The 53,655-nt window shown below is 44.5% G+C and carries 63 protein-coding genes and 1 pseudogene; 18 read left to right on the top strand and 46 right to left on the bottom strand.

Annotated features, from left to right (window positions below; translation table 11 throughout):
• The first annotated feature begins 58 nt into the window (after positions 1–58).
• The 3 genes from CHL74_RS07285 (at position 59) to CHL74_RS07275 (ending at position 1,005) form a co-directional block, all read left to right on the top strand.
• A complete protein-coding gene (locus CHL74_RS07285) occupies positions 59–265 on the top strand; it encodes a hypothetical protein (RefSeq protein ID WP_094880503.1) in 207 nt (68 codons plus the stop codon).
• Between the two features lie 110 nt (positions 266–375).
• Positions 376–603 carry a hypothetical protein gene (locus CHL74_RS07280; protein ID WP_141241265.1) on the top strand — a complete coding sequence of 76 codons (228 nt, stop codon included), beginning with the start codon at positions 376–378 and terminating at the stop codon, positions 601–603.
• 54 nt (positions 604–657) lie between these two features.
• Entirely contained in the window at positions 658–1,005 is a 348-nt protein-coding gene (locus CHL74_RS07275) for a hypothetical protein (RefSeq protein WP_094880501.1), read from the top strand.
• Positions 1,006–1,257: 252 nt separating this feature from the next.
• Here the strand turns inward: CHL74_RS07275 and CHL74_RS07270 are convergent, their stop codons facing one another.
• The 12 genes from CHL74_RS07270 to CHL74_RS15765 all read right to left on the bottom strand — a co-directional run bounded on the left by CHL74_RS07270 (position 1,258) and on the right by CHL74_RS15765 (position 13,020).
• Positions 1,258–2,388: a phage major capsid family protein gene (locus CHL74_RS07270; RefSeq protein ID WP_094880500.1), complete on the bottom strand. Its 1,131-nt coding sequence runs from the start codon at positions 2,386–2,388 to the stop codon at positions 1,258–1,260.
• 89 nt (positions 2,389–2,477) lie between these two features.
• Positions 2,478–3,734 (bottom strand): phage portal protein, encoded by a 1,257-nt coding sequence (locus tag CHL74_RS07265; RefSeq protein ID WP_094880499.1) that lies wholly within the window; start codon positions 3,732–3,734, stop codon positions 2,478–2,480.
• Between the two features lie 640 nt (positions 3,735–4,374).
• The gene (locus tag CHL74_RS07260) at positions 4,375–4,764 is read right to left on the bottom strand and encodes a hypothetical protein (RefSeq protein ID WP_141241264.1); all 390 of its coding nucleotides are present in this window, start codon (positions 4,762–4,764) and stop codon (positions 4,375–4,377) included.
• A gap of 332 nt (positions 4,765–5,096) precedes the next feature.
• Positions 5,097–7,574, bottom strand: coding sequence for a virulence-associated E family protein (locus tag CHL74_RS07255; RefSeq protein WP_094880497.1), 2,478 nt, complete (start codon positions 7,572–7,574; stop codon positions 5,097–5,099).
• Positions 7,575–7,621: 47 nt separating this feature from the next.
• Positions 7,622–8,254, bottom strand: coding sequence for a hypothetical protein (locus CHL74_RS07250; RefSeq protein ID WP_094880496.1), 633 nt, complete (start codon positions 8,252–8,254; stop codon positions 7,622–7,624).
• A gap of 20 nt (positions 8,255–8,274) precedes the next feature.
• A complete protein-coding gene (locus CHL74_RS07245) occupies positions 8,275–8,946 on the bottom strand; it encodes an HK97 family phage prohead protease (protein WP_094880495.1) in 672 nt (223 codons plus the stop codon).
• A 24-nt stretch (positions 8,947–8,970) separates the two neighbouring features.
• On the bottom strand, positions 8,971–9,444 hold the full coding sequence (locus CHL74_RS07240) for a hypothetical protein (RefSeq protein WP_094880494.1): 474 nt from the start codon (positions 9,442–9,444) through the stop codon (positions 8,971–8,973).
• A gap of 29 nt (positions 9,445–9,473) precedes the next feature.
• Positions 9,474–9,788 carry a helix-turn-helix domain-containing protein gene (locus CHL74_RS07235; protein WP_094880493.1) on the bottom strand — a complete coding sequence of 105 codons (315 nt, stop codon included), beginning with the start codon at positions 9,786–9,788 and terminating at the stop codon, positions 9,474–9,476.
• Between the two features lie 126 nt (positions 9,789–9,914).
• The gene (locus tag CHL74_RS07230) at positions 9,915–10,904 is read right to left on the bottom strand and encodes a hypothetical protein (RefSeq protein ID WP_094880492.1); all 990 of its coding nucleotides are present in this window, start codon (positions 10,902–10,904) and stop codon (positions 9,915–9,917) included.
• A gap of 214 nt (positions 10,905–11,118) precedes the next feature.
• On the bottom strand, positions 11,119–12,369 hold the full coding sequence (locus CHL74_RS07220; protein WP_094880490.1) for a tyrosine-type recombinase/integrase: 1,251 nt from the start codon (positions 12,367–12,369) through the stop codon (positions 11,119–11,121).
• Positions 12,370–12,468: 99 nt separating this feature from the next.
• The gene (locus tag CHL74_RS07215; protein WP_094880489.1) at positions 12,469–12,804 is read right to left on the bottom strand and encodes a hypothetical protein; all 336 of its coding nucleotides are present in this window, start codon (positions 12,802–12,804) and stop codon (positions 12,469–12,471) included.
• Positions 12,805–12,873: 69 nt separating this feature from the next.
• Entirely contained in the window at positions 12,874–13,020 is a 147-nt protein-coding gene (locus CHL74_RS15765; RefSeq protein ID WP_176452193.1) for a hypothetical protein, read from the bottom strand.
• A gap of 521 nt (positions 13,021–13,541) precedes the next feature.
• Here CHL74_RS15765 and CHL74_RS07205 point away from each other — a divergent pair.
• From CHL74_RS07205 to CHL74_RS07195, 3 genes are all read left to right on the top strand, one after another.
• Positions 13,542–13,919: a DUF2958 domain-containing protein gene (locus CHL74_RS07205; protein ID WP_040552543.1), complete on the top strand. Its 378-nt coding sequence runs from the start codon at positions 13,542–13,544 to the stop codon at positions 13,917–13,919.
• Between the two features lie 63 nt (positions 13,920–13,982).
• Positions 13,983–14,564 carry a ribonucleotide-diphosphate reductase subunit alpha gene (locus CHL74_RS07200; protein ID WP_094880506.1) on the top strand — a complete coding sequence of 194 codons (582 nt, stop codon included), beginning with the start codon at positions 13,983–13,985 and terminating at the stop codon, positions 14,562–14,564.
• On the top strand, positions 14,561–15,058 hold the full coding sequence (locus tag CHL74_RS07195; RefSeq protein ID WP_094880487.1) for an SLOG family protein: 498 nt from the start codon (positions 14,561–14,563) through the stop codon (positions 15,056–15,058). Before CHL74_RS07200 ends, CHL74_RS07195 begins: the two co-directional genes overlap by 4 nt.
• Positions 15,059–15,247: 189 nt before the next feature.
• Here CHL74_RS07195 and CHL74_RS07190 read toward each other — a convergent pair whose 3' ends face one another.
• The 12 genes and pseudogenes from CHL74_RS07190 to CHL74_RS07135 all read right to left on the bottom strand — a co-directional run bounded on the left by CHL74_RS07190 (position 15,248) and on the right by CHL74_RS07135 (position 22,103).
• Entirely contained in the window at positions 15,248–15,955 is a 708-nt protein-coding gene (locus CHL74_RS07190; protein WP_176452192.1) for an SDR family oxidoreductase, read from the bottom strand.
• Positions 15,956–15,960: 5 nt separating this feature from the next.
• Positions 15,961–16,401: a ribonuclease H gene (locus CHL74_RS07185; protein ID WP_094880485.1), complete on the bottom strand. Its 441-nt coding sequence runs from the start codon at positions 16,399–16,401 to the stop codon at positions 15,961–15,963.
• Positions 16,402–16,414: 13 nt separating this feature from the next.
• Positions 16,415–16,978: a type IV toxin-antitoxin system AbiEi family antitoxin domain-containing protein gene (locus CHL74_RS07180; RefSeq protein WP_094880484.1), complete on the bottom strand. Its 564-nt coding sequence runs from the start codon at positions 16,976–16,978 to the stop codon at positions 16,415–16,417.
• Positions 16,979–17,214: 236 nt separating this feature from the next.
• Positions 17,215–17,730 (bottom strand): GNAT family N-acetyltransferase, encoded by a 516-nt coding sequence (locus CHL74_RS07175; RefSeq protein ID WP_094880483.1) that lies wholly within the window; start codon positions 17,728–17,730, stop codon positions 17,215–17,217.
• 29 nt (positions 17,731–17,759) lie between these two features.
• A complete protein-coding gene (locus CHL74_RS07170) occupies positions 17,760–17,993 on the bottom strand; it encodes a hypothetical protein (RefSeq protein WP_094880482.1) in 234 nt (77 codons plus the stop codon).
• Positions 17,994–19,034 (bottom strand): winged helix DNA-binding domain-containing protein, encoded by a 1,041-nt coding sequence (locus CHL74_RS07165; protein WP_094880481.1) that lies wholly within the window; start codon positions 19,032–19,034, stop codon positions 17,994–17,996.
• A 28-nt stretch (positions 19,035–19,062) separates the two neighbouring features.
• Positions 19,063–19,626: a flavin reductase family protein gene (locus CHL74_RS07160; protein WP_094880480.1), complete on the bottom strand. Its 564-nt coding sequence runs from the start codon at positions 19,624–19,626 to the stop codon at positions 19,063–19,065.
• A gap of 21 nt (positions 19,627–19,647) precedes the next feature.
• On the bottom strand, positions 19,648–19,923 hold the full coding sequence (locus CHL74_RS07155) for a DUF1294 domain-containing protein (RefSeq protein ID WP_022121767.1): 276 nt from the start codon (positions 19,921–19,923) through the stop codon (positions 19,648–19,650).
• A gap of 24 nt (positions 19,924–19,947) precedes the next feature.
• On the bottom strand, positions 19,948–20,325 hold the full coding sequence (locus CHL74_RS07150; protein WP_094880479.1) for a YccF domain-containing protein: 378 nt from the start codon (positions 20,323–20,325) through the stop codon (positions 19,948–19,950).
• A 24-nt stretch (positions 20,326–20,349) separates the two neighbouring features.
• Complete coding sequence (gene trxA / locus CHL74_RS07145) at positions 20,350–20,649, bottom strand: thioredoxin (protein ID WP_094880478.1); 300 nt, start codon at positions 20,647–20,649, stop codon at positions 20,350–20,352.
• 2 nt (positions 20,650–20,651) lie between these two features.
• The gene (locus CHL74_RS07140) at positions 20,652–21,452 is read right to left on the bottom strand and encodes a YqiA/YcfP family alpha/beta fold hydrolase (RefSeq protein WP_094880477.1); all 801 of its coding nucleotides are present in this window, start codon (positions 21,450–21,452) and stop codon (positions 20,652–20,654) included.
• Positions 21,453–21,474: 22 nt separating this feature from the next.
• Positions 21,475–22,103, bottom strand: a pseudogene (locus tag CHL74_RS07135) (recombinase family protein).
• A gap of 547 nt (positions 22,104–22,650) precedes the next feature.
• On the opposite strand from CHL74_RS07135, the gene CHL74_RS07130 reads away from it, so the two are divergent.
• The 11 genes from CHL74_RS07130 to CHL74_RS07080 all read left to right on the top strand — a co-directional run bounded on the left by CHL74_RS07130 (position 22,651) and on the right by CHL74_RS07080 (position 32,119).
• Positions 22,651–23,529, top strand: a complete 879-nt coding sequence (locus tag CHL74_RS07130; protein ID WP_254923241.1) for a hypothetical protein — start codon at positions 22,651–22,653, stop codon at positions 23,527–23,529.
• Between the two features lie 12 nt (positions 23,530–23,541).
• Entirely contained in the window at positions 23,542–23,997 is a 456-nt protein-coding gene (locus CHL74_RS07125; protein WP_094880475.1) for a hypothetical protein, read from the top strand.
• Complete coding sequence (locus CHL74_RS07120) at positions 23,998–24,360, top strand: hypothetical protein (RefSeq protein ID WP_094880474.1); 363 nt, start codon at positions 23,998–24,000, stop codon at positions 24,358–24,360. It begins immediately after the preceding gene.
• Complete coding sequence (locus CHL74_RS07115; RefSeq protein ID WP_094880473.1) at positions 24,350–24,760, top strand: hypothetical protein; 411 nt, start codon at positions 24,350–24,352, stop codon at positions 24,758–24,760. The genes CHL74_RS07120 and CHL74_RS07115 overlap by 11 nt, the downstream gene beginning before the upstream one ends.
• 13 nt (positions 24,761–24,773) lie before the next feature.
• Positions 24,774–25,271 (top strand): hypothetical protein, encoded by a 498-nt coding sequence (locus tag CHL74_RS07110; RefSeq protein WP_094880472.1) that lies wholly within the window; start codon positions 24,774–24,776, stop codon positions 25,269–25,271.
• Positions 25,272–25,329: 58 nt separating this feature from the next.
• Positions 25,330–26,244 carry a hypothetical protein gene (locus CHL74_RS07105; RefSeq protein ID WP_141241263.1) on the top strand — a complete coding sequence of 305 codons (915 nt, stop codon included), beginning with the start codon at positions 25,330–25,332 and terminating at the stop codon, positions 26,242–26,244.
• Positions 26,245–26,511: 267 nt separating this feature from the next.
• A complete protein-coding gene (gene mobV / locus CHL74_RS07100; RefSeq protein ID WP_094880470.1) occupies positions 26,512–27,969 on the top strand; it encodes a MobV family relaxase in 1,458 nt (485 codons plus the stop codon).
• Between the two features lie 49 nt (positions 27,970–28,018).
• The gene (locus CHL74_RS07095) at positions 28,019–29,359 is read left to right on the top strand and encodes an OmpA family protein (RefSeq protein WP_094880469.1); all 1,341 of its coding nucleotides are present in this window, start codon (positions 28,019–28,021) and stop codon (positions 29,357–29,359) included.
• Positions 29,360–29,484: 125 nt separating this feature from the next.
• Complete coding sequence (locus tag CHL74_RS07090) at positions 29,485–30,564, top strand: hypothetical protein (protein WP_094880468.1); 1,080 nt, start codon at positions 29,485–29,487, stop codon at positions 30,562–30,564.
• On the top strand, positions 30,558–31,334 hold the full coding sequence (locus CHL74_RS07085; RefSeq protein WP_094880467.1) for a hypothetical protein: 777 nt from the start codon (positions 30,558–30,560) through the stop codon (positions 31,332–31,334). Before CHL74_RS07090 ends, CHL74_RS07085 begins: the two co-directional genes overlap by 7 nt.
• Positions 31,335–31,336: 2 nt before the next feature.
• On the top strand, positions 31,337–32,119 hold the full coding sequence (locus tag CHL74_RS07080; RefSeq protein WP_094880466.1) for a metallophosphoesterase: 783 nt from the start codon (positions 31,337–31,339) through the stop codon (positions 32,117–32,119).
• Between the two features lie 117 nt (positions 32,120–32,236).
• Here the strand turns inward: CHL74_RS07080 and CHL74_RS07075 are convergent, their stop codons facing one another.
• From CHL74_RS07075 to CHL74_RS07000, 16 genes are all read right to left on the bottom strand, one after another.
• Entirely contained in the window at positions 32,237–33,745 is a 1,509-nt protein-coding gene (locus tag CHL74_RS07075; protein ID WP_094880465.1) for a zincin-like metallopeptidase domain-containing protein, read from the bottom strand.
• 9 nt (positions 33,746–33,754) lie between these two features.
• Positions 33,755–34,369: a hypothetical protein gene (locus tag CHL74_RS07070; protein ID WP_094880464.1), complete on the bottom strand. Its 615-nt coding sequence runs from the start codon at positions 34,367–34,369 to the stop codon at positions 33,755–33,757.
• Positions 34,370–34,399: 30 nt separating this feature from the next.
• Positions 34,400–35,992, bottom strand: a complete 1,593-nt coding sequence (locus CHL74_RS07065; RefSeq protein WP_094880463.1) for a glucosaminidase domain-containing protein — start codon at positions 35,990–35,992, stop codon at positions 34,400–34,402.
• A 12-nt stretch (positions 35,993–36,004) separates the two neighbouring features.
• Positions 36,005–38,452, bottom strand: coding sequence for a zincin-like metallopeptidase domain-containing protein (locus CHL74_RS07060; RefSeq protein ID WP_094880462.1), 2,448 nt, complete (start codon positions 38,450–38,452; stop codon positions 36,005–36,007).
• A 19-nt stretch (positions 38,453–38,471) separates the two neighbouring features.
• Positions 38,472–38,912, bottom strand: a complete 441-nt coding sequence (locus CHL74_RS07055) for a DUF4494 domain-containing protein (RefSeq protein ID WP_094880461.1) — start codon at positions 38,910–38,912, stop codon at positions 38,472–38,474.
• Positions 38,913–38,924: 12 nt separating this feature from the next.
• The gene (locus CHL74_RS07050) at positions 38,925–40,316 is read right to left on the bottom strand and encodes a hypothetical protein (protein ID WP_094880460.1); all 1,392 of its coding nucleotides are present in this window, start codon (positions 40,314–40,316) and stop codon (positions 38,925–38,927) included.
• A gap of 10 nt (positions 40,317–40,326) precedes the next feature.
• Complete coding sequence (locus CHL74_RS16190) at positions 40,327–40,608, bottom strand: hypothetical protein (protein ID WP_094880505.1); 282 nt, start codon at positions 40,606–40,608, stop codon at positions 40,327–40,329.
• Positions 40,609–40,631: 23 nt separating this feature from the next.
• A complete protein-coding gene (locus CHL74_RS07040) occupies positions 40,632–41,462 on the bottom strand; it encodes a M23 family metallopeptidase (RefSeq protein WP_094880459.1) in 831 nt (276 codons plus the stop codon).
• Positions 41,463–41,488: 26 nt separating this feature from the next.
• The gene (locus tag CHL74_RS07035; RefSeq protein ID WP_094880458.1) at positions 41,489–42,166 is read right to left on the bottom strand and encodes a hypothetical protein; all 678 of its coding nucleotides are present in this window, start codon (positions 42,164–42,166) and stop codon (positions 41,489–41,491) included.
• 63 nt (positions 42,167–42,229) lie between these two features.
• Positions 42,230–42,928 (bottom strand): hypothetical protein, encoded by a 699-nt coding sequence (locus CHL74_RS07030; protein WP_094880457.1) that lies wholly within the window; start codon positions 42,926–42,928, stop codon positions 42,230–42,232.
• A 25-nt stretch (positions 42,929–42,953) separates the two neighbouring features.
• Positions 42,954–43,607: a hypothetical protein gene (locus CHL74_RS07025; RefSeq protein ID WP_373690180.1), complete on the bottom strand. Its 654-nt coding sequence runs from the start codon at positions 43,605–43,607 to the stop codon at positions 42,954–42,956.
• A 40-nt stretch (positions 43,608–43,647) separates the two neighbouring features.
• Complete coding sequence (locus tag CHL74_RS07020) at positions 43,648–44,139, bottom strand: PH domain-containing protein (RefSeq protein ID WP_094880504.1); 492 nt, start codon at positions 44,137–44,139, stop codon at positions 43,648–43,650.
• Between the two features lie 5 nt (positions 44,140–44,144).
• Complete coding sequence (locus CHL74_RS07015) at positions 44,145–45,617, bottom strand: toprim domain-containing protein (RefSeq protein ID WP_094880455.1); 1,473 nt, start codon at positions 45,615–45,617, stop codon at positions 44,145–44,147.
• Between the two features lie 21 nt (positions 45,618–45,638).
• Positions 45,639–47,276, bottom strand: coding sequence for a hypothetical protein (locus CHL74_RS07010; protein ID WP_094880454.1), 1,638 nt, complete (start codon positions 47,274–47,276; stop codon positions 45,639–45,641).
• Positions 47,277–47,311: 35 nt separating this feature from the next.
• A complete protein-coding gene (locus CHL74_RS07005; protein WP_094880453.1) occupies positions 47,312–47,521 on the bottom strand; it encodes a hypothetical protein in 210 nt (69 codons plus the stop codon).
• Positions 47,522–47,552: 31 nt separating this feature from the next.
• Positions 47,553–48,305: a DUF4099 domain-containing protein gene (locus tag CHL74_RS07000; RefSeq protein WP_094880452.1), complete on the bottom strand. Its 753-nt coding sequence runs from the start codon at positions 48,303–48,305 to the stop codon at positions 47,553–47,555.
• Between the two features lie 546 nt (positions 48,306–48,851).
• On the opposite strand from CHL74_RS07000, the gene CHL74_RS16185 reads away from it, so the two are divergent.
• Positions 48,852–49,145, top strand: coding sequence for a M23 family metallopeptidase (locus CHL74_RS16185; RefSeq protein WP_254923239.1), 294 nt, complete (start codon positions 48,852–48,854; stop codon positions 49,143–49,145).
• Between the two features lie 53 nt (positions 49,146–49,198).
• Here the strand turns inward: CHL74_RS16185 and CHL74_RS06990 are convergent, their stop codons facing one another.
• From CHL74_RS06990 to CHL74_RS06965, 6 genes are all read right to left on the bottom strand, one after another.
• The gene (locus CHL74_RS06990) at positions 49,199–50,353 is read right to left on the bottom strand and encodes a hypothetical protein (RefSeq protein WP_094880451.1); all 1,155 of its coding nucleotides are present in this window, start codon (positions 50,351–50,353) and stop codon (positions 49,199–49,201) included.
• 19 nt (positions 50,354–50,372) lie between these two features.
• Positions 50,373–51,209, bottom strand: coding sequence for a hypothetical protein (locus CHL74_RS06985; RefSeq protein WP_141241262.1), 837 nt, complete (start codon positions 51,207–51,209; stop codon positions 50,373–50,375).
• Positions 51,210–51,218: 9 nt separating this feature from the next.
• On the bottom strand, positions 51,219–51,572 hold the full coding sequence (locus CHL74_RS06980) for a DUF4177 domain-containing protein (protein WP_094880449.1): 354 nt from the start codon (positions 51,570–51,572) through the stop codon (positions 51,219–51,221).
• A 166-nt stretch (positions 51,573–51,738) separates the two neighbouring features.
• A complete protein-coding gene (locus tag CHL74_RS06975) occupies positions 51,739–52,200 on the bottom strand; it encodes an AAA family ATPase (protein ID WP_094880448.1) in 462 nt (153 codons plus the stop codon).
• Between the two features lie 36 nt (positions 52,201–52,236).
• A complete protein-coding gene (locus CHL74_RS06970) occupies positions 52,237–52,821 on the bottom strand; it encodes a vWA domain-containing protein (protein ID WP_094880447.1) in 585 nt (194 codons plus the stop codon).
• 1 nt (position 52,822) lies between these two features.
• The gene (locus CHL74_RS06965; RefSeq protein ID WP_094880446.1) at positions 52,823–53,299 is read right to left on the bottom strand and encodes a hypothetical protein; all 477 of its coding nucleotides are present in this window, start codon (positions 53,297–53,299) and stop codon (positions 52,823–52,825) included.
• Positions 53,300–53,655: the final 356 nt, after the last annotated feature.

Below are 53,655 nucleotides of genomic sequence, written 5' to 3'. Positions count from 1 at the left end.
TATAATAAGAAGATTTTTCGTACCTTTGTAGGTATATAAATATCAAAATAGCAATATAATGAAAATAGAACGCCCGGACATTATCCCAGATAGGTTTTATACACCTTTGGAAGCTGCTCTCCTTTTGGAAGTCAATGAGCAAACCTTGTTGAAATGGTCTCGTACCCCTTCATCAGGAATTGCCCGATACCGCACAAAGAAAAAGCATTTACTACGCTTCAAGGGCTGTGATTTATTGAGCCTGTGGGAAGGTGAGGAACAATAATTCCTTCTTTCTGCGTTAAACTTTATTTCTTTTGCCATAATTTCAACGTATAAGTAACTAACTATCGAAATATTTTTGTATATTTGCAGTATAAAACAATGGTTATGAGCATGAAACAGAATAAAAACATATCAGCAAAGCGAAAAGCCAAAGAACGGAAACTTTGGCGCAATATTTTTATTGTCTCGCTCATCGCTGTTATTGTGTCTTTGCTGTTCCTTGGCTGCATAGCCTTTTTTGTAAGCATCGTGTTCGCCCTCATAGCGTATGGGCAATATGATTCACTCAAACCAAATAAGGAATACGGCTATACTCCTTGGTGGTATTTCGGGCTTTAGAAAAATGCTCTAAGCATTCTTTTTGGATCTTTAGATTATAAAAAATAAAACTATATGAAACAAGACTATCAAAACAAAGATAACATTATTGAAGCTATCAACGACAATACAACAAACAAGCCGGATCATGTAATTAAGGCTGAAATCAGTATTGAGGTAATAGGTGAAGATGAACCAACGAAATACGACAAACGCCGTGAACGTTGGGCGGTCGTTGCTTGCTGGGCTTTATTGGCTCACATCGTTTCTGCACTGTTCTTCATATTCGTAGATATGAATGTGTATTCCTTTTTTGCGCTTATAATAAGCACTGCGATATGTGTTTTTGCATTTGTCAAAGCATCAGACATTGACCCAAAAGAACCAACAGGGCCCACACCTTGGTGGTATGGTGCTGTTTAGTTTTTGCTTCGATCACTTCCACGAAATACTTTTATAGTGGACTTACACACGAAACTACATAAACAAAAAAGGGCTCGCCAACTCGTGGCGTGCCCCGTGTCCAATATTGTTCAATTTTTAATCTTTCAGTGAAAAGGAAAAGTTCAATTTTCGTGCCACAAATGAGACTTAACAACGCTTGGGGCTACGATAGTATTTCTTTTTATGCAACAACTAGTTTTTAAAGATTTAATTTATTATTACTTAACTCTATTACTTTTGAGGAAAACTTCCCAAAACAAAGGCTTCCTTTCTAAGTGTTGACATCGACCAATCAGCGTTGACGGTCAATTTTGTAACGTCTGCCCCGGCTTTGCTGTATGGGTCAACAATAAAGCGAATATCGCCAAATTGTCCCAAAGGCTCCAGGCCCCAAACTCCAAAACCAATACCGTCAATGTGGCTTGTCTGGAATACCGGGAAACCGCCGATTTTGCCGTCCTCGATAATCATCAAGCCGCTTCCGGTGTCTCTTGGTGTGGCTTCAAGGATTGCGGCGGTTTCGGCGTTCATAATATATGCGCCTGTTCCGTCATTCTCCACGCCTTCGGCGAAAACCTTTCCACGCATTTGCAAAAGTTCCTTGTAAGTTGGAATATCAGCCGCAAATGTTATCTTGTTTTTGCAATCTACAAATGGGCCGTGGAACTTCTTGTTGTAGCCTTTCGCCGTGGTGCTTGTGATAAACATACAACGGTTAATTAGGCGTGCAACTGCCAACGGCATTTGCTGTTGTACGATTTGAAGTACAATTCCGGTTGTTTGGTTAATTGTCTGGTTGGTTACATCAATTGAAATACCAAGTCTTACCGGGGTTGGCTTCAAGGCTTCAATATCAATCTTTGAATCTGCGAGTTCTACCGCTTCATCTGCGATCGATGCTTCCACCGTGCCAACAACTGGCCAACAATATTCACCTTGCAAACCTGTAAGAAGTGGGATTCCGACTTTGTCATAAATGAGCCCGGCTTCAAGTGGCTTCACGATGTCGCCAATCGTGAGCGGTACGGCTGCGGCTGAATTTGCCACGGTCTGCCCGACAAAATCACGTTTCAAGACTTGCGAGTTAACCGCCTGTGTGCCGTTCTGTGTGGCTGAACGAAGGAAGGAATCAAACGCCGCTGCTTGGTCTGTCACGTCCACAAAACCGCCGTTAACATTTGCGGCTTGGATTCGGGCGTTAATGATTCCACTTTCACGGCGCAACGTCTCAAACTCTGTGTTTTCGGCGTCATTTCGTGCTCGGTTCTCCTTCTCGCAAAGGTCGGTAATCTCATTCATGCGAACTTGGATTTGCTCCAAGCGTTCCGCAAATTGTCGAATTTCGATTCTTTTCTTTTTCATTTTTGAAAAACCTTAATTGTTAAACTTATGTTCATTAACTCTAATATCTTTTTGTTATAACTGCGCCTTCTGGCGTATTTTATACTGTACTATTCTTTTGGTGGCTGCGGCTCTTGCTTGGCTGTGCCTTCACCTTGGATTTTTGCTGAATTTATAGGGGCCACGTTGCAAGAAATGAAGGTTACATCTCCGCCTTCTATCGGCTTCAAGTCTTTGCGCCGTCTCCACTCGTTAATTGTCATTACTCCGGTGTTAATGGTCTTTTCCATATAAGCGGCTTCCGTGGTTAGGTCTGTCGTAAACAATGGGGACAAATCAAACTTGAATGTGAAATCGTCTGCCACTGCCCCAGGAATCAACTTTGCTTTAAACTCTGCTTCAAACTTACGCAATATAGGGCTTAACGTATCCGTGATAAATGTTACTTGCGCCATATCACTCGCCTTGTAATTGTTGCTTTGTTGGGCGAAAACCTTATCAGGGTGAACGCCAAAAAAACGACAAATCTCTTGAACGCCAAATTTTTTGTGTTCCAAAAGCTGCATATCAACGGAAGTCATAGAAATCGGTGTAAATTGAACTTGCCCCGGCAAAGAAACAATATCTTGCCCTTGCTTAAACTTACCGTCCACCGATTCCGCCGTTTTGTCTAACTCCTTATCTTGATACTCACCAAAACCTGTTGTTGTGTGGTCGTTACTTACGATTCCCTTAATACGTCCACCTTTAGCAAATAATTGCTTCGTTTGGTTGTCCGCCGTTGCTTGGATTCCAAGAGCTGCGGCGGCATACTGAACGGTTGAAATACCCGTTCGCCCACCGTCTAAGGACATATTGCGCAAATGAATAATTTCTTCTGGGCAAAAGACTTCTCCATAAATTCCGTTATATGGATCGTTGACCGTGTAAATATCAATGTTCGGTGTGTGGCTTACCGTGTGTGGGCTGCAAAGAATCAACTCTTGCAACGTTCCATTATCTCCATATCGGGGGATAATATAGGCATTCCCCAAAAGGCACATTTGAACAACTGCGTTCTTTATCAGTTCATAGGCTGTTGTATGCTCATTCGGTTTAACGCCAATAATGTAATTTGTTCGGTCTGTCTTGCCGTCCACATCTACGAAATAACCTTCCGCGCGATTGCGGCGTTTCTTTCTGAATGGAAGTCCGGCTACACCTGACGAAAGTATTTCAACGCAACGATATACTGCGGCGATTTTGGTTGCTTGGTATTCGTTCCCCACCTCGACAACATTCAAGCCGCCGGGGTAAGAAGGTGCAACGGCTGAAACCAATGAGCCCGAAACACTGCGCTTTTTAAATATCTTATCAAATAACTTCATCGCTCAAATTTTAAAATGAAGGGCGAAACACTTGGAATCGCCCTTCGGCACTTTTCAAAAACCTAACAACTTGCTGAAACAGAAACAAGCCTTTCACTATTCGGGCGTATTTGTGTAAAGGTATTCCTTTTGCAGTATTGCGCCACAATAATTTGCTGGATTCCTTGGGCGAAACTACGTTTATTTATTGCCCTGTATGCTTATATCTTATGCGCTTTAAGCAACTGTCGGGCTTTCGCTTTCCATATATGCACATGATATAATAATAACCTGTACGCTATGCGTTTTAAGGTTGTGCCGTTGTACCGTTGTGCGTGCGGTGGCTGTTTCTATGAATGGGGGCTTGCGTTTTCATTACTTCCCCCCACGGCTCAAAAATACCTTACGTGTGGAAATTGGGGTTGGTGAGGTTTAATCGGGCTTGCCCTCAAAAATAAAAACATACCCCCCCTATTTTCGGGGTGATGTATTTTGAAAAATTCCGTTCTCGTGTCGATCGTCTTTTGCTGTTTGCATTCATACAAATTTATTTGCTGTTGTTGTGGCTCTGCTGTGCCTTCGTTTCTTTTCCCAATTGTCGGGGATTGATTGCAGCTTTGCAAAATTTGTTATTACCTTGAATCGTTGCTTGTTGCTTACTTCAAATGTAAAGAGTTGCTTTTCTCGGCTTGTGTGCCGTTGGTCTGGCTTCTTGCCACGGTGTCGGCTCGGTGTTAGCTAATAGTGAAAACATATCGGCGATTTCATCTGCTATCGGTTGGGCTATATCTTTCGCCTTCTGTTCTTTTGTCTGCTGCGCTCTGTCTGTGTGTCGAATAAAGGCAACAACTAAAAGTTGCATTATCTCGTAAACCGATTTAAAGCCCTGTTCGTTCTTTATTTGGTTTAGACGGTCGTACACTTCGCCCGGCACCTTGACGGAAACCGTCTTTGTCTTTGTGTCTGCTCGGTGTGTGTTGTGTCTTGAATCACTTACCTTTGTTTTGCCGTTATCGGCTTGTGTCCTGTCGTATAATTTAAACTTCTTCATGTTCTTGTTTCTTTCATCATTAATCAGGTGCAACGCTTCCGCCTTACTACCTTTGTACACTTGGTACAAAAATTTTTCTAAATAATATATTTTTCCTTATTAGGCTGCATTCTTATGTATAATGCTCCCTAATTACTTAATTTCTCTTAAATAGATATATTTTTGTACCATTTGTACCATATTATTATAAGTGCCTAACTACTAAACTTTTAACCTTGGCACAAAGTGAAAAACGGCAAATATTCTGTACCATTGTTTTGTACCAATTGTACCAAGGGCAAAAGGGTGGTACATTTTGTACCAAACAATTTTGTACCAACCTTTTTGAGCGTTCAAATGTTGTCCTCTTCTTCGTCTGGGATTCTAACAAATAGCTTTCTCGCTCTTGCATAACATTGCCCCGGTTTGGTTCGTTGGCTCGTCAACTTCCAACCTTTGCAACGTTCCAAAAGGGCGTTGATTCTCTGCGCCGGATACTTCCTAACCATTTCATCGGGTAATTCATTACGGATAACTTCAGCGGTCACAAACTTACGTTTAACCGTGCCTATTGCTTCGAGTGGGTCTCTGTAACGAAAGAAACTGCGCCTTTCCTCTTTGTTCTTGGTTTCCCAATCTGTCGGCAAAAGTTCATCGAGAAAAGATTCCATTATCGGCAAAAGGTCATCGCCCCCTACTTGGTTGCATTCGTCCTGAATCTTTTCGGCTTCCTTATCCAAGGATTCAGGCAAACACAATTCTTCGCCGTCCGTGTAATATTTGTATGCTTCCGCCCACAATTGCCCAACGTTGGCTTTTAAGTCGCCTAACCATGAGGAAACACGCCCTTTTCCCTCTGCCTTGACTATCCACCAACGGCGGTTGCCGTGGTCGCCTGTAAGGAAGTATTCCTCGTTTGTTGTGGCGGCAAAAACGCAATGCCTTGGATAATCTTCTACCGTTCGCCCATACGCTGCCCTGTACGTATCTTTTTGCTTGCTTATAAACTGCTTGGCGGCTTCTGCTTCTGTTCTCTTTAGTCCGTTCAACTCACTAATTTCAAGTATCCACGCCGAATTTACGGCTTCAAACTTGGCGTTATCTTTAGCCGCAAATGAGAATGAATCAGAAAACCAACTCCCGGCAATTGTATTAAAGAAGGTACTTTTGCCTATACCTTGCGGGCCTGGAATGGTTAGAACGTAATCAAATTTTATTCCCGGCTCAAATGCTCTTGCAACTGCTCCGACAAACCATTTTTTTGTTATGGCCCGATTTAACTCTGTGTCTGCGGCTCCCAAATAGTCTATTAAAGCGGTTTCTATTCGCTTTTTGCCGTCCCATTCTTCACGCCTTATAAAGTCTTGAACTGGGTTGAAACTTCGTTCTGTAGCTGTTGTTTGCAGATAGTCAAATATACTACTTTGGCGTACCTTGATATTCCATTCCGTGAAAAAGTACAAACTTATCTTTCCGGTCGATTCTTCATTTATGATTGCGCCCTTTGTGTTTTTGAATCGCTCGGAAAAGGAAAAATCTCTATTTCGGAAGGTGTCAAACTTGATTTGCTTTAACTCTGGATCATTCAGGAACAACAATACAAGATTTGTCGGCGTGTTCTCGACTTCCATTCTCTTGTTGAATGTTAGTTTGTCTTTCCATGTCTCGCCGTCCTCTTGTGCCTGTTCACGTTCTCCATGCTGCGCCGTTTCCTCAAAGTCCACGCCTTCAAAATCATCTTTTACAGATTTCGTTCTTTGCTTTAGAATGTATCTTTTTACTTTGGTGTCCTTGGTTGCCAATTCTTCCATTTTCAAGAAAGAAGGTCGGCGATTAATTGGCGTATCATCTTTAACGCCTGTGTCCTCTGCCCCAAACTTATGGATTCTAACCAAGTCAAAGGCGTTGCAACCGTGTTGACCGTTCAGTCTTGCCGGGTCTGTGGCGTGATTGCTGAATGCGTACCCGTCCTTATATACAACTAAACCGCCGTATGTGCTTCCGTTCTTATACGTATATCTGTCCCTCTGCGCTGTGGGGACGTAAACATCTGGAAGAAACTTTTCGATTGCTTCTTCTATAGTGTAAGCATTACAGAATGCCCCGACAATTCCACCTTTGCTTGTTGGGTCTGGTGCCTTGCGTTTGTTGTTTAGAATCGCTTCGGGGGTCTCGCTCTTGTGCATTGGCCATGAGGAAACGTCCTTCCAATCTTTGTACTTTTGGAGTATCTCTTCCGGATTCAAGATTTCACCGTCTTGCCAATCAAAGAAAAAGTCAACGTCTTTTGGAGTGCTTGGCCAAAACATGAGCCTTGAAGCCTGAAACGTTGTCGGATCGAAATACTCCATACCTATTTTGCCGGCGATATATCGGGCCACGGCTTCGTATTGTTCCACGTTGGTACTATCTGCCAACGGAATAATAATTCTTAATCTCGGGGCTTCCTCCGTGTGCTTATGTGTGGAATATATACAAGCGGCAAAACTGAAAATTTCCTTGAATCCTTCCCAGATATTAGAATCTTTCTTCACGTTATCAGCATCAAGCGTAACAACGGTACGCCCGATTAAGCCTTCCTTTTTTCTTCGCCCATTGGCTGCAAAATAACCGCCAACAAAACCGCCAACATCTTTAATTTTGCTTTGTTTAGCCTTATCCATTTGTAGATACTGCACCAAAGTTTCTTTTGTTTTGGTGGTATCGGCGCAACGATTTAACAAGCTGCTCCAAGTGGTCTCTTTGTTTTCCCAATTGGTCGCTTTACTGTTGTCTCCAACAAAAATTGTAAGGTTGGTATCATATGAAGGGTTGAATTTTCTTGTTTCCATTCTCACAATAAATTAAAAGGGGCGTTTCATAATTGCGCCCCCTCTTGTTATACGTTCAATTTCTTCTTTGCCACGTCTCTGTAATAGTCGGCTTCGGAAAAAGTCATTTTTCCGTTTGCCAATCGGCGGAAACCGGGTCTTGGCGTTGTTGTATATACCTGTACTCGGTTCATGTAGGTTTTGATATTCTCAATACCTGAAAATGTAGAGTTGCTTCCCTCTGCACTTTTTTTCTTTTCCGCTATTGCTTCCGGGCTTAATTCTTCAACTTCCAACGTGTACAAACGTGGGTAATATTTCTTTATCAACTCCGGGGATATAATTGGCGGTTTTATTGTGCCGTGTTCGAATATTATAACGTCTGTAGGGAATTTAACCTTTCCCAATTCTTTAGTTATAGTATCGCCAAACTCTTGCACATCTTGTGGGCAAACATACGCATAAATTCCAAGGTTCGGATTTTCGTCAATTTCTTTTTGGGAAACGTGAGTTTCTGCGTATTTCATCATCAACGCCTCCTTAAAAGTCATTGCCCCAGATAGAACCATATACCAACTTAGGCGGTTAATACTTGTTTCCATAAACTCGTACATGCCCTTGTGGGCTTTCGCCAACGTCTTGTTTATAGAATCAACCTTTGCAAGGTCGTCTTTTTCCTTCTGCTTGTAATAAATAAACATATAATGTCCTTCCCTTCTTTTTAGTTTAACACTCCCTTGAATACTTCTGCGGCGGCCTTGCGGCTCTCCTGTATATACTGCGCTTGCGTCTTTGTTCGCTTTGCAGATACTGCGCCCTGGGGTGCTGCCATAGGTTTGTAACCTCTCTTTTCAAGGTCTTGACAACTAACTTCTGTTTGCATGTATGCCGGGCGGCTTACAAGTGAAACGTCTTCCATGTAGCGGATATTCATCACGTGTCGGGTCGGTGTGCCGTCTGGTTTCTTATCCCAAACAACTGAATCCTCATCGGCTAAATATGCAAATGAGCTGCCGAAAATGTCCCCACGCTTTACGAGTTCTAGGGCTGTATCTCCGTCCGTGGTGTTCGGTGCTTCAAATCTGTATTTCAGTCCGTGACTATCAATTGATAATTCGAGCGTTCCTTCACCATTGCGCCAACGTGCAAGTAAACGTTCCGGGTTATGCTCCAGAAGGCAACGAATATCAAAAGACTTTAGCTTCACTTCATCAAGAGCCGCTCTGTCTATTGTCTCAATAAAATAACCGTAACCGTCACAAAGAATTTGTGATTCTGCCCCAAAAACAATTGCATAGCCTTCAATAACTCGGCTTTCTTTGCCCTGTGCATCTCTTACGAGAATTGGGCGTGACTGCTGCCCCTGGGTGGTTCTCAATTCAATTTTTTCCATATCATCAATTAAATTTTAATGTTATTATTTGGAAATTTTCCCTATTAACTTTATTGTTCTTATTGTGTCCCTTGCTAGCTTGTTGAGATTCCCCCCAATATCTATAAGTTCGGGATAATGAGCGTTTGCCAAACCTTGCATTTTGCAGATAGCTTGATTGTAGGCTGTAACATCGCATTTTATCCACTCTTTAACGTTCATGTCGTATGCACAATAAAGTTTGTAGCCGCTTTGCTCTGCATACTTTTTCAAGAATATCAAGAATATATTAAACATCGGCAATTTGTCCGGCTCCAATTGTTTGCCTTCCGTGTTGATCGTCTTTTCGTCTGGGCTTAGTCCGCAAATCATTGCTTTGAAAAGAATCTCACCGTTTTTTTGTGGGACAAACATTTCAAGACTACAAGCCTTGTTATAAAGGCCTGCAAACATTTTCAAGTGATTTCCACTTTTCTGTTTTGCATTCTTGATCATGCTTTTTCTGATTTCCTGTTCCATTGTCTTGTTTCTTTGAAGTTGTGCAACGATTAACGGAATAATACTTGATTGGCCGCTTTCTGAATCATTGCAACTGTCGTTGGTTGTACTTCTGACTTGTTGGAAAGTAACCACTCGTCAAGGGCCAACCGGTCAAAATATATGTACCTAGACGGCTTACCTTTGACTTCTGGGCGGCTGAATGGTATTGCGCCCTTGCTTGTCATTTGGTAAAGGGTGTATTTGCTTATCCCTATATACTGCGCCGCTTCATCGGTGTTCAAAACTCGCTTCTGCTGAATCAGAATCTTTGCTTCCAACTCTCGAAACTTAGTTTCTAAATATTGCTTTATTTCTTCATTCATATTGCTTTGTTTGTTGGTTTGTGCTGCAAAGATACGGCAATAAAAAAAGGTCTGAACCGAAATTCAGACCTTTATTGTAATGTGTAAACAAGGGAATTAACAATATTGTTAACAACTGCGCTTTGTTTACACATTCTTATATATGATATTCAATAATTGGGTAACTAAATCATCAATACTTCTATCGTTTGAAACGAGTTGTGCTTTTGCCTTGCTGCAAATTGTCCTTAGCGAATTTTTGCCGAACTTTTTTGTTTTCCCCCCTTTTCTATAGACAAACCATTTTCGGGTTATACTCCAAAGATTGTTTTTTCTCATATCTGCTTTTACCTTAGACTGCAACTTATCTATAAGCAAAACAAATTTCTTAGTGTCTCCAACTAGCAAATAATCCTTACTGCCAAACTCGCTAATATCTTCTTTGTTGGTGGCTCCCATTAGAAAAGACTTAAATCCCGCTTGCAGCTTTCTAACCGAATCTTTTTCCCCTTGGCACAATATACCATTTTGGGTAAGTTGTGTTATATAGTCTTTGAAATCTATAAATCGAATATCGGTTCTAACTTCGGTTTGTCTGAAAAGAGAGTCTCTTTTTTCCTCTTGTGGTGGCAAATCGAAACAAACAATTTCGGGTTTTCGGTGCTCCTCGTTCATTTCTGCGCTTTCTACCGCCTGTAAGGGTTCAACGCCTGCGACTTCGCCTTGATCGATTGGAAAAGCTGCAAACCTTGATACTTGTTGCAGCTTCTCCAGATATTCGATTATTCCTTCAACGGCATTCAGGCAACGGCGTATATAACAACGCCCGGGGGCTCTTGTGCCCTCGGTTGCTGTTAGATACTCTTCGGCTTGCTCCTTAATGCTTTGTGCGTCCTGAAGGTTACTGAAAAGAATCTTCTTTCCGTCTTTGCCTGTTCGCTCGGCGGCTTTCAAGTCCTCAAAGAAGGGGAGTTCACCCACTGTTTCGCCTGTCTCTGCTGAATAATCGGGAACGCCGTAAATATCAAACCATTCTTCCCCCTTCTGTGCGAGTCTCTTTTCTCGCTTTGTGTCGCCCCTGCTTTGGGCTTCTGCGATTTGTCGCACATATTGCCCAAACTTCAATATATCTTTCATTGTACTTGTTCCTTATAAATACATTGTTTTCCAACATTTTATTATCTCCGATCCAGTTACTAGTTTCTGCTTAGAAACCTTTCGAACACGGAATTTAATATCACCATTCGCCGCATATCGTGCGAGTGTGTGGCGGTCTATCTCTAACGCCTTTGCCGCCTGGCTCATGTTATAAAGCCCTGTTGGCGTAACTTGTGGCTCTGTTATTATCATATTAATCAAACTTAAATGCTTTGTCTTGAAGGCCAATCGCCTTCTTTTTACTCTCGTTAATCACTTCGGCGTAAATCTGGGTTGTGGTAATATTAGAGTGTCCCAACAACTTTGAAACGGTCTCTATCGGTACGCCCAAAGATAGGTTGATCGTTGCCGCCGTATGTCTGGAAACATGAAATCTAACCTTCTTATGTATCCCGGCATCGTCTGCCCATTTCTGCAACTTTTCACCCATTCTTGATTTATAAAAATCAGGAAAGATTAACTCATTGTCTGACGCTCCGTTTCGTTCTGACATTACGTGGAGTGCCAAAGAAGGCAAAGGCAAAGTTTCTTCCTGTTGGGTCTTTTGTACTTTCAATTTCACCACCTTGCCGAAATACTCATCATCAAATATTTGCCCCCATGTAAGGGCAGAAATGTCGCTTGCCCTCAATCCCGTGGAACAACCAAAAAGGAAGGCTCTCTTCAACATATCAAAATAACAAGGTGTCTTTATAAGCTGCTGCACCTCTTCCACGGTCAAATAATTGACATTTGCTTTGTGCTTTCGGGGTCTCTCGTTTTTGGCAATCAAATAGCACGGATTTACGTCTATGATTCCCGCCTGTACCGCTTTATTCAAAATACCACTTAGGGCACTATAAATATTATGCTGTGTTCCAATACCAATATTTTGGGGCTTTAAACTTTTAACGCTCTTTTTGTAGGCTGAAGTCTTCAGGAAATCAATAAAACGCAAAATAGTATCTCTATCCAATTGTGCGAATGTTATCTTTGTCCCTGCCACAAAATCTTTGAAATGGTTGTACAATCCCGGAATGTCGGTTAAATGCACATGTCGTTCTTTGCTTTCTTTTATTGCTTCGTCCTTGTAGTGCTCTATATACGCCAAAACTTCCATTTTTCGGCGTTCCACCGATTGGTTAAAACCTAATTCACCGTTTTGCTTGTCTATGATTCTTTGAGCCTTGACGGCTTTTGCTTGTTCCCACGTCTTGTTGTTTCGGGTCTTGTTAATGGTGTCGTTACGTCCATTTTCAGGCACTAAATACAAGGGTTGGTTATCTATATTAACGGTTTCACATTTGTGTTTACCTTCCCCAATATACATATCAAGATATATCACGAAATTCCCGTTTGCACGTTCTCGGGTTCTTAACTTAATTGCGCCTTTTTCTTTGTCTACAAATCGGCGTTCAAAGTCTTGTATCTTACCCTTTGAAGGGTCGCTCTTTCTTGCTCCCATGATTGAAAAATATATAATTCTCTGTAGGTCGTTCCACCTTTCGCCGTCTTGATTGCCGGGCGTTGGGTGGAACGAAAATTCTAAATCTCTAAAACTTTATCAATTATCGCCTTGCTCCTTGTCTGTGCTTGGCTGTTGTGCAACCTCTGCAATATCAGGTATCAATTTGCCGCCCTGGGTCTTGCAGCTTGAAACTATCTCCAGAAGGGCGTTAATCTGTTTGTCCTTCTCTTGAATTTGTGAAAAATAGAAATCACTTAGCTTTTTGGTATCTTCAAGCTCACGATGTAAAGCGTTGTTGGCACTTGCCAAAGATGATATAATATGCTCTTTGGCTTTGTTGGCTCGCTTGTAAGCGGCTTTTTTCTTGCCGTTGGCGAATTGCTCACGATGGCTTTGTCCGTGTCTCTTAGTCGAAATAAATTTGTTATTCATGTTCCAATAAATTAAAAGTTTGCGAAATGCTTGTTTGTAATGCTTGGTTTTACTTACTTTTGAAATAAGTTATGGCTTCGCCTTTGTCGGCTTTTTCAGCCACGGAAAAGGCTCGCCACGGCGGCGATTATAAGTGAAGGTCTCGCCGTCCTCATCCTCAATTGTGATAACTCCGCCGAAAATCGTTGAATACGATTTTCCAATAATACGTACCATTTTCCACTCTGTGTTTAATGGTCTCAGGGCTAAAACCTTTTGCCCGATTCTTACTTCGCTGTATTTCATATCTTGCAAATTAAGTTGTTAATATTTAGTCAACCTTAGTTGACCTTTCCTTGTTTGTGACATTGCAAAGATACAAAAAAATATTGGAATGTGCAACAAAATAGCAACAAATAATGCACAAATAAAGAATAATTAACACATAAACAAAACACGATAATAAGCGATAAAATAGATACTAAAAAGCTGTTTTACAGCGGTTTAATATTGTTTTGGTTGTGTTTTATTTGTGCGTACTTTGGTGTCGTATAACTTGTTTCTGCAAAGTTATCGCGTATTTGGCAAATAGCAAGTCGTGATTCGGTAACAATCTTCCTTTTCCATGTAACATGCAAAAGAGTATTCTTCCCATCAGACTTGCCTTATTGCCTTGTACGCACTTTGAAAAGCAGAAAAAGCTTCCCGATCCCAAGTCCGAAAGGACTTAACGAAAGGGAGAAAAAAATTTAGAGACTATGGCAAAAGATTTCAACAACCGCCTGATTACTCCAGAATTGGAGAAGGCAATGCAGGACTATCCGCTCTATTCCCAGGATAGCAAGAAGAAGGATGCAGTTTGCATCGCAGTGTTTTTCATCGGCAACGCTCGCTGGTACATTCTTGAAGGACAGCGAGAGAATGATGATTTTGTGCTCTTTGGCATCGTTGTAGGTTTGGCTGAGACTGAGTACAGCTACATTTCTGCCAATGAAATGGCAAGTGTGGAGTTGGACGCAACCAAGTTCGGACTCGGCAAGGTCAGAGTGGAGCAGAGAAAGCCATTCCAACCATGTCAGCTTTCTGAAATCATCGACAGAGAGTTGCAGTCTTTCCTCAACAGACTTTACGATTGAAACATTTTTCTCGGTTGGTAGTGGCTGATGGCTGCTACCTGCCAAGTAACAACAATTAAAGCTATGAACATGGTACAGGTTTACATTAAGGGACAGGAGGATAAGGAGTTGAGCAGCTTTTTGCGCTATTATCCGGTACGTATCAAGAACATCGGTATGGATGCATTCTTCGACCGCCAGGTTATCTATGATTTCAAGGATGGTCGAAACCATGCAGATGTGGCGAAGTGCGTGGCAAAGATGCTTGTCAAGAAGTTTGGCCGTAAGGTTCGCAGCGTTGTCTTCTCTTGTGTTCCTGCAAGCAGCCAGGAACGTAACGAGGCACGCAACAAGAACTTCTCTGAACTTGTCTGCAAGTTTTCCGGAGCAATCAACGGCTTTTCCCATGTCAAGGTTGTTGGCGAACGTACCGCAGTTCATGGCACAAAGGTCAAGAAGGAAGAGCGAGAAAAGCGATTGAAGGAAAAGAATAATATTGAGGTGGATGCGAACTTCTTCAAAAACAAGATAGTCTGCATTTGGGACGATGTGGTCACTACCGGCACTTCTTTCTGTGCCTACACCGCACAATTAGAACAAGTAGGGGCGCACGTTACAAACGGCATTTTCCTCGGCAAGACATCATATAAATATGTACAGCAATGAAAAGAAAGAATATGACAAAGTTTGACAAGGCTGTTTCGGCAGCCTTTACAGGACATCGCTTTTACAACTTCTCACAGCAGGAGGTCATAAGAGAGCGATTGACCAAAGCCATCCTCGAAGCTTACGAGCATGGCATCAGCAATTTTATTTCGGGATTCGCCATCGGTATTGACTTGATGGCAGCCCAGATTGTGCAGTTGCTGAAACCTTCCTGCCCGGGAATGACGCTTACCGCAGCCATTCCTTTCAGAGGTCAGGCAGATAGGTTCAAGCCCGGCGATAGGATGGTTTATGATGGATTGATGGCTTCTGCAGATGAGGTGATCATCCTTTCAGAATACTATTACACCCGATGTTTTCTTGACCGAGACGAGTTCATGGTTGAGAATGCGTCCCTTCTCATTGCCTTCTATGATGGGAGAGAGAAGGGTGGAACCTACTACACTTTCAAGAAAGCCAATAGTTTGGGCATTCCCGTGGTGAATATATATTGAATAACTCGCTAAATATCAAGCTTATGAATGAATTTGTTGACATCATCGTTATCTACGTCGTTCTCCGTGCCATCCTCGCCTTTCTGGGCGCATGGTGGCATGGAGACGGACGCAACGATTTCAGACGAGACCGATAAAGGGTTGGTCTCAATAGTTTTGTGTACTATTACTCAATTTCCTATATGAGTATTATTCCAGTTTCCATCCGCAATCACCATGGTAAATCATCTGTCGGGTCATTCCACCATCTATGCAGATGTTCTCGCCTGTGATGAAACCTGCCTTTTTGGAACAGAGGAAAAGTACCATGTTGGCAATGTCGAGAGGATTGCCGACACGTCCTGCCGGTTGCTGATAGGCATCGGGACCCTCATATACTTTATAGTCCGTATCTATCCATCCAGGAGAGATGGAATTGACACGAGCCTTGCCTGCAAGACTGACGGCAAGGGCATGTGTGAGTGCTGCAATACCGCCCTTCGCTGCCGTATAGCTTTCTGTCTGAGGCTGACTCATGCGGTCGCGAGAAGATGAAATATTGACGATGGAAGCACCTTCTGCAAGATGATTCTTCAGGAGTTTCACCATGTAGAATGGCGCAGTTACACCAACTTTGAGCGCATACTCAAATTCTTCGTATGAGCATTCGTCAATGCCTTTCATCAGGGGTAGGGCATTGTTCACGATGAAATCTACCTTGCCGTATTTTTCGATTACCAGTTTCGTGAACTCCTCAATAGCATACTTGTTTGAGAGGTCGCCAACAAAATGATCAAGTCCTTCTTGCTTGTCGATGACTTCTACCAGAGCTCCTTGCTTTCTGAACTCTTCGGCAATACATTTGCCAATGCCTTGTGCGCCACCTGTCACGATGACTACTTTATCTTTGTATTCCATTATTTTCATTTGTTTTTCAGATGAAACTCCTTCCTTGTCTTTGCCATTGCTTCCGTAGCCCTGTCATGGGTTTCTATCAGCAATGGACTCTTGTGATATTGCACAATCTTGACTCCGACTGAGTTGTGCCTTTCCTTTTCCTCGATGCATTGAATGATCAAGTCCGGGTTGGCAGATTTTGATGTTGGAGCTTTGTCAAAGTTCTGAATGTAGGCGGCATTGGTCAGGAAGAGAATGTCGGAACCTTCCGGTATTTCCTGCATTACCTTCACCATGAGGGTTAGCATCATGCGGAACTCAGTGGTGTGTAGGTCGCTGATTACATCACGGCTGATGATATTGCCGTTATGCTCAATCACAACGGCAGCACCACCAGCTCTCTCTTTATGGCCATAATCACATGAGCCACCTATCCAAACGTAATATGTAGAAGTATCTTGTACCATTATAGTTCTTTACTCATAGCTTCACTTGTAGATAATTTTCCAGGATATTGCCAACACGCAATTGTCTGGCATAATCCATTAGTTTACTGATATTTCTTTCTGGTCTGGAAAGATAGTTATCGATGATTTCAGAACAGACATCCATGCCCACCTTGTTTCGGAACTTTACTGCATCGCATACGCATCGTTCTACATCATATACCTTTACCTTAAATCCATCTATGACTTTCTCCATCACGCCGATTTCAAGAATGTTGGAAGTATAGTGATGGAGCTCTATCTTAGGGAATGAAGGTACTTTTACTTTTCTATCCCTTTTGATGGCGACATGATAAGCCTGCGGCATGGATGTCGTAAGCTGATGGATATTCCAGGCAGACCAAAGGCAGAGGATTCCGTTGGGAACAATAGACTCAATATCAACCATACATGCTGACAATTGGTCTATGTTAGCATATACGCCACGGCAAACCTGAATCAGTTCACCTTGGCGAACGGCTTCCAGCATCTTGTAGTAAGCTGTTCGTCCTTGTACTTTGACGCTTGCTGATGATATGAATGAATTCTTTGTTTCCATAATTGTTCTCCTAATTTTGGTACAAAAATACCACAAATATTTTTAATTGTGGTACTTTTGTACTGGAAACTTTTAAAATCCGCTCTTTTTTAATACATTCCAACAGTTTTATAGCTATTTTAGTACAAAAGTACCACAAATGTTGCTGATTGTGGTACTTTTGTACGGGATGATAGAATGGACAATGCATGGTTATTTGCCACTTGATTTCTTTCTCATCATTCTATTTTTCTCCTTTATCCGTTGTACTTAAACACCTTGACCATATCCTTGTCGCCACCCACGAGCTGGCTACATTTATTCAACATACCTGTATCGACGAAACCGCATTTCTCCATGACTCTTCCTGATGCAGGATTGCCTGTGAAATGGTCTGCCCAGATGTTTTCAAAATGCTTCTCGTTGATGCAGTAGTCGAGCATCAGCTTCAAGGCTTCGGTGCAGATTCCCTTGTTCCAATAAGGTTTTCCTATCCAGTAGCCCACCTCGCAGTCGTTTTCTCCGATAGGGATGTTGCTGGTCTCATGGGTGTAGTAGCCGATGCAGCCGATAGTCTCGCCAGTCTCTTTCAACACAATCGCCCATGTCGTTTCATTATGGAAGAATGTCCGGATTATCTCCCGACTATCCTCAACAGACTTATGCGCCGGCCATCCAGCACGTGGTCCTACGTCAGGGTCGGAGGCGTACTTGAAGAGCACCTCTGCATCTGATTCCTGCCAATATCGAAGTAAAATTCTTTCTGTTTCCATCAGATTATTTCAATGATATTCTTCGTTCTTTATATTTTTATCAATTCGTTCAGTTTATCTTCTCTGATAATCTTCGGCTGAGCCTTGCCAGCGAGAATGAGAATCTTCTTGCCGTTACGATAAATATGAAGTTGTCGTGAGCGAACCACGGCTGTCAGCTCCTCATCATTCTGCATGGCTTGCCAGATAGGATAATATACTCCCTCAGGTTCAAACAATTTCTTCTGAAGATGTGAACAGAGGTTTGTTGTATCAATAGCCATTTATTTTTTCTTTATCGTTTCATTAAATGTATTCCATTGCTTCTCAAATGACAAATCCTTTTCTATCGAATCAAAATAACTGATGTTGAAATTTTTCTCCCAAGGATTCCAGTTGCCGCAAATTCTGCCATCATGGGCGATAACAGGAAAGAAAATGCCATTATTAGTGTATGCAGAAGGCATTTGATGCGGATGGATCACTAATTCCCGGCTTTTATAACCAATCAGATATTCATCAAAGGGAGCTATCAGATGAGTCTTCCCACTTCTGAATCCACGTGTTCGACATGATTCATGCAGATAGAACCGATAGTCTTTCCATTTTTCAATCCTCAGTTCTGAACCAAGCAACTCAATGCCTCGTTGGCAATCAGAAGTGCTCAGTCCTGACCACCAGACGTAATCTTCGAATGTGGCTGGTGAATGGCTCTGAAAATATTTTCTTGCCAGAAGCATCAGCATTTCATCACGTTCCAGCCTGGCAGTTCGGGGAATCTTCTTTTCCGTGAGACTGTATGTTGCCTTTGTAGGAAGAAGATTGCCGCTGCAGAAAGTACCGTTCAATTCGTTAAAGCGAATGTGGTAGGATAGGCGATGTTTGTCCATGATGATGCCCTTTTCGAGCAAAGCCTCGTTCAGGTCTTTGCTTGTCACAGACTGCATTTCATCGGTTTTTTGAACAAATATCTCGTGAATCAGATTGAGCTCAGAATCATCGATGCTGATTTTATTACTCTTCATCCATCCTTTTACAACAGAAGTTGCCTTAGGTGAAATCAGGTCCAGCATCCACCAATAGTCTTCATTTGAAACCAGTTGCCAAGTGCCACGCAGCAGGTGAAGACGGACTATCTCACCCTCATCGTATGCATTCTTGAATGCGAAGGAAGAAGGTTTGCGAGTACGCATCATCACAGCCCATCTTACCATCCGGTAATCCTGGGCTTGCATGGCTCCAAAATGAGACACCACCTTTTGGGGAGTATCAAATTGAGGGCAGATGAGCTGCTGCGAAAGCAGGCGTATTGCTATTGGATTCATTGTTTCTGAGTCGTTAAAATTACGTTGATTATTTCAAAGCCTTGCCGTCAGAGAAAGCGTTGCCGACTTTCTCGCCCAGTTGGATATAGCCGTGATGAATAGGGTCGAAGACAATCAGCTCCATCTTCTCCATGTCTGGATTTCCGTCTTCTGCCAGGTACTTCTCATCTACAAGAATATTGACGATTTCAGCAACGAGATAATAGCCGGTTTCGCTTTCGTCATATTTCTCCTTGATGCGGCACTCCAGGGTCATCGGGAAATCGGTGAACACCGGAGCGTTGACCATGGTTGCCTTCTCGATGTTCCATCCCGTCTTCTCCATCTTCTTCGGGTCGTTCTTGGCAGAAACAATGCCCACGAAATCAGAAGCCACCATGGTCTTCTTGGTAGCGAAGGCAACGGTAAACTCGCCACCAAGCTTCAGGTTGTCTGTGGTGACGTGATTTCCCATCGAAATCATAATCTCCTTCATGTCCCACTGTCCAGCCCAGGCAGCGTTCATTGCGTTGGCAACTCCTTCCTTATTATATGTGCCGATAATCAGCACAGGCTGTGGTGCAAACCACGGCTTTGGTGAAAAACTTTTCATATGCTTCGTTCTTTTTTTTTATTAATTCATGTGTAAATACGCCATCAGCGCAATCTGTATCAGCAGAATGGCAGGAATGCCGTATTTGAATTTCTTGTGCATCGTCTTATGGTGCCAGACTTTCATTCCCATCCATGCCCCGATGCTTCCTCCAAGTACAGCCAGCAACAAAAGCGTGGCTTCCGAAATGCGCCACTTGGCTTTCTTGGCCTTGTATTTATCAATGCCGTACATGATGAATGCAACTGCATTGATGGCAAGGAGATAGTAGGTGAGGCAACTGTGTAATGTATTCATATCTTTCAACTTCTTCTTATCACTTTAAAATCCCAACTCCACATCCTTGCCGAATGGTGCGAGCGAAAGACCGGCCATCTTGAAATGCTGTTTTCCCCAAGGGATGCCGATGATGGTTATACATAAGAGAAAGCCGAAGAACAGATGCATGAGGCAAGCCCACAATCCTCCGAAAATCAGCCAAAGTAAATTCAGCGGAATGCGAATGTAACCAGTTGGACTATTCGATTCTCTTACTGTAGAACCAAAAGGCCATAGGCAGAGCAGGCCAATCTTGAATGTCTGTATCGCAAAGGGAATGCCGATGATGGTACATGCAAGAACCAGACTTCCGGTGAAATAACCGATGGCAGCTTCGAGACCTCCGAAGAGCCACCAAAGTAAGTTTCCTATTATGCGCATAAGATTATTCTTTTATATTTTTGATTATGTCAAGAAAGGATCAAGCGTAGCCAGCAGTTCGGCTTTATCTACCACACCGCTTGTGCGCCACAATACTTCTCCGTTTCGGAAAAGCATCAGCGTTGGCACGGATTGGATGCGGAATTGGCTTGCTGTTACGCCGTACTTATCTACATCCACCTTGATGATTCGGATGCGGTCGCCCAATACACTCTTCACCTGCTCCAGAATGGGGTGCATCGCCTTGCAAGGTTGGCACCATATAGCAAAGAAATCGACCAGAACAAGCTGGCCACTGTTTATTACATTATTGAATGTCTCCATAATTATTTGTCTATCTCCGTGAAACGATTGAAAGTTCTGCCGTCCCTCGTAACTTTCCCGAAGAACATCTTTTCCGGTCTTACCCAATAGGCTTGGTCTCCATAGAGAGCCTGATAAACCACCATGCGCTCCTGAGTCTCGGAGTCGAAGGCAGAATGGATGAACCTGTATTTGCCGCCCTTAAAGTGCTGGAAATATCTTTCTTCCTTTGCTGAAAACTCCATCAGCATTTTCTGGGCAAGGGGAGCATACCAGGTCTTCACCTCCTGCTCAGTAGGCGTATGACCGCCTGGGAAATGGAAGGCTTGGTTGTAGTGCTCCAGGAAGAGAGGGGAGAAGTGAGCCAGGGTGTCCTGCTCACCAAAAAGTCCCCACACACGATTCTTATAATAGGGGTTGCAATGGTCAAACTGCACGGCTTCCAGTTCCGCAAACTCCTCAATCAGCGCCTCGTCAATCACCAGTCGCTGATTTCCGTCCCTTCTCGGTGCCTTGTATTCATGCTCGCCGATTCGCTCCTTCAGAAACTCCGTCATCATGAAATACGGATTGCCGAGCAGGGCAGGAATGCCCACCACCGGAGCCAGCATCTGGGCGAGGAAAGAGCCGCAGCTGTTGCCCAGAAGCAAGTCGGGCTGTTCTCGGTCGATGATGGAGCGAATCTCCTTCAGTGCCTCCTTGGGGTGCAAAGGGAGGTCGGGAGTCAGCACCACCGCCGTCCCCTCAAACGCCTCTTTCAAGGCTCTCGCCATCGGACAGCTGCCCGTAGCGAAGAATCCGTGTAGGAAAAGTATCTTCTTCATGCTCTAATCTTCAATGTCTTGTTTACTTTGTGTCTCTTTTCTTGATAGGTCCGGAGTGATTGCCTCTATTCAGTTTGATTCCGTGCTTATTGAGAATGCGGAAAACGGAGCTTCGGCTTCTGAATCCGCTGGCTCTCCAGATTTCATCTATCGGATGTCCTGCAACATAGAGGTTCACCACAGTCTTCTCTCTGTCGAGCTTCTGCATCTTGCTGGCAGAAACAGGAGGCAGGGACACAATCATCTTCTCCTGCAGCTTGATTACATGCTCTGCTGATTTCCTGAGAGCAAGGACTTCGTCGGGCAGGGAACCCATCATTACCAATACGTCTGATGGCTTGGTTTCCGGGAACAGGATGTTGCTGGAGTCAATCCGGTCGTGGATGCTGATGATGCGAATGACCTTGACCCGGCAGAATTCCAGGAATATTGCCAGTTCACGACTGCCACGCAAGGCGTTGGAAAATTTCGGAATCACGAGTTCATCGCCTCTTTGCAATGCTGCCATCAGTTGTTTCCACAGCGGTCTGTGCGTTCGTTATCATCACTTTCTTCGATGATTCTTACACAACCGAACTCGTTCATCCATTTGCGGTCTTCTTCCAGTTTGTCATACTGGGATGTAGCCATGATGTAGCCTACTTTTGCCATATCAAAATGTTTTATTGACTGATAACTTGATAGTTATGCGCCTTTTTACGGCAGGATAACACCTGCTCAGGCACGATTCTTCTGCAAAGATACAAATTATATTCAGAAATGGATTCATACTATTTGGTTTTGTTGGTTCAGCAGACTGGATTTAACCTAATTTATAAATTAGGAGCGCATCTTCAATAATCATACTGCAAAGAGTATGAAACATAAAATAACATAAAGTCTGATTGTAGTGTCGTTAATGTGGAATTTTATCTGTATCTTTGCACGCAAAATTTTCAATTACATGCCAATGGATAATAGGAATACAGTACAGTTGAACAGTTTTGTCGGTTGCCTCGGTAACTCTTCAGCAACAGGTCTCAAAAACCAAATGAAAGAAAGTAAAGCAAGTGAAAGAAAAACAACTCAGCAGAGTTTATTCTTTCACTTGCTTTTTTTATGTGCCTTACTCATGATCACCTCATGCAGTGGAAGTCGTCAATATGATTTCAAGTCTTCAGAAGATGCCTTGAAACAGTACCAGGCTTTCTTTCAAACGATGAAAGGGCATTCTGACTCTGATGCAGAGCAGCTTGCAGGTTTCATCAACCAGTGGCACGAGTATGGAGACACCGTCTTGAACTACATTAAGAAGGATCCTTCGTTCAATGCGCACAGTGGGCTTTCCATGAAGTATGATCTGATTTCAGACTCCATCCGCACAGAACTTCTGGGGATGACAGGCAACTGTACTTTGAGTGATGTGGCTTATGTGAAGCTCCACACCTCTTTATATAAGGACAACAAGGAACTCGGCTCTCTGAAGGAAAATGCCATCAAGTTCTTCGCCACCTTGGATCAATCGCCTGCCTACGACTTGGAAGTTCACAAAGCCTTGGTCAACTATTCAAAGTTCCTTTTGAGCACTAAGTCGCATGGCATCAAGTCAAGAAAGGAACTCGTGGCATTCCTGCATGAGGAAGACCGCCATTTCCGCACGTTCCTCGCTCATATCGACGAATGCTCATCCATCGGAATGACGGAAATCACCAACCATACGGCAGACATCTGTTCTGCCATCTACAAGTCTGCTTCCAGGAATAAGCTGCCAGCTTCTGAGACCCTCGTCCTCATGTCGATGCGAACAGACCGCCGTCTGATTCTCAACGCCCAGGTTTGCCGTGACGCTTTGAAGCGAGGAAAAATCAGAGATGCTATCCAAGCCAATGCCTATCTCTGGATGATATTGCAGCCTTATCTCTCGATGGATGCGCTGGCCATTGCCATGCTCACCCCGGAACAGGCTCAGCTGATGACGGACATCGCCAAGGATTATCCTGCCATCATCACGAGACTTGAAGGCAAGCACCTTGTCAACAAGGAAGTGTCCAACAAGATTCCAGCCCAGCTGATGCGTCTTTACATATCAACCCTCTAATCTTTCATTATCATGTTACAGGAAGCTATCTACAAATTCAAGGCATCCGGCCCCATGCTGTTGCCAGAGCTGATTGACAATTATTGGATTGGCGAGATAAAGGCATACGAAGATTATGCCATTCTTCCCTACGAAGTGCATATCCCACAACCTATAGACAAGGTGATTGATATGTTCGAAATGAATGCCGACCTTGCCATTCTCTACCATCTGGAGCCATCAGTCCATACGGTGTTCGGACATGAATGCTGCGCCTACTGCTATCCGGTCACCGAAAGGATGTTCAAGATCAACTGCAAGACTTCCGCCGATGGACTCATCCACGAGTTGAATGTGACGATTTACAACTCCATCGAACTCATGTCGGCAGATCTTTTTGAAGACCTCCGGCTGCACGAGCGTCGCGGCACGTTCCGGGCTAAGCGAGAACACGTACAGATCATGAATGATTTCAACTGCGGTCTCTAGATGAACAAACAGACGTATTACCTGATTGCAGACATCATACAAAGATACAGAACATGGATAATAGTTAAAGATACGGAACTGCTGGTAGAGATGAGAATCCTGCAGGATGGGGTGTTGAAGACCCTGTTTTACAAGGGACTTTCGCTCCAGAGTTACAGAGATCATTACTCTTTCAGAAAGAAGCGAACCTGGAAAATCAATGAATACGACTTGAACCAGGGTCTGGCAGCTCTTTGTAGAAAAGATCCGAGCGCCAAGGGTAGAGTAGAGAAGGGCACTCTCACCCAGCGTGATGTCGAATACATTATAGAGAAAGCATCCTTCGGAATCGTCAAACTTGAATTAAGCGATTATGAGTACTAAACGAAAAGTATATACATTCTATATAATAGCCATCCTGGTAATGGTGCTTGTTCTGATGCTCTTTGATTTAAACATCATGGCCAAGGCGATTGTCGGACTGATGATAGTCTTCTGCATCTTCGTGATGCGAAGCATTCAGACGGCTTATCAGCTTCCTGATGACATCGACCCTGATACGATGCTCCCGATAGAGCCTCATGGCAAATCGACTGCAGCCATGTCCACAGAGAAGTTAGACCACAATTCCAATGTGGATCTCTATCTCCGTCTTCTTATAGAAGCAGATGAAGAACTGGCGAAAGACCCGACCATAGACCAGATGTCACCCAGTTACAACATCCAGTTAAATAACAGAATTGCCGAGCGACTTGAATCACTCGACAAAGGTAATAACAAGTAAAATAAAGGAATATATGATACAGATATTAACCCTCATCCGGTTTGCCTTTCCGTTCCTCCTGCTGACAGCGTTTTTCTGTCTTTACAGGAAGGAATATGGATTCATGAAGCGGTTTATGTGGAAGATGGCCATGTTTCAGAGTGCAAGAAATCTCTATGCCTATCTGGTCGTGCTGATGCTTATCTTCATCAACTGGTGTTGCCATGTCACAGCTCCCAATCTCTCTGTCGTAGTGTCAACGCTCCTGACCCTGGTATTGCTCAACAAGAAAATTGCAGAAAGCACCTTCCATCTTTTGCATGAGAGGAAAAAGCTGTGGTTCGCCACCTTGCTGCTCTCGATGGTTTGCTACGCCTTACCTTATATGAACAGCATATCTCTGTTCCTCTTTACTATCAGTGTGGCAGCAGTCTTCTATCCATCTGAAAGAGTTCTTCAGCTGAAGAGGCTTCCTGAGGCCATCAACAACCCGAAGGATCTGCTTGCGCTGATTATCAGAAATTACTATTAGGTGCCACCTGCAACTGGCACAGTATCATATCCACTTGCTCAACATTCCAAAATCAAAAATGACTCAAATGACTCATCATCCCAATCAACAGACACCCGAAGCAGACAGATGCCGAGGTGTTGACCGTTCATTGCTGGAGTTTCTGAAGCCGAAAGCAGAGGAACGTTACAGCAAGCTGGAAGCCTACTGCGACCTGCTTTCGAAAGCATCCTCAGGAGCCTATCAGTCTCCGGGAACCGATGGAGCCCTCCAACTGTTGCCCGGCCAGTTTGTTGCCACCATTTCCGAACTTGCCCGTCAGTGGCAATGGCAGCGTGCCACGGTTCGCCAGTTTATCTCCGGACTTACCAAACTTGGCCAGCTTTCCGTAGAGCCATACTCCAAGAGCTTCATCTTCTCTGTCAACCTGGAGCAACGTCTCTCTCTTCTTATCGAGAGTCCGGACGACATTCTCGACTTCTGCGCCATGCAGTTCATCCGCTTCATCAAAGGCAGAGCCACCGCCAGGGAAGTGGCCGATTCCTACAGCCGTTATTACGACTTGAAGATGAATATGGCCAAGCAGGAAGGATATGGAGGCATTCCTGCCAGGCGTGTACTCAACCAGCAAGCCCAGGTGTTTGATTCACTGGCAGTTTCCATCCTCGGTTATCTCAATCAGGAGAAAGAACTGCCTGAGGAGCTATCAGATTCCGTGAGCCTGCTCTTCGGAAAAGACCATGTCTGGGACTGGCACAAGGTGATCGATTCTCTTGGCATTCTGGCTAAAGCCATCAGTGGCAACACCAAGCCGAGTTATATGGACGAAGTGGCAACCCGATACTCGAAAGCGGAGACAGTACTCCTGGATTGCATCTTCGAGCACTACATCTGCTGCTCCGCATCCAACTACTATGTGAATCCCCCTCGTCCTCTTACTGAGGCCAGGGAGCCATCCGAAAAGGTAGCACCTGCGGAATCTTCCGACGATTAAAAACAGCAGTCATATTCCCCTTATTCCATGCGAGGCACGCTGATGGCGATCAGGACGCCCGTTAGCACATCGCTGAATGATTTCAAGCAACGTGAGGCAGCGTGCTTGCACGTGCCATTTTTTTTCAGTCTTGGGAAGCCTAATACCCCGACCTACTGAAGTAGTCGGGAGGGCTGACCAGATAAACAGCAAGCTGGGTCAGATTTCCTGGTGTTGCCAAGACTGAAAAAGGCTCATGGAGTAAGGACTATAGCAAAGAAATACGATATGGGAACATCATCAAAACAGGTCATGGACATCAAGGTTACCAAAGGCCTCGCTTCGGTAGGCAACGAAGAGTTGAGAGACTGGACGGAGAAGGGATGGAACCAGGCCATGCGTGAAGGCAACTACGACCGTAGCCGTGAACATCTCAACTTCGAGATCCGTCCAGGTGGCATGGTCGCCCCGATAGACAAGAGCCGTCCGCTTACCAGGCGCATGGCAGAAAATCTCGCCTCACGTGGCATCAAAGACCCCAACGAAGGACTGGCAGAACCACGTTTCCGAACCGTGGTGAATTTCATCTTCGGCGGTTCAACGGAACGTATGCGAGAGCTTGCCTTTGGTAATCAAGAGGTAGATTTTGAAAGCAAGGGTGGCAACGAGCATATCCGGCGAATGCCAGAAATAGAAAAGTGGGCACAGGACATCTACCGCTTTGTGGCAGATAAATATGGAGAGGAAAACATCGTCTCCTTCATCGTCCACTGCGATGAGAAGAATCCGCATGTCCACTGTGCGCTTCTGCCGATAGACAAGGATAAGAAGTTCGCCTTCAAGAAAATTTTCCATGGTCAGAACCGCATCGATTACAAGAACTATCTTCTTGCACTGCACGACGAACTGGCCAAGGTCAATGAGAAATGGGGACTCACGAGAGGGGTGTCGATAGCAGAGACTGGAGCACGTCACCGTTCTACGGAAGAGTATCGACGATGGCTTGCCAACGAGTGCGTGACGCTCGAAGCCCAGATGCTGAACACCCGGAAAGCCCTCGAAGATCTGAACGTGGAACTCTCCATCGCCCAGAAGAAGCAGAAATCCTTTACCTCTATGATAGAGAATCTGAAGGCTGAAATCAACCGCCTCGAAGCTGAACTCAAACCGCTGAGAGCCTTGCAAGCCAACAGCGACAACATCAGTGCCGACATCGCCCGTAAGATCCAGAGCCTTGAACAGCAGAAGGCAATGGTGGAAGATAAACTGGCAGACAAGGAGAAGAAACTTTCTGAGACCAACCAGTTGCTTGACACCCTACGTAATGACAAGGAAGAGATTGAGAAGCAGGCCAGTGAACTGGAAGACAAAGCCAACCAGTCTGAACTTTCCTGGGCGCACAACATGAGCTATCATCTCAACGGAGTGATGCTCGACACCCTGGCACATGAGTTTGCCATTCGCTTCCCGAATCTCCCTGACAGCGTGAAACTCGACTTCGACGGCACGCTTCTCTGTCAGTTGGCTGAAGACGGAAACCATGTTGTTAAGGTAGCCTTGAACCTCGTGTGCGGTTTCGTGGATGATGCCACGACCATCGCACAGACGCATGGAGGTGGAGGCGGCAGCCCGGGCTCTGGATGGGGCAAGCGACCGGATGAAGACGATAGGGAGTGGGCAAGAAGATGCTTGGCAATGGCACGCAAGATGTGCGCTCCATCCGTCAGAAAAAGAAAGAAAATGTAACACCATGCTCATTTGTTTACGCAAGTAATCAATCATCAAAGACAACAACATGAGAAAGAAAATATTATCAATAGCAATGATGTGTCTGGCTGCAATGACAGCTTCGGCACAAACTGCCAGACAGAGTTCTGACAGTCTTTATATCCAGAAATCGTACAGTCAGGAGCAGATGCTCATGCCTGTGAATCCTACATATCTCAAGAATGTAAGCGAAGCAGCCAACTGGGGTAGAAATTGGTTTATAGAAGCAAAGGGCGGGGCTTCAGCTTTTCTTGGGACGCCCATTGGTTGCGGTGACGTGTTCGACCGTGTCACTCCTCTCTTGCAGATAGGAGTCGGCAAATGGTTCACGCCCGCAATCGGTGGACGAATAGGATTTCAGGGACTCAGCTTCAAGAACGCAGAGTTCCATACGATGAAGTATCAGTTTGTCCATGCAGACTTTCTGTACAACATCACGTCCGGCATCCGTCAGAACGAAAGCGGAATCCCTCTTTGGGATGTGATTCCCTTCGTAGGTGTCGGCATGATTCATAATTCCGACTGGATCAACAACTGTACCTGCCAGGGCGGTTCAAGTGGCAGTCATCCGTTTGCTTTCACCTATGGCGTGGAAGCCCGTTACCGCATCAGCGACCGTGTTCATCTCGTAGGAGAGGTGAGAGGAATGCTGACCGCCAGGAACTTTGACGGCATCGGAACTTCTACCAAGTTCGGTGACAACATGCTTTCCGTTTCAGCCGGTCTGTCCTTCACGATAGGCAAGACGGGATGGAAGAGAGTAGTGGATGCAACTCCTTACATCGAGCAGAATCTCGCCCTCCAGGACTACATAGCCTACATGAGGGATAGGAATGCTCATCTGGAAAAGCGACTTGCAGGAAATGATGATGGCAAGACCGTCTATCCGAAAAACAGCTACAGCGGTCTCAACTCCCTCCGTGCCCGACTCTCGATGAATGGCAACAGTAATCAGGGTGCAATGGGCAGCGGTGATGGCAATATGGCAGGTAATGCTGAGGGTTACCGCTCAGATTCCCTTTCCTCTTCTGACCACATGAAAGTAAGCATTGGTGTTCCGGTGTATTTCTTCTTCAAGCTCAACTCCGACAAACTGGTTGACAAGTCACAGCTCGTAAACCTCGACGATATTGCGAAGATGGCTAAGCAGGAGAATCTGAATATTAAAATATCCGGTGCAGCTGATAGTGCTACTGGCACTCAGTCCGGCAACCAGGATCTGGGTAAGCGCCGTGCCAAGTTTATAGCCAAGGCACTCATCAAGCGAGGTGTAGATAAGAGCCAGATCAAGGCCTACAACTTAGGCGGAATCGACAAATATGCGGCGAATGAGGCAAACCGCTTTACAACCGTTCTCTTGCTGAAATAGGCTGAAACGTGTATTCATGAATACGTGAATACATGTACACATATATACATAATATATACTGAATGTAGCTTTTGAGTAAAAGCACTAAAATTCTTCTCTCATACATCAAGGGGAGTTTGCTCGTGATGAGTAAACTCCCCATAATTATCTTAAAAAAACTTATTTATTCAATAGAATGTTTTGATATTCAGAATATAATCATTATATTTGCACGTAATATTAGTGGCGATATTATGTGCAATATTAAATATTATATAGATGAAACAGCTGCATATTTCGGCAATATGTTGGGCGAAAAAGTAGCTTTGGAACCAGCAGATAAAGATTTGTTGGAAGGAATCCCTATGAATGTTTCTTCCAGGTTCTCTTTTTATAAAGGATGTATTTTGGGGCAGCACATTTTGATGGCTTACCTAAAGGATGGTGACTCAGTACCACCTGCCCAGTTGAAGAAGCAATTGGATATTATACATCGACAGACACAGCTCTTCGTCGTATTAATCACTCCATGCATTTCATCTTATAATAAGGTAAGATTGGTGGCACAAAAAGTTAACTTTGTTATCCCCAACAGGCAAATGTTCCTGCCATCTCTTTTGCTTGACATCCAGCCAGACAGAAAGGTGGGCTTGGATTTGAAAGAAACCATTCCTCCCTTTGCCCAATGTTTGTTGCTTTATCATTTGCAGATTGAATCCATTGTTGGGACAACTGGTTATGGACTGAGCGATAAGTTTGGCGTTTCTTATGCGACAGCAAACAAATCATTGCGCTGGCTTGTCTCCAAAGATCTGATTAAGTTGGAAGGAGTAAAGACAAAGACGGTGCAAATTGATATAAGCAATAGGGAACTTTGGAATAAAGCATTGCCAATGTTAGTCTCTCCGATAGAGCAGCTTTACTATACGGATGCTATACTTGAAGGACAACAGATAAGTGGGGTGAATGCACTGGCTTCCTACACGATGCTTAATGAAGAATCAAGGCAGTGTTGGGCTGTTACAAAGAAAGAACTGAAAATTTTGGCCGTCGCAACCGACAAGCAGTTCGGAGAAAATGAAATCCAAGTTTGGAAGTATAATCCCAAAATGTTAAGTACAGAAGGAGTAGTTGATAAGCTCTCGCTTTATCTGTCATTGAAAGACAATGAAGATGAGCGAATACAAATAGAGTTAGAACGATTGATAAATGAAATGTCATGGTAAGAGGAATAGATACATTCAAGGAGTTCTTCAAAGGTTTTGAGGACAATTATGTTATAATAGGTGGTACGGCATGCGAAATCCATGAGGATTTGTATGCTCAGGTACCTCGTGCTACTAAGGATATTGACATTATCTTAGTGGTTGAAGCTTTGTCGGCTGAGTTTGTAGCCAAATTCTGGGAGTTTGTAAAGAAGGGCAATTATGAGCAGCGAAACAAGGGTGTTAATGAGAATGTTGAGCCCAAACATGAATATTTCCGCTTCATGAAGCCTGCTAATTCTGCTTTCCCATATCAGGTTGAACTCTTTTCACGAAGTCTTGGCTTGATGAATTTCCCAGAGGAGGCTCGTATTACACCGATTCCAGTGGATGAAGACCTTTCAAGTTTATCGGCAATACTCATGGATGAAGACTATTATCGTTTCACGATAGAACATAGCTTGCAGGAAGATGGCGTGCATATCGCCAACATCGAGAGTCTTATCTGTTTGAAAAGCAAGGCTTTCTTGGATTTGAGTCAAAGAAAAGCTAAAGGTGAAAGTGTTGATAGCAAGCATATTGCAAAGCATAAGAAAGATGTTTTTCGTCTTGCAGCAATGCTTACTCCAGCAAGTAGATATGAACTGCCCAATACATTAAAAACTGATGTTTGTGACTTTTGTGATGCTATCATGCAGGATTTGCCTAATGCCGATTTCATCAAGTCAGCAGGTCTTGGCAATGTGACAAGCCTGCAGATTATAGAACAACTTAAGAAATCAATGTTGTAGTCATGGTTAAGATACAATATGCTTCAGATTTGCATTTGGAATTCATGGAGAATACCCTGTATTTGGAGACTCATCCTCTTCAGCCAGTTGCTGACATCCTGGTGTTAGCTGGAGATACTGGCTATTTAGATGATGAAGGCTTTGTCAAGCATCCATTCTGGGATTGGGCTTCAGAGAATTTCAAGGAAGTAATAGTAATACCAGGTAATCATGAGTTTTATTTGGGTTATGACTTGGGGCAACTCCAGGATGGATGGTGCATGGAAATTCGGCACAATATCAAATGCTATTATAATGCAGTAATACATCTTTCGGATGATACAGACCTCATCGTTTCTACACTATGGGGATATATAGAGCCGCAGGATGCTTTTTCAACCGAGCGCAGAGTAAATGATTTCTACCGTATTAAGGATTGTGGCGTTGTGATAAATAGTGAACGGTTTAATCAAGAGCATGCTAAGTGCCGTGCTTTCATCGAAAAGGCTGTTAGTGAGAGCCAGGCAAAGCATATTGTTGTGGCAACGCATCATGTTCCATCATTTCAACTGGTGTCTCCGGATTTCAAGGGAAGTCCGATAAACGGTGCTTTCACAGCAGAGCTGGGGAACTTCATTGCTTATAGCCGAATAGATTATTGGATTTATGGTCATTCTCATCGTAACATAGACAGGATAATAGGAAATACTCAATGTGTTTCGAATCAGCTTGGGTATGTGAGTCATGGAGAATCTGAGTCTTTTGATTCAAAGAAATGTATTGATCACTTAAATCGTCGGTCATGACCGACGATTTAATTTTCATTATGAAACTTTACGCTTGCACTCAAAATGACCATGAAAGTATTTATTGCATAAAAAAGACAGCCAACATAGTGACTGTCTTTAATTGAATCGGATGAATTATCGTCCTCGATGGTAATGTTGCTCTTCTTCCTGAGCAACAACCTCTTCTTTTTCCATTTGCTTGGCAACTTCCTTTACGTCGTCTGTTGCATCCTCTGGGAGACCGTAGCGGATGATGTTATCCTTGATTTCCTCTGCGCTTACCTTGCGCATCACATCGTATGTGCCTCCAACAGTCGGATTATATACCACAGCATAATGCTCATCCTCAACAAGGAGGTCATCGCCACGGTATTTAGTTGGTGAAAGATTGATTTTGGAGAGCTCAGGAGCATCACCTTGGTCGTATTCCTTAGCCTCAGTAAGGAGTGCATCGTAGTTGCCGTCATTTTTGAACTTGTCGAGACGGTCTGTAGCATCGGTAGTCTGGAGATACGCCACTGAAGCGTAATACATCGTTGGAGCTTTCTCTTGCTTCTGCTCAGCCTTTTGACTTTGCTCCTGGTCTATTTTCAGCTGCATAGCATCAATATGCTGGTTGATCATGTGCGAAGCCTTCTTCACATCGGTAAGCGTAGTCTTGATGAACTCAGGTGACTCCTTCAAGCTGTCCAACCAACTCTTGAGGTAACTGGCACTGTCTTCCTTCAAGTGCTTGGTCATACCGAAACGCTGTGCTACCAGAGCGGCACTTAGTTCAGCAACAAGTTCCTCACGGGCGTATTCTGCGCTTCCGAAAGATGCAGGCTTCAATCTGCCCAAATGGTTCTCTGAGCCCGTAGAGTGAGCCATCTCATGTCCGAGATTGGTGTAGAAGGACTCTCCATCCTTGAACTGGCGTTTCTCTGGAATGACAATCTCATTCTTCGAAATGCTGTAGTAGGCATTGTCGCCATAGACAGGCTTGATAGGACAGATCCATCCGTTTTCCTTAATCATCTTATCCATGGCAGGGAAGGAGAAGTCATCACCCTGATTCAAAGGTCTGTTCACTCCTGCAGCTGCCTCCAGCTTCTTGTAGAGTTCCGGACGAGCTTCCTGCAAGTTGGTCTGCGCCACATTAAATACATTGTAAACCTGCAATTTAGGATATACGTTATACTCCTTGCGTCGCTCTTCGGACATCAGGCGGTAGTCATCGTATTTGATTTTCTCTCTTGTCTCCTTGTTCACAACGGTGAAAGTCGTGATGAAAACAGGGAAACTCTTCTCGCCTTTGAGGATTGTCACCTGAGGCAAAGCTTCGCCGTTGTTGTCCTTAACCTGCTGTCTTCTTCCTTGCTTGTCCTTATTGAAGTTCAGACCGGCCACTCTGTCGAAGGTGCAGAACACAGGCAACTTATATCCCTGCTTCTCACAGTGCATGATGAGCATCAGGGCATTCATGCCGTTATACTCACGCCCAGACAGGTTCTTCGGCCATGTCAAGGAACCTTCAGTAAACCAAGGCTTCTTCCAGTCGTTCTGCAAGGTGTTGATCTTCTCAATCATCATCTCGGCAAACTTGTCCAAAGCCCGGTCTTCACTGCTACGGCCATCAGTATTATATTTCTTGTAATCAGCCATACTTATTCATTATTGGTTGGTGGATGCTGCTTTCTTTTCCCATGGAGTAAGCTCTGTGACACGGCAAGTGAGGTCGAGGCGGTCGTTGTAGGCTCCCACCTGCAGATCACCCTTGGCATTGATGCCAGCCTTAGCCTGTACCCAGTCGGCCTTTGTAGTGTCAAACTGCATGAAACGAATCCAGGTGTAGGCATAGCTGTCACCATCCTTCTCGCTGCTGTAGGCAGAGAATAGGGTATAAGGCTTGCCTTTCTTGTCGGTCTTCACCTCAACCTGCTTGCCGATGGTTCCTCGGAACTCCATGGTGCCGATGATTGCGTCCTGGCTTCCTGCATTGAAGGTATTCACTCCCGAAGCCGAGAGATTGAGGTAAAGCGCATCGCCTTTCTTATGGAATTGGAGAACTCCAGCCACCTCGATACGGGAACCTACTGGATAGTTGACCAGTTCTGCCTGGTTGTCACCATCCTTGGCTACGCTGATTTCTACAGTCTTGTTGATACCGGTCTTGGCTTGAACCACTACGCTGATTCCAAACGAGATAAACTGCTTACCTTCCTTGTTGGCACGCATCTGTGCCTGGCGACATACCGTGCCGCATACGGTTACATTACATTTAATCATAATAAACTTGGCTTATTGTGTTTTACTTCATTATTTGATTTGAACAGATTCCTGTCTGTCCTGCTGATTGTCAACGCCTTTCTGGTAATTCTGTGACATCTGCTGAGATACCGTCGCTGCCTGGATGATAGAGGCAACACCTCTTCGCTTGTCATCATCGCTCAGATTGGCATTGCCGAGCGTCTGCTGGAGCTTTGTCATTTCAGCCTGGGTCATTTCTCTTGTAAACTGGACGGTTCCGTTATCTACATGGAGATAAGGCTTACCATCCTGAATGTTCACGGAACAGGCTTTATAAGAGGGAAGGAGCGAGGAGAGGTCGATGCTCTTGCTGACAACCGAGTCGGTCACAGTCTGCATTTTCTCTTCTTCGCTCTTGTTGTCTATCTGCAGGGCAAGTGCCATGAGAGAGGTGAACATGGTCATAGCCATCTCAATGACAGGGTCTTCGCCTGGCATTTTTACTCCGCTGTCCTCAGATGACAGAAGTTTCCTCATCCAGGCTTCCGGACTTTGTGCCATATCTTGCACTTCGCCTTGCGAGGCAGGATTGCTAACCTTATACTGAGCGGTGATGTCCTTGCCGTTGTGGAGAGTCTGCAGCTGGATATTTCCCTTTTGAGAGATTTCAGCAAGATACGCAGCAGGGTCTATATCCCGTGCCTTGCCATCTGCAGAGATGCTTTTCACTCCAAAATGCAGATGCTCACCAGTGGTTCTGGTTCCCGTATTGCCAGTCACGCCCAATCGCTGACCGGCATTGACGTTATCTCCAGCCTTGACGGCAATGCTGCTCAGGTGCATGTAGGTACATTGATACTTGCTGCCGTCATTTCTGTTGTATTCTACAGTTACAGACAGTCCACCTGCAGTATTCGGATTGTTGTTGACCCGAGTGACCTTACCCTTATCTTCCGTAGCCAGTACATTGTCATGCCTGGCTTGAATGTCGATGCCCTTGTGCATTTGCGTATTGGCCGGATTGAGCGGATCTTTCCTCATTCCGAAGGGTGATGTGACGAGCATAAACTCGTTTCTCTTCAAGGGATAGGAATACTTTTCACTCTCCGCAGGCTTTGAAACACTCGTTTTCTGGCTGCTTTGTTCTCCTTGCTGACGAGGATTGGTTTCGGTACCGAATGATTTTCCTTGCGCTTTCATCTCCTTCATGACCATCTGGTCATACTTCTGCAGGTTGTTCTTCTCGATGATGCTCTGAAGACTTGAAGCGTACTTCTTGTTGGAGGCATAGCCGGAGTTCTGCAGTCCGTTTGTCCATCCCTTGTAGTCATCAGGGGATAGCTTGAAGAGCGAGCTGTATCTCTTGTTTCCTTTCAGAAACTGAGAATGATGTTCGTATGAGTCGCCAACAGAAGCATATTGACAGAACTTCTCGTTGGGACGGTCATCGGTATATACAAGGTACTTGCCACCGTTCTGAACCCAACCGGAAGTAGCCTTGATGCCGAAATGATTGTTTCCCTTTCGGGATAACTCGCTCTGTCCGCTTGCACTCTCGCAGATGCCTTGTGCAAGGGTGACAGAAGCAGGTATGCCATATCGTCGCATCTGCTCCATGGCATACTCTGCATATTGTTCTACATATTCTTGATTCCTTGACATGATGATTACATATTATCTGTGTATTCCTGAAGAATTGTTCTGTTCCTGCTGAGGACTCTCTACCTTGGAGGGATAAATTTCCTCAGTGGCACGTTTGGGGGCTTCCAACTGGTCGCAGATGGCAACCCGTTCTCCTGCACGGATGAGTTTCGGCAGATAGGTGTCGAGAGCATGATATGGGAAACCAGCCATGGCCAGAGGCTTGCCGTCAGCATCCTTGGTATGGGAACTCTTGGTGAGTGTGATGCCCAGGATTTTTGAAGCTTTCTCTGCATCCTGGCTATAGGTCTCGTAGAAGTCACCACAACGGAAAAGTAACACAGCATCAGGATGTTTGCCTTTTAGCTCGTAGAATTGCTTTAACATCGGAGTCATTGCTACAACGGCAGCCTTTGTCTCAGCCTTTGTCTTCTCTTCCTTTGCCTTTTCTTCCTTCTGCTTCTGCTCTTTCTTTTCTGGAGTTTCCTCTTTCTGTTCCTCCGTAGCCTTGTCTTCCTCTTGCTGAGCGGTGTTCTGCTTTACCTCATTGCTCTGAGCTTCCTGCTCCGATTTTTCAGTGCCTACAGCTACCGCATCGGTCCGGTCTTTGCGCAATACATCGGCAAAAAGACTGGCAGCAAGGTGTTTCTTGTAATCCTGCATGTTCTCGGCGAGCCACATACGTTGCCACTGGGATGGTGAGATCTCACGAGGTTTGAGCTTTTCACCATTCACTGTAGGCATACAGAGGATGACACTCGGCTGATTGTCCGTCTCTTTGGTCTTGAAGATGTTGACACGTTGTATTTTGTCCACCTCTTCGGCAGGAACGTTGCTCTTGAAGAGGTCAACCTTTATTTCCGGCTTATTGGAAGCTTCCATGTAGTATTTCTGTGCCATGTCCTGACGCATAGTGTCTGAAAGTTCCTCGTCACCTTGCTTTACTGTGGTGAAGAACAGGTTGACATCGGCCTTGTCTGGATATACGCTGAAAGCCTTTTCATTCTCAGGCTTCAGATAGAGTGCCCACTTTCCTTCATCGTCACGCAGCATCAGGATCTTGTCGAAGTCCACGGCTCCAGAGCGTTTCACTGCATCTGAGACATCAAGCAGGGTGATGGTCTCCAGGCTCCAGTTGTTGAGTCTGGCAACAGAGACTGCCTTGCCGTCAAAGAAACTGTCGTCAGGACGGTAGCCCATGGAACCATCAACATTGTAGAAGGTGACAGTTTCATATCCTTCCTTCTGTAGGGCATGCTCGATACGTCCTTTCTTCATGCCAGGAATGTCGCTATCCATACCCAGCGATGCACCTTCTGGAAGGACAACATCTGCCATCTTACCCTCTGCGTCCTTTACGAGGACAAACTCCTTGGTTGACTTGTTGGGAAGGGTCTTGATCTCGTCAGCCACATAGTAGTGCTTTGGAAGGATGCTCTTGATGGCATCTGCCTGGTTTCTGGCAGTCTTGCTGTTCAATTCAACCTTTTCGCCACGTTCTGCCTTGTGGAGCATATCCACGGCATTGTTGACATCCCTCTCCAGTATATCAATGAGACAAGGATTCTCTTTCAGTTCTCTTGACCAATAATCGGTCATCGCCATACTTTCCGGGGAGAGCTTGGCTGAGATTCCCAATTCCTGGAGTTTTACGGCTGTGGCAACTTCTGTGACCAGACGCTCCTGCTTCATGGCATCCTCTGCAGAGACCTTTCCGTTCTTTGTTACCATACCTTCACGAGCCAGTCGCTGCCCATGGCCAGTGGCTGTGACAAGTAGCGATACTGCATCACGGGCATAATCCTCATAGTGTTCGTAGGAAGATGCTTTGGGCAGGAAGACAATGTCTTTCTTGCTGTCGTAATGTGCTACACCTGTAGAGTCACTGCGGATTTCGACCATGTTCTCACGTGCCTTCTCCAGAAGCTCTTCTACGCCTTTGCGAATGGCAGTGGAGGCAGACTCTATATCCTTTCGGTCGTTCAACCTGCCGTATTCCTGGACTGTTGCTTCAAAGGCGGTCTTGTCAACCATGGGTAGGGTAGTCTGCTCGATATTGAACAAGGCTCTTACTTCACGGCTTCTGATACCTTTGTAATCTGCTTGCTTGTCTGAAGGAAGAGCCTGGTAGTCTGCACGGCTGATTTTGTCCTCAGGGTTGTGCTTGTTGACATACTCGTTCCAGTTGTACCAGAGGAATGGTACTCCTTTCTCTTTTGATTGAACAGACTCGCCACGTTTCTTCGCTTCCGAAAAAAGCGTATATTGGTTGGTCTTGTAGCCGTTTTGTGCGGCGTGCATTCCTAAGATGATGGCATTGAAGGCTGATACCTGCAAATGCTTCTGGTAGAGTCCAGGAGCCTTGCGACCGTTGTTGTCCAGCCAAATGCCATTATCTTCCTTGGCTTTCCCAAACGCCTTGGTGAACAGTTCCACCTGACGTTCTGCAGCCATCTTTTCTTGCTGATTCTTTTCTGTCATGGATATGATGTTTTTGTGATCATTGCTTATAGCCAAGAACACCAAGAACCTTGGTCTCGGCTATGGATTTGATTTCCCACTCTGTCACGCTGCTGCTCATGTGCTGACGTAGCATGTGGTCTGCTTCCTTTGTCGAAGGAGCATTGACGTAGATGGTCTGTGGTGAGAACTTCTTTACGCCAGTGTCTTCATCCTCAGTGACAAGGGAGACGACGGTCTTGTACCAGTGGTTACCTTCTTTCTCGTCTTCTTTCAGAATCTCCGTGATAGGTTCACGTGAGATGGCTGTGATGTCGAAGTCTTTGGTTCCGATAAGCTCAGTAGCAGCTTTGGTGGCACGTTTCTCTGTCTCGGTGAAGCTCTCGGCATCTACCAGGTATTCTTCACTGACTTTCTTGTTCTTTCCTGTGTCAAGGGCTTTGCCGTATTTGACACGGAATTTATACCAGTATCTTTTCATCTTTGTTCTATGTTATCTTTGAGCAAGTGGTCTCTCGATGACTGTCTGTCGTTCGCCAGCCTCGTATTTCTCGGATGCTATCTGTCGCATCTGGTCATTCTTTGCCAGCACAGCATTGGCAAGGGTGTTGAGAGGCAGCGCTCCTTGACGGTAGGCATCCACAACTTTTTCTGGAAGGGCTATGGTACATGGCACTCTGTCAATGGTTGCGATCAGGCAGTTGGCTCTTATCTCCGGATTCTGGATGCGTGCATTCAGAGGCTCTTCGGGATAGATGCGATAGTTGACTCTGCCACCAGCTTGTTGCGGATGATCCTGTGTCTTGAAGTTGTCCAAGGCTTCATGTCCTGCCTTATTGAGAAGATTCATGCCTCCCATGCCTATGAGCACCATTTTGAGAATCGGGTTCTTGACAAACATACCTGCTACAATGCTTGCAATAGGCATCATGTTGTCCTTGATATTGATGGACTTGGTCTTACCGGTGAACATGCCGACGAGCATATCTGGAAGCATTGCCAATACATAACCAAGATTATGGCCTATGTCACTGATACCGTTGAGGCCGAATGACGTGAGAAGCCCTTGCCAACCGTTCATGTTAGTCTGTTCGGGCTGCGTGTTGTTGGCTTCACCTTCAGATTGGTTCACTTCTTCTGTTGGTTCTGCCTGTTGTGCTCCTTCCTCAGATTGTGGCTTGTTCTGTGGTTTCTGCTCCGCTTGTTTCTTCTTTTCCTGCTGCGTTCGTCTGTATTCATCCTCCTTTCCCGGTGCAATGATCATGGGAACATCGGAACGGTCATTGAGTTTGTCACCAACATGAGTGACGAGCATGTCGCTTCCTATCCAGGTGGCAGCAGTCTTCAAGCCACCTCCCAATCCTCCCATACAGGCAAGGTCGGTTACAGAGCCAAGGGCTATACCAGCGTTCTTTTCCCAGACCGATGGCTTATACCGCTTCTCTGCCTCTGAGTCTATCTTGTGCTCCAATGGCGATTTTGCGACTTCCTGCGGTAGATAGAAGATGGTACTGGTGGCAGCCTTTCGCATGATGTAGTCGATGGATGATTTCGGTATTTTGTCCTTTATCATCTTGTCGATCATCTTCTGTTCCATGGAGGCATTGACCGTGATATGCTGTCGCTTCAACTCTTTCTTGACCATCGCAATATAGTCTTCCGTGGTCTTGGATGTCCATTTGCCTGTGTATTTGAGGGTGTCATTTTGCGCCTGCATGGATGCCATACCACCGTCAGGTCCAGCTGCTGCTGCCATCAGACCTGCAAACGAATTGGAGTTTGACCGCAACTCGTCTGCAAGCTTGTTCTGTAGGTCATTCCGAACTTTATTCATTATCGGTATGACCTTAGTATTGAATATCTTATCCTGTTTTGACTCTACCATAGCTTTATGTTTACAAGTTTAATTGGTTGAGGATTTGTTCCCTGGTCTGTTCGATGGCGTTGTGATAGACTTCCATCTGTTTCGGGAAATATTCTTCCAGCCATTCGTCCTTCTCGATGTTGTCGTTGATGAACTTGATGGCCAGATTTCTTTCTATCTCAATAGCTGCTTCGCCTTTCTCGCTGTTGTTGAACCAAGCCTTAGTCCACCATCTGATTCCCGATTTATCGGGATAGACGCTAACCAGGCGTGGAATGTCGAAGCTTTGAACATCGATGTCCAGTTCTGCCAGTGGGTCAACTATTCCGCTTGTCGCTATTGCCCGGTCTTGTGCTTTTTTTTTTCGATGGCGCTCATGCTTGACAGAAAGATCTGATGGCGCAAGGCGAGATAGTTGAGGAAATCTCCAATGAGGAGGTTCTGTACTCGCTCGGCTATTGGAATGCTTCTTGATCCCATTCCCAATGGATTCGCCATGGAAGGCAGGGTTTCATAGAAGTAATTCTTCATGGCCGACATGGTGAAGATGTTGCGAAGTGCCAGTTCCGTATGCTCTGGTAGGGCATAGATGCCTTGACTCATGTCGCTCATGTAGTCGGGGAAGAAGCGCATCATGAGGTCTTCAATCTCCTTCTGGTCTTTGTCATACATGGTATGAACATCCATATCAAGAGTGACGAACTGAGGTGCTGCGCCTGGCTTGCCGTTCTGTTCCATCACTTTCAGATTGCTATAGATCATGGTGAGGAACTCCAGTGGATTGAGTTCTTCCCCCTTGTATTTGACTTCTACATGGAGGGAGTCGGCACTGACGGCGATGACTTGCCCTGCCTTTACCTCTTTGCCGTAGTTGGCAAACATGTTGCACAGGTGGGCATAGGTCACTTCATAGTCACCGTATCGGGTAATCTGGTAGATGCCGTGAATAGCATCGTTGCCCAGACCTGTCACCTTGCCGGTAGCTACGGCAGACAGCAGGTAGTTCCTGACCTTGAAGTCAACTCCATGATGGAAAAATGACTCTCCTGTGTGCGGATGCTTCTGTTTGCCGTAGCCCAGGGACATGGTCACTTCTCCGTTTCTTTCCTCGAATGGCATGCAATAGCCACTGTCGGAATGTAGTATCATTTCTTGTGTATAGTGCATTGTATAATACTTTGTTGTAGTGTTTGTTATCTTCGTCTGCTTACAGTATTGGTTTGCTCTGTTTCTTGCTGCTTTTCTTCTTCCTTGTGGTTGCTTGCCTTACGGTCACTGTTGCCACCAAGTAGGTTGCTTAGATTGGCATTATTGCCTATCATCATCATTCCGAGAACGGCTCCAGCGATCTTGCCTAACCATCCGAAGCGACCGAAGACGAGGAGGGCAGAGACAACAAGTCCTACAAGGCTGAGACCTGAAACGTTACCTTTGCCTATATTGCTGAAGAAGTTTCCGAACATGTCACCGCCATGACCAGAGAACATGGCTCTGAGGAAGCCAGACATTCCGCTCCACTTGGAATCCACGCTGCTGATAGCCCCATTTACGTTGTCTGAAAGCCCTGTAACTGAGTCTTTCAAGTCCTTCACGCCATCACCAATCCCAGATACGGTGTCGCCAATCTTCTTGGTGGTGTCTTCTCCTATGACGGCATCGCTGACTATGCCAACAACGCTTTTGTCCGTGGTGAGCTTCTCCCAACTAATGTAACCGAGACTTCCTCCAATCACTGCGCTTTTAGTGGCCGAACCTACGCCTTTCAAGGTCTGCTGAGGATGAAGCACAGCACTGCCCACTGTGTGTGCAGTTGCACTGGTCATCCTTCCTCCCAATCGGAGAGTTGATTTTAAAAATGAACCCCAACCCATAATGCTATGTATTTCTAAAATATTGTACTGTTATTTGTTATCTGATTATATTGAACCTTTACTTCAACGTCTTGCATTCCTTCGCCATCGTTCTTTACATCGCTGTACAATGGTAGGTTTGTCCACTTCACTCCTGGCTCCATAGTCTATCTCTGCCCATACGTCTGACAGTCTGGTGTACTTCACTGCCCGTATCAACCGTTTGAGTTTCTGGTTCATCAGTTTGAGTTTCGGTCGTATGCCAAAGACTATCTCCAGTCGCTGCTTCTCTGTCATCTTGTTATTAGAGAGACATACCTGCCTAACGTCATTGACTATCTCGACACTGCTCATGACAAGTTCCCGATAGAGCTTATTTCTATTTGTCGATAGAGCCACGGCAAGAGCATTGGTCGTCTGATGGCTGAGCTGGTGGCTGTAAGTGCCGAGCTGTCCAACGAGTCGGTCTATCTCATGATAGAAACCATAGATCTGAGCTGCATAGCTGATGATGCTGTTGAACCGGTCAAGATAGTTATTGAACTCCTTCTGTAGGTTGGTTGTACCTTCTACCTCTTCCTTGATCCATATATGGCCTGTAGAAACAAGTTGCATCATCTGTTCCTGCTGCTTCAACTCTTTCTTGGCTTTGTCGGTATATTGGAATATCATACCTGCCAGGACAGGGTCATTACCCTGGGCACGGAGAAAACTCCCATCCTGCCCATCAAAGGGAAGGATGAGAGAAAAGAGAAGTAATATGAGAGCATAGAGACGTTTCATAAATGTTATCCTCAAATAATCTTTCTTATGGTGTTACAACTCTGGCGCATCTGCGCCATCTGCCAAGGGCTTGACTGGCTATTTCGGCATTGCTCCGGTCGAGCATTCCTGCCGTGACATTGTTCCAGACATCGGCCATGGTGTAGTATCTGATGCTGAGACATAGCCTTGACAGCTTCTTGTTGAACTGTGCCAGACGGTCGTTCAGTTCCCAGAGGGTTTTGCTTCGTTCTGCACCTGTGAGCATATTCTCGTTGCCACCCTTGGCTATGGCATCCTTTAAAGTAGTATATACCGTGACGAGCTCTGTGGCGGTCTCGATATATAGGTTGTTCATGCTTGCGGTTGCCACAATACCCTGTGGGTTGCTTGCTATGGCTTTCTTTAGATTGCACAAGTTGATGAAGATCCTCACACCATCGTCATAGAGCGAGGTGCAGGCTTTCAATGTGGACGCATAACCCGATGCCGTTTTCAGATAGCTGTTATACTTCTTTTCCCATTTGTGAATCTGGGAGAACTCGGCTGCGATGGTGTTTTGCAGGAATGCGGTCTTTTGCTGGTCTTCTATCTGGCTTTTGATCTGACCGTTGATAAGCTCGTTTCCCTCAGCCAAGGCTACATACTCCAAAGGATTGCTGGAGGCAACCTGAGCATAACCTATAGCTGGCAGTAGCATCAATGCCAAGGTAATGGCTGCAACAACCTTGCTTCTTCTGTTATCTGTTGGTAATTTCATATATGCCTTTTCTCTTTTTGTTGTATTCTACACGTTCACGGATGATTCTCACAACGTCCAACCTTTCCTTCACACCGTAGATGTCGAGTTTGGGATTGGAGCGGTCGCCGCTGAATATCCATACTGTCTTCAAGCCAAACAACTGTTCCAGAATGTCACGGTTCTCGCTGAAATCCACCACTCGGTACAGCTCTATGTAGTCACTGGTTCTTGTCAGTACTCCATGCTGGATGATGAGCTGTTCAGAGGTGATGATGTATCTGAGTTTGTAGAGATATAAGCATCTATAGAGCATGATGCAGGTCATCACACCTCCAAGTACCACGAAAGGCATCTTGTAGGTGATGCTGTCGTGACCGGCAACAAGGAACAGGGCACAGCTGATGATGAACGACATCCCTTGCGAGATGATGTACTGCGCCCAGTGAGGGCGAAGGGTGATGATGTTGTATCGTCTGATTGGGTCTGCCATATTCATTATCGTTTAAATCCATGATGTTTGGTTTCCTCGTTCTCTTCTTGCCGTTCAAAGGTCAAGTCCACACCGTTCTCGTCAAATGCGGTCTCTACTACGTCGGTCATAGAAAACTGTTTCTTATCCAAAAGTTCGTCATTGAAGTCCTTGTAGCCTTCCGATGGCTCTTCCCGAATAATCTTCACGGGAGTGAGGTCTTGGTCTTCGTGCAGGTTGAGCTTCTGTAGCAGTGCATCCTTGAAGTCCTTGAACGCTTTGTTCATCTTGTCAGCAGCTTCCTGCTTGTCTTCTTTACACAAAAAGGGAGAGTAGTGATACTCCAATGCCTCTTCTTTTGCAGAATCGTAAAACAGGTATAGCTGTTTGAGCTCATGGGGGAGTAAGCTATAGTTCTCATCGTTGAAACTTAGCAGTTCCTTGATGGTCTTCGGCTGTTTGTCGAAGCTTTCCATGAACTCCCTCATGTCAGCTGGTACATTTCCCGGTGCAACCGGACTCTGTTTGCTTGCAATATCCTCGAAGTTTGCCACAAACTGCTTTCCTGCCACATCCTTGTCAAAGCCGAGGTGGAAGGTGGCTTGTGGTGCTGCTTTCAGCAATCCCTGTATCTGCCCATAGCTTGGGTTACCTCCAGTGGAAACATAGACTCCGGCTTTCAGATCCTGCCGCCCACGCTGGTCCAAACCGGATTCCTTGCGCATCTGCAGCTGGTAAAATGCCATGGCATCGTATGCGCTTTCAAAGACAAGTACGATACGGGCATTCTGGAGTGCCGTATTCTTGGGACTTGCCATCCATAATCCTTCACTGGCGTTGGTGCCAGTAGCCATGCCTTTTCGGGCAGAACCATCCTTGCGAGGATAGCCTCTTTCCTCTAACCCTACACATTTGTCTGGTTGCCCAGGAATGTGCATAGGGAAGGAGAGATTCTTATAGGTGCTGCCATCTTTTGCTGTTTTCGATGCGAGGAAGAAGCTGTGATGGAAGGCACAACGGGTGGCGAAATCAATTCCTCTTGACTTGAAGAAGGCGTAGAACGGCTTCTGTGACTCGAAGTCTTTGGGATTGAAACGGTCAATCTTGTAGTCATTGATATCAAATGGCTTGCTGCTGACAGTTGGATTATGCACGTCCTGACTCCGATGTTCTACCGGGATGTTAAGCAGGCGTTGGCAGACCTTATGGACAAGGGCTGATTCCTTCATGCCATACTTGTACTCCTTGAAAAGATCTGGATGTTCCCAGATGAAGGAGGTAACAGAGTAGAGCTTGATGGTTGGCGGCTGGAAACAGCAGTTCTTGTTGGGCATGACAATGTACTTGTCTCCACTGATTCTTTTTCCGTCGCTGCCCAGGCGTACATACGCAGGATAGCGCAAGCCATCACGCTTGTAAAACGTGTAGCCTGCGTCCTCCAATACGTCCTTGATGTTAAGACGGCTTCTGTAGTCTGCAAATGTCTGTTCGTCTGTCATCTCTTGAATGTGAATTGTTGTTTATCTGCCATGACCTAAGCCTACACCGTGTTCTCCTGCATTGAGTCCTGCATCGAAGGCTCGTGAAGCAAGGTCTTGCGGTGAATCCACGCTGCCCTTGAAATAGACATGTGGCCCATGTGCATGGTCATGATGGTGTTCTACGAATACTGCCGGTGCTGGACGGTCTCTGCCCAGTTCGCTCATCACGGCAAGTCCTGCAAGGAGGGCTCCTCCAATCTGTGCTCCGATGTTCTTGCCTTCTCCAGGGATGGTTTTCATATTCACCTCCTTGAAGATATGGGAGAAGAGTTTCATGCGGTGATAGTCATCGATGGCCATGAACTTGTCATACTGCTTTTGGGTAATCTCATGGCTGATGCTCTCTCCATTGATGACGGCGGTCATGCGATACTTGGCGTTGCCTTTCTCATCCTTCTGGATTTCTCCCTGCTCATTACGCACTGGTTCAACCTTGATGTCATCAACCTGAACCTCTCTGCCATGCTTGCCTTCACGGAACCATCCCTTGCTTTCGTTCTGCTCATACAGGCTGTTGCCATCTACATGAGCAACACTGCGGTCTTCTGGCTCGATAGTAATCTGGTCGCCATTAGTTGGGAGCGACTGGTCAATCACCATCTGCTGGCGGTTGTTGAGTTCTGCCTCTATCTCTGGTCTGAGCTTCAAGCTGATCTGCTCTTTAGAATTGAGCATATCCATCGTCAGTTTGTCCTGGAAATCGTTTCTAATGGCATTGGTGATGATGTCGATGCGGTTCTGGACTGGTACTTGCTTGATGGAATTGTTGGTCAGTTTCTTCACCTCGTCCTCTGTGAGGTCATAGACAAAGTCCTGCTTAGCAGCAGTGGACTGGATAGTCAGTGTCTTGTTGGCTGCATCTACGATGATGCCATGAGATGAAAGACACTCCTGCCATTTGTCATTGCTGAAATAGACCTTGGAGGTAATAAGCTCGTTGTATGGCTTGGCAGGTTCCTTGGGACGTGGACGAACCACTACAGGGGTAATGACTGATTGCAGGTCTGCCAACACATCCTGCGAAGGTTGCTGTACCATGTTTTGCTGACCACCTTTATAATAGAAGCCATAACCGCCATTCAGCAATTCGCCCGGCTTCATTCTGCCGTCAGGACGTTCTGGTACGATTGGAGCACCCTGCATGAACATGGCTCCTCCAACTCTGCGCATATGGAATCCTTCCTGGCATCGTGGAGTCCAACCGAGGAATCTTCCGTGATATGGATCCATCATCATGTGGGCATGTCGTTTGTTCCAGGGAAGTCTGCCGTATTCGCCAACGCCTATGCGGTAGCCGTGGAGTCCCATGGCAACACGACCATTGGCATTTCTGGCATGAACGAAGTCACGTGGCATGTAGAAATCATTCTTCACGAGTTCTGCCACGGTGTTGTAGGCTTGCTTGTTGGCTGAGTTTGCTCCCCAGTCAACCAAGGCTCTGTGCTGTTGTGCGGTGATGGCGTAGGTCAGCAGAGGGGAATCGTGACCTTGAACGGCCAACTGATAACCTTCTCCTTGTCTGATGATATGTGCTTGCATACCATTCTTTCTGAGAATCTCCTGAAGCTCTGGTGCCAGGTCTCTGCCTACTGGTAATGCATTTGATCTGATTGACATATTCTAATGCTGTTTATTGATTCTGTACTGTGTGATTATTCGCCAGCTTCAATCTGCTCGCCCTTCCAATCGACAAATTCCTCTGCCGATTCCTCATTGACAATGAGATCCTTCTCTTTGCAGAAGGCAGTGTATTCCTCCTGCCATTCAGGGGAGTGGTGGTTGATGTAGTCAAGCCAGCCATATTCTCCGCTCTGGACTTTCTCCACGAGCACGTTTTCTGGATAGTACTTTACATTTGCCATGAAATCTTGTTTTATGGGTTAATACTTTGGGTTATCGCTGCATCATGCGCATACCCAGTTTCTTCTGTTCATTCCACATCTCTTCGGTATAGTTCTCTTCTGGGATGTAGTCGAGATTGCCGTCTTCATCCATAGTCCAACAGCCGAAGATGCCGAAGTTGAACTTATCCCAGTCACGCTTGGCTTCTCTCTTCCAGACAAGTTCGTTGCCTGCTGCGAAACGGATGCCGGTGTTGGAGTTGAGGTCGATACCGATGGATTGTTCCTCGTCATCCTCTACGATGGTAAGGATGTCACCATTCTGCAACTTCTGCATCTCTGCACCAGTAAGGTGGTAGCGGTCTGCTACATACTGGATGTTTCTGCCGATGACCGGGGTTGGAACACTGAGCACCTGCTTGCTTTCTGGATCAAGCTGGAAGAAACACTTACTGCCGAGTTCCTTGCCAACCTCGTTGCTCTCCAAATGGCCGACGATAGGCTTTCCTGCAACAAGGTTCTTCTCCTGCTGCTCATTGAAGAGTTTCAAGTCTAACTCATCGAGCTGTGGATAGAAAAGCACGTCAACGCCACCTTCGGCTGTTCTTACCAGGCTGAATCTGGTTCGTGCCTTGACTTCCTCACCATCATCGGCTGTGATATGAACTGGCAGGACTGGCGACTTGCGGCCATTGTAGATGTTCTGGAGGACATCGGTCGGCAAGTCGTCAATCATTGCCTGGGTGAGTCCGAAACTTTCAAGGATGCCATAAGGCATCTCGTTCTCATCGAAATTGTAATTCATTTGCTTCTGTTTTATTCGTTTTTTATTTGGTGGCTGATCTATGACAGGTCTTATTCAGACTGCGCTTAAAGCCAAACCGACAACAAAGTTACATTGTAGATATAGAAGAAGTTAAACATGTACGTTAGTATCATCAAAGTTTTATAGATAGTTATGAAAATAGTATGATTATTCTTCAATTATCATACTATAAACATAAATAAAGTTAGATATAATAGGGAAGAGGTAACTTCTTTCGTGTTGTTGAGCTGAGTCTGATTACCTTTGCAACATGAAAGCAATAAAGACACTCATATTGATACTGACAATGATGCTTACAAAGATTCCTTCACATGCCCAATTCAATACGATTGGGTATGTGAAGAAGCATAGTATATCTAAAAGAAGAGTCCACAAGAAACAACTCATGTTGCTTCTGTGGACTCTGTGATGAAGGCTGATTCTCTGCCTCCGGATTCTTCCCGAGATGTTCTTCCTTATCTTCGGGCTTCGTTTCCGTTGAAAAGTATTCAGATCAATTCAAGGTTTGGAATGCGTAATCACCCAGTGAAGCACAAGACTATCATGCACAATGGCGTGGATCTGGCAGCTCATTACGAGAAAGTGTTTTCCATGTTTCCAGGGGAAGTGACTGGCGTTGGCCATGACAATCGCTCAGGTAAGTATGTCACAGTAAGAACTGCTGGCTATACCATCAGCTATTGCCATCTTTCTGCTTTCTGGGTTTCAAAGGGGATGTTCGTCAATGCAGGAGAGGTGCTTGGGGTATCTGGAAGTTCCGGAATGTCAACTGGCCCCCATCTGCACTTGACAACAAAAAAAGGATGGCAAGGTGTTTGACCCTGTCATCCTTCTGAAGTATGTTCGTGAATTGCTCAAAAACTCCCTATAGTTTATTCAAACACAAGCAATTTGCCTGTTAATACTTTCTTGGTGCCGTTCATATATGTCAGTATCACCTTGGTGATATTCATATTAGAAGCGTCTCCAGACACATAATAATAGGAAGTGTCCCATTCCCAGCTTGCTGATTCAAACTCTCGAAGTGGTCCAGTGCCCTGGAAATGGCCGGTCTTCCTCAAATCGCCTACATCGTTGGTTACCTTGAAATATACATCGATGTACTTGATCGTATTTCTGTTGGTATTCATGTAGTTGAAATTGAATGATATACATGAATATTCTGAATCCCATCCCCAATCAGTAAAGAAGCCGTAAGGTGCTCTCTTTTTGAGACGTTTGACATACTCGTCAAGATAATGGTATGACAGCTCACTTGTAATCATATCATAATCCTCTGACTCATCTGTAAGGCTATCTTTGAATATTTCATAGTGATACCTGAAAGGACTATATTCTTTCAGACTTTGGCTTAGTTCACTTTTATGTCCTGTTATATATGTGTAGCCCAGTCTGCCATCAGTTCTTGTGAAGTAATAAATGGTATCATTTTTGATTCCAATAGTGAATAATGAATCCTCTGAAAATGATTTCTCGCATTCATCACAATACAGAGACTTATTTCCTGTCGGTACCATTCTCCAGTTGTGGGTTTCCATATAGTCTGAACGTTCTTTCTTCAGTTTGGCCAATCTTTCGGCTTTAAGTTTCTCTATTTCTATGGAGTCAGCCTTTGCTTTAGCTATAGAGTCTTGAATATGCCTTGTTCTTGCATCATTTAGTGCTGTATATTTATCATCCAGCTGCTTACTATATTTCTGAACGAGCATGTCGAGTTCATCCTCTGCTACTTGGGGAATAGACTTGTTCTTCTTGATGATCTTGGCGTAGTCTTTGGTAAGAGTGATCACAAGATTGCTATATGGAGTTATGACATACAGGTTTTGAGCTTTCTTGTCATATGCATAGCTGCCCACAATATTGTCAACACGCTCAACCGACTTCTTGGTTACTCTTTTATAATAACCATCGCTTCCAAGTTCATAAGCAACAATTACTCTTCGCTGAGTAGAATTGCTTATAGAAAACTGGGCATGTACACCGATGGTTGCCATCACCAGCATGAATAAAACGATTATCTTTTTCATTGTCTGTCTTTGATTGAACTTATTTCTTCTTGATAAATTCGGCAAATTCTTTGCCTGTATATGTTTTCTCTTTCATCAGTTCAAGAACTGTTTTGTCCGAGAAATCGAGCCTGAGATTGGCAGTCGTTGGATATTTGACATTTGAACTCCAGAATGTGAAGTTGTATTTCTCACTCGGATTCAGTGTTTTGCTGACTCTACCATCATCCTCTGCCATGAAATTCCCACTCCTGTCATAATATGTAACAAGATACTTGATACCGGAGATAGAGTAGGGAAGTGTATTCACTATGCGAGCATCTCCATTAGCGGTTCCATTATAACTTGTTTCCCATGACCAGTTGACTATCTTGACTTTAGTCCTCAGTTCTGCCCACGTGTCCCAGTACTTTGCACTTATCAAATCACTTAGTTTGCTCAATCTTTGTGCCAATGCTACATCATTGAGTTGCTTCTTTCCAAGTGCTCCAGTCGCTCTGCCGAACCATTCCTGATCTTCATCCATTGTGATCAGCCCCTTTGAGTCATAGATATACCAGGAGGATTCTTTGTCTTTTGCGATATACAAAGTTATACTGTCCTGCTTGAATGTGCCTGTTGCATCAGTATAATTGTTATAGCAGCGAACAGCTATCGTATCATTCTTCACAGTGATGCCAGATTCTTCTATGTCCACAGCATCTGATTTAGCCTCTATATGCAAGCTGTCATACAGTGGATAGAAATCACCTGGCTTTCCATAGGTGGTATCTGATAACGACGTGAAGAAATTACGAGAAAGTTCCATCGCCTCGTTCTTATGGGAACAAGACGACAGAACCAATGCTGTTAATATGTATATTACAGTGTATCTCATTTCTTCTTATTATTTTTTCTTTGCTGGCTTTTTTACCTCTTCCTTGCCATCGCTGATTCTTTTGAAAACGAAGTTGACGACAGCAGTTCTGGTATTGTCTCTGATACCTGTGACGTATTCAGAGTTACCGAAGTTTGGAAAGGCTGTACCTGTTTCTGTGTAAGCACTGACCAGTTCCCAACCTTCCTTTCCCATTTTGTTCAACATTGCAGTCTGATCAGCAAACACCAGGGTGCCGAAATCTGCAGCAATTTCTGCATCGTGTCCTGCGACCTTTACTACTTTGTATTCCCATTGCTCATTCTTGCTACCACAAGATGCGAGCATTGCAATTAAGCAGAAACCTAAGATAAACTTCTTCATAACATTATTATATATGTGAATATTCTGTTCTTGTGATGGGTGCTATAAATATCAAAATGCATTCGTTAATATAATATTTATCATCATGGTTATGACGAAACAGCTATTATAACTATTTCTGAATCAGAAGATAACATTCTTATCACGAAGTCCTTTCATTTGGCTGTTAATAACAGCTTTTAAGGATATAGCTCCATGCAATATTATTTTTATGCGGCAAAGGTATAATGTAAGAGTGCAGTCTATCTGCATAATAGAAAAAAGTTCCAATATTCCGATAAAAAATATCACATCTTACCATACTGATTTCATCAATGATTATCAAATTCAACTGACGAACCAACTCTATTTCTTCACGTTTCAACTTATATAATTCTGTATTCTCATATCCTGGAAGATAAGGAGAAAGTGGAAGATGCAAAAAAGAATGTATAGTAACACCTTGTGCATTTTTAGCTGCTACTCCTGTTGGAGATAACACAATCGCATTCTTCTTATTGATAACAGTTCTGTCATATACTTTTTTAAGCAGCGTTGTTTTTCCAGTACCAGCTTTACCTGTTACAAAAAGACTTTTACCGCTATTTATCAATCTAAATGCTGTATCACTATAAATATCTGTTCTCATAATTTTAAATGTTAATACCGAAAGTTTATGGTACAGTTATGCCCAGTCATCATCAATGTCATCTTGATTTGAGACATGATGAATATTAGGAGTTATAGTTCCTATGATTGCACCTAAAACATCAAGCAGAGCATCTGCATGATTTTCGACAAATATCTGATTGTTGTCATCAACAAACTTTGATAATGATTTTATGTCAGCATTGTCACCAAATGCGATAGCAAATTTTTCTGCTTTATTGAAACCTGGTTGTTTACGTAATTCATAAATACCTTCTTCATAATCATCAGTAGGACATCCATCGCTTAACAAAACAATGACATTTTTTTCACTGCAATCGATATTGGCAGAAATAGCATTTGCCAATTCACAACATGCTTTTCCTAATGATGTCATACCACTAGCAATGAGAGGCTTCCATTTGAAATCCAGTATGTTTATTGGGGTTTCATACATCCATCTGACATTTTTTGCAAACGAAAGAACAGACAAATTGATAGTGTTACCATTGAATGCCTTTTCTTGCAAATCAACGATAATATTCTCCATGGAATCGTTTAATGCGCTAATCTTCGCACCATCCATGCTGCCTGATGTGTCCAGTAATAAGTATAGTTGCATATTATCTTACAAATGCTATGAGATTTAGAAATAGAGAGATGACTATTATTATTAAGCAAAACTTAGTGAGCTTCTTGGAATTGGTAATCTCCTCTTTCAAAGAATCTATTTCATCAACAAACTTTTTCTCCGTTCTCTCCATTGCTTCCTTTTGAGTTTTGATAATGAGTGATGAGGCTTTATCTAATCTTTCTTTTAACTCGTTATTGGAAGATTGTAAATCGTTCAATTCTTGGTCAACATTATTGAAACGCTCTGATAAATTGTCGGCAGCTTTGATATTTCCTTCACGCAGAGACTTTAACTTTGAAATCAAGTCGTCGTACTCTGTTTTCTGGCATTCTTGCAAATTCTGCATTCCGGAAACTATAGATGTACTTTCTGTCTTAACTAAATCAGAAACATGCTCAATTTTAGTAGCAAGTGATTTGGTACAATCTTCATATTTGTCTATTATGGCTTTTAACTCAGTTTTCAATGACTTGAATGAAGAGATATGCTCGCTAATTGAGGTTCCGAAATCTGCTGCAATGCTCTCCTGGGTTGCTTTAAGATCTGCTGTCGCCCCAGAGATAGCATTACTAAAGTCGGACCACTGGAAAAAGTGTGTGGATATCGTAGTACAATAAAAACACTATATTGTCCGTTTATAAAGTCAAAGAACGGATAAATATGGAAAAGTATAGACTCCTTGCAGAATGTCTTTTGCCCGAACACATGCTGGATTGGTTCGACCTTAAAGACGTGTTTGTAGAGCAAAAGAAAGAAACAAAGCTTGTTCACATATACCTTGACGAAAACGAGCTGAGACCAGGTGACAGAACCGATATTCGT

The sequence above is a fragment of the Prevotella sp. 885 genome (assembly GCF_002265625.1).
In the GTDB taxonomy this organism is placed as follows: domain Bacteria; phylum Bacteroidota; class Bacteroidia; order Bacteroidales; family Bacteroidaceae; genus Prevotella.
Note: the sequence above shows the minus strand (reverse complement) of the source record. Positions and strands in the feature narration are given on the sequence as shown.

Coding starts and splice junctions, on each gene's coding strand:
- CHL74_RS07285 (WP_094880503.1), top strand. CDS start 59: ATGAAAATAGAACGCCCGGACATTATCCCAGATAGGTTTTATACACCT.
- CHL74_RS07170 (WP_094880482.1), bottom strand. CDS start 17,993: ATGGCTATTGATACAACAAACCTCTGTTCACATCTTCAGAAGAAATTG.
- CHL74_RS07150 (WP_094880479.1), bottom strand. CDS start 20,325: ATGCGCATAATAGGAAACTTACTTTGGTGGCTCTTCGGAGGTCTCGAA.
- CHL74_RS07200 (WP_094880506.1), top strand. CDS start 13,983: ATGAACATGGTACAGGTTTACATTAAGGGACAGGAGGATAAGGAGTTG.
- CHL74_RS07025 (WP_373690180.1), bottom strand. CDS start 43,607: ATGCTACTGCCAGCTATAGGTTATGCTCAGGTTGCCTCCAGCAATCCT.
- CHL74_RS07095 (WP_094880469.1), top strand. CDS start 28,019: ATGAGAAAGAAAATATTATCAATAGCAATGATGTGTCTGGCTGCAATG.
- CHL74_RS07120 (WP_094880474.1), top strand. CDS start 23,998: ATGAACAAACAGACGTATTACCTGATTGCAGACATCATACAAAGATAC.
- CHL74_RS07065 (WP_094880463.1), bottom strand. CDS start 35,992: ATGTCAAGGAATCAAGAATATGTAGAACAATATGCAGAGTATGCCATG.
- CHL74_RS07070 (WP_094880464.1), bottom strand. CDS start 34,369: ATGATTAAATGTAATGTAACCGTATGCGGCACGGTATGTCGCCAGGCA.
- CHL74_RS07185 (WP_094880485.1), bottom strand. CDS start 16,401: ATGGTACAAGATACTTCTACATATTACGTTTGGATAGGTGGCTCATGT.
- CHL74_RS07115 (WP_094880473.1), top strand. CDS start 24,350: ATGAGTACTAAACGAAAAGTATATACATTCTATATAATAGCCATCCTG.
- CHL74_RS06970 (WP_094880447.1), bottom strand. CDS start 52,821: ATGCAACTATACTTATTACTGGACACATCAGGCAGCATGGATGGTGCG.
- CHL74_RS07165 (WP_094880481.1), bottom strand. CDS start 19,034: ATGAATCCAATAGCAATACGCCTGCTTTCGCAGCAGCTCATCTGCCCT.
- CHL74_RS06990 (WP_094880451.1), bottom strand. CDS start 50,353: ATGAAAAAGATAATCGTTTTATTCATGCTGGTGATGGCAACCATCGGT.
- CHL74_RS07090 (WP_094880468.1), top strand. CDS start 29,485: ATGAGTAAACTCCCCATAATTATCTTAAAAAAACTTATTTATTCAATA.
- CHL74_RS07050 (WP_094880460.1), bottom strand. CDS start 40,316: ATGGTAGAGTCAAAACAGGATAAGATATTCAATACTAAGGTCATACCG.
- CHL74_RS06975 (WP_094880448.1), bottom strand. CDS start 52,200: ATGAGAACAGATATTTATAGTGATACAGCATTTAGATTGATAAATAGC.
- CHL74_RS07245 (WP_094880495.1), bottom strand. CDS start 8,946: ATGGAAAAAATTGAATTGAGAACCACCCAGGGGCAGCAGTCACGCCCA.
- CHL74_RS07035 (WP_094880458.1), bottom strand. CDS start 42,166: ATGGGTTGGGGTTCATTTTTAAAATCAACTCTCCGATTGGGAGGAAGG.
- CHL74_RS07235 (WP_094880493.1), bottom strand. CDS start 9,788: ATGAATGAAGAAATAAAGCAATATTTAGAAACTAAGTTTCGAGAGTTG.
- CHL74_RS07125 (WP_094880475.1), top strand. CDS start 23,542: ATGTTACAGGAAGCTATCTACAAATTCAAGGCATCCGGCCCCATGCTG.
- CHL74_RS06980 (WP_094880449.1), bottom strand. CDS start 51,572: ATGAAGAAGTTTATCTTAGGTTTCTGCTTAATTGCAATGCTCGCATCT.
- trxA (WP_094880478.1), bottom strand. CDS start 20,649: ATGGAGACATTCAATAATGTAATAAACAGTGGCCAGCTTGTTCTGGTC.
- CHL74_RS07240 (WP_094880494.1), bottom strand. CDS start 9,444: ATGGAACAGGAAATCAGAAAAAGCATGATCAAGAATGCAAAACAGAAA.
- CHL74_RS07265 (WP_094880499.1), bottom strand. CDS start 3,734: ATGAAGTTATTTGATAAGATATTTAAAAAGCGCAGTGTTTCGGGCTCA.
- CHL74_RS07080 (WP_094880466.1), top strand. CDS start 31,337: ATGGTTAAGATACAATATGCTTCAGATTTGCATTTGGAATTCATGGAG.
- CHL74_RS07190 (WP_176452192.1), bottom strand. CDS start 15,955: ATGGAATACAAAGATAAAGTAGTCATCGTGACAGGTGGCGCACAAGGC.
- CHL74_RS07220 (WP_094880490.1), bottom strand. CDS start 12,369: ATGGGAGCAAGAAAGAGCGACCCTTCAAAGGGTAAGATACAAGACTTT.
- CHL74_RS07195 (WP_094880487.1), top strand. CDS start 14,561: ATGAAAAGAAAGAATATGACAAAGTTTGACAAGGCTGTTTCGGCAGCC.
- CHL74_RS07105 (WP_141241263.1), top strand. CDS start 25,330: ATGACTCAAATGACTCATCATCCCAATCAACAGACACCCGAAGCAGAC.
- CHL74_RS07205 (WP_040552543.1), top strand. CDS start 13,542: ATGGCAAAAGATTTCAACAACCGCCTGATTACTCCAGAATTGGAGAAG.
- CHL74_RS07010 (WP_094880454.1), bottom strand. CDS start 47,276: ATGTCAATCAGATCAAATGCATTACCAGTAGGCAGAGACCTGGCACCA.
- CHL74_RS07230 (WP_094880492.1), bottom strand. CDS start 10,904: ATGAAAGATATATTGAAGTTTGGGCAATATGTGCGACAAATCGCAGAA.
- CHL74_RS07260 (WP_141241264.1), bottom strand. CDS start 4,764: ATGAAGAAGTTTAAATTATACGACAGGACACAAGCCGATAACGGCAAA.
- CHL74_RS07175 (WP_094880483.1), bottom strand. CDS start 17,730: ATGGAAACAGAAAGAATTTTACTTCGATATTGGCAGGAATCAGATGCA.
- CHL74_RS07040 (WP_094880459.1), bottom strand. CDS start 41,462: ATGCACTATACACAAGAAATGATACTACATTCCGACAGTGGCTATTGC.
- CHL74_RS07255 (WP_094880497.1), bottom strand. CDS start 7,574: ATGGAAACAAGAAAATTCAACCCTTCATATGATACCAACCTTACAATT.
- CHL74_RS07140 (WP_094880477.1), bottom strand. CDS start 21,452: ATGAAGAAGATACTTTTCCTACACGGATTCTTCGCTACGGGCAGCTGT.
- CHL74_RS07030 (WP_094880457.1), bottom strand. CDS start 42,928: ATGAAACGTCTCTATGCTCTCATATTACTTCTCTTTTCTCTCATCCTT.
- mobV (WP_094880470.1), top strand. CDS start 26,512: ATGGGAACATCATCAAAACAGGTCATGGACATCAAGGTTACCAAAGGC.
- CHL74_RS07215 (WP_094880489.1), bottom strand. CDS start 12,804: ATGAATAACAAATTTATTTCGACTAAGAGACACGGACAAAGCCATCGT.
- CHL74_RS07075 (WP_094880465.1), bottom strand. CDS start 33,745: ATGGCTGATTACAAGAAATATAATACTGATGGCCGTAGCAGTGAAGAC.
- CHL74_RS07180 (WP_094880484.1), bottom strand. CDS start 16,978: ATGGAAACAAAGAATTCATTCATATCATCAGCAAGCGTCAAAGTACAA.
- CHL74_RS07130 (WP_254923241.1), top strand. CDS start 22,651: ATGAAAGGGCATTCTGACTCTGATGCAGAGCAGCTTGCAGGTTTCATC.
- CHL74_RS07270 (WP_094880500.1), bottom strand. CDS start 2,388: ATGAAAAAGAAAAGAATCGAAATTCGACAATTTGCGGAACGCTTGGAG.
- CHL74_RS07020 (WP_094880504.1), bottom strand. CDS start 44,139: ATGGCAGACCCAATCAGACGATACAACATCATCACCCTTCGCCCTCAC.
- CHL74_RS07275 (WP_094880501.1), top strand. CDS start 658: ATGAAACAAGACTATCAAAACAAAGATAACATTATTGAAGCTATCAAC.
- CHL74_RS07000 (WP_094880452.1), bottom strand. CDS start 48,305: ATGAATTACAATTTCGATGAGAACGAGATGCCTTATGGCATCCTTGAA.
- CHL74_RS07155 (WP_022121767.1), bottom strand. CDS start 19,923: ATGAATACATTACACAGTTGCCTCACCTACTATCTCCTTGCCATCAAT.
- CHL74_RS07085 (WP_094880467.1), top strand. CDS start 30,558: ATGGTAAGAGGAATAGATACATTCAAGGAGTTCTTCAAAGGTTTTGAG.
- CHL74_RS07005 (WP_094880453.1), bottom strand. CDS start 47,521: ATGGCAAATGTAAAGTACTATCCAGAAAACGTGCTCGTGGAGAAAGTC.
- CHL74_RS07055 (WP_094880461.1), bottom strand. CDS start 38,912: ATGAAAAGATACTGGTATAAATTCCGTGTCAAATACGGCAAAGCCCTT.
- CHL74_RS07015 (WP_094880455.1), bottom strand. CDS start 45,617: ATGACAGACGAACAGACATTTGCAGACTACAGAAGCCGTCTTAACATC.
- CHL74_RS07280 (WP_141241265.1), top strand. CDS start 376: ATGAAACAGAATAAAAACATATCAGCAAAGCGAAAAGCCAAAGAACGG.
- CHL74_RS06985 (WP_141241262.1), bottom strand. CDS start 51,209: ATGAGATACACTGTAATATACATATTAACAGCATTGGTTCTGTCGTCT.
- CHL74_RS07160 (WP_094880480.1), bottom strand. CDS start 19,626: ATGAAAAGTTTTTCACCAAAGCCGTGGTTTGCACCACAGCCTGTGCTG.
- CHL74_RS07250 (WP_094880496.1), bottom strand. CDS start 8,254: ATGTTTATTTATTACAAGCAGAAGGAAAAAGACGACCTTGCAAAGGTT.
- CHL74_RS07110 (WP_094880472.1), top strand. CDS start 24,774: ATGATACAGATATTAACCCTCATCCGGTTTGCCTTTCCGTTCCTCCTG.
- CHL74_RS15765 (WP_176452193.1), bottom strand. CDS start 13,020: ATGGTACGTATTATTGGAAAATCGTATTCAACGATTTTCGGCGGAGTT.
- CHL74_RS07060 (WP_094880462.1), bottom strand. CDS start 38,452: ATGACAGAAAAGAATCAGCAAGAAAAGATGGCTGCAGAACGTCAGGTG.